Below are 57,671 nucleotides of genomic sequence, written 5' to 3' on the forward strand. Positions count from 1 at the left end.
AGTGAATGTGGCGCTGCTATTGGCACAGATGGTTGTTGGACTAACCGATACACTCGCTGTTGGGAGTGGTAATATGGTAATGGTTACCGTTGAAGTATCAGGAACGCACAAAGCCGAAGAAACAGTATATGTAAAAGTATATGGACTTCCGGCAAGTGTCATTGATGAAACATCCAAAGTACCAAGATGTCCATTAGTAGTTGTTATCGGACCCGACCAAACACCGCTATTATCAGGTGTTCCTCCTAATAAACCAAATAAATTAAAAGGAGTTGTGGTAGAGACTTGGTCTACACAAATACTTCTATTTCCATCATTTCCCGCATCGTTTAAATCGTAGATATTCACCAAAACCTCAAGCCTATCGCTACTTTCACAAGGCGGATCTACTGTGGTTGCATAGTAAAACTGACCGTTAATCAAAGGCGTTGCCGAATCTAAAGGCACTCCAAAAGCAGAAGTCAAATACCAATTATTATTTCCTGAGGCTACCAAATCCGCAACTGTTGGCGGACTTCCAGGGATATTACAAAACTCTTGCACAACACTTCCGGTTGGCGGCGGAACCAGGCCAACATTGACAAATACTGACAACCTTGAGGTTTGACAACCAGTATCGGGATTGACTTGACTAATATAGTAAATGGTATTGTCATTTAATATGGCTGTTGGTGAGAGAGCCGTACCTCCGAGAGGCACCGTATACCACTGTAAATTGTTTCCAACAATAAAAAACTGCGGATTAGATGGTGTCGCCTGATTTAAATTAGTCACACAAACCCCTTGAAAATTAGCTCCGGTTGGAGCAGAATAGACAGTAACCGTAACGCTTTGTCTGACTCCGCACGAACCGGTATTATCATCTGCAAAATAATCTTCTCCGTTGACTAAAACCGCAGAAGATGATAACGCCGTTGTTGATGTTGCTGTTGCATACCATCTGATACCTCCTCCATTATCCACTGCTTGTAAACTGGCAATGGTTGGTGATTGTGTATCACAAAAAGATTGATTTACATTAGTGACTGTCGGACACTGAGAATAAACTAAACTATTCTGCCCAAGTAGTGTTAGCAATAAAACACAATAAAAAGAATATTTTTTGGCGAGAGTAGTGATTCTCATAAGCAATTTGATTAAATACCATTTTTGATCCAAATTCCCCAACCTTTTTATAGCAAAAATCACTGCAATCAAAAAAATTAACCGCTTGAAATTCGCTGTAGGCGTTGAAAAATATCAGATGTAATTCCCAGCACTATATTACTTATAATTTCCAAGGCAAAAATTGACTTATTAAAATATTATAAACAAAATAATAAACATTATTAACAATTTACTGAAATCAAAAAACAATCACAAACCATTAAAAAATAGACACTTATAGAAAAAATAAAATAAAAAAAACAGAGTTATCAATAAAAACAAAACTGCTTAAAAATAAAAATTGTTGATAAGTTTAGGTTCAAACCAAACTCACCAACAATCTATTATGATTTCTTATTTCTTTTTAGAAGAACGACTGACGGAAAGAATTCTTTACCTCATCAAACTCAGATATTACTTCCTGCACTATAGCTTCAACCGATTTCACTTCATGAATCAAACCGGCTATTTGTCCGATTTCTAATTCTCCTTCTATCAAATCACCCTCAAACATTCCTCGCTTGGCCCGAGCACGGCCTAAAAGACTTTTTAATTCTTCAACGGTTGGACATTTTGCATACAATTCCTGTAAATCTTGGTAAAATTTATTTTTAATCAATCTCACAGGAGCCAATTCTTTCAAGGTAACCTGCGTATCCCCTTCTTTTACTGAGAGTACAGTATTTTTAAAATTATCATGCGCAGAACTTTCAAAAGAAGCTACAAATCTGGAACCCATTTGAACCCCGTCTGCACCTAAAACCATAGCTGCCAACATTCCTTTACCGGTTGCAATTCCTCCGGCAGCTATCAAAGGAATTGAGATTTGCTCTTTCACCATTGGAATCAGCGTTAGGGTTGTGGTTTCTTCTCTTCCGTTATGACCTCCCGCTTCAAAACCTTCAGCAACAACCGCATCAACTCCGGCTTCCTGTGCTTTTAGTGCAAACTTCGAGCTACTAACTACATGAACAACCGTTATACCATTAGCCTTTAAATGACCGGTCCATGTTTTCGGATTTCCGGCAGAAGTAAAAACAATCTTTACTCCTTCTTCGATTATGATTTGAATGATTTCTTCGATGTTCGGATACAGCATTGGCACATTTACACCAAAAGGTTTGTCTGTTGCTGCTTTACATTTTCGAATATGCTCTCTCAGTACGTCCGGATACATTGAGCCTGCCCCTATCAACCCTAATCCGCCGGCATTACTAACTGCACTGGCTAACTTGTAGCCGCTGTTCCAAATCATTCCGCCTTGAATAATTGGATATTTGATATTGAAAAGTTGGGTGATTTTATTCATGTTATAATAATAACTTAGATTTAATTCTTCATCAATTTACCGGTTTGCAGAAAATCTTGATTTTTAATACTGTAGTGGTAAACTCCTTTAGCTAATCCTTCTAAATTAACAACACCATCAATATCAATACTTTGTTGTTTTATCAGCTGACCTAAATTGTTATAGATTGCAAGCGTAGCAGAAGTAAAACCTGCCGGGAAAGCAATCTTCAAATGCGTTGAAGCCGGGTTAGGATAAACTAAAAACTTTACTGCATCACGATCACTAACCGAAAGCTGGGCAATAGTCAGAGCCGTTTGAAAGTCGGGTATTCCATACCCAAACTGAGCTGTAGGATTACTGTACCTGTCAGCCGATTGTTTAACAAAATCCAATACTTGCTGGTTGGTCGCCCAAGGAATAGCCTGCCAAAAACTGGCAATAGCACCCGCCATAATAGGTCCTGAAAACGAAGTCCCATTAGCCGCTCCAATTGTTCCGTTTATGCCGGATACAATCGCATTTTGCCCTTGTGCCATAACATCAGGTTTGACTCTTTGATCAAATGAAGGACCGATTGAACTGAATGTTGCATAAGTTTCATCCGGCTTAACAGCTCCTATAGCAAATCCGTGCAAAGCATCGGCAGGAACGGCTATGTAAGGATTAGGACTCGAACCCGAATTACCGGCACTGGAGACACAAATCATCCCTCGGCTAAATGCCACATTGGTTCCTCTCGAAATAAAAGAAGTTACGCCATCCATATTGGCGTACGTATAACTGTAGTTTGGATTATCGTATCCGAAATACCCCAAAGAAGTATTGATTACATCAACTCCGAGGCTGTCGGCCATTTCTGCTGCTTCAACCCAATAACTTTCTTCAACCGGATTTTCAGCAGCTGCATCTTCAGTAACAAACAAATAGTATTTAGCATCCGGAGCTGTGCCTATCAATTGATTCTCCACATAACCGCCCATGGTAGAAAGCACCATGGTACCGTGTGAATTAGCAGTGTAAAAATCGGTTGACTGCCCGACAAAATTATAACCTCCTAAAATTTGGTTGTTATCTCTTAATCTTTGGAAAGGCTGAACGGCATCAACATTCGGAAAACCGGCGTCCATAACCGCAATAATTTTACCGGCACCTGTAAATTCTTGTTGGTGTAAAACATGTGCATTGAGCATTTGCGCCTGATTGGCAGAAGTTCCGTAAGCAAAAGTAATTTGGGTATCAAGTGTTTTATTAACACTCGAAAAAAGGCTCGTTCTATTGGACGCTTGGTTTCTGCCTGAAACGTTTAAACTTCTGTCGGCAAACTCGATATGGTCCACAAACTCAATGGCACTAAGACTATTGATATCCGATAAACTTCCTCTAACGTGTACAGCATTCATCCATTTAGATTTGGCCTTTACCTCTATACCCGAAGCAGCATCAATTTGATCCACATAAGGTTGGTGAATAGGCACATCTTTAATATCAATGGCAATATTTTGATTAATTCTTCTGTCCAACGCTCTTTGCGAAAGCATTTCCAATGGATTATCAAAATAATATTGCGCGTTAGGTTTGTTGTTGAAGTACACCCAAGCATCATCTTGTGCAAAACTGACTGTTGTCAGCCACAAAAAAGTAAAAAAGTAAATTTTTTTCATAGCGCTTTACTTTTAGTAAAATGCTAATTTATGAAATTACTCCCGATCCAACTAATTCATCGCCTAAATTCCAAGCCACAAACTGGCCTTCTGTTATGGCCGATTGCGGTTCTTCGAAAGCCACATACAAACCACTTTCGAATTGATAAAGGGTAGCTTTTTGTAAAGCTTGACGGTAGCGAATGCGAGCCATTACTTCCATTGTCTCACCTGTTTTCAAAGCTAAATCCTGTCTGATCCAGTGCACTTCTGAAGGCTGTACTCTAAGTACCTTTTTAAATAGACCGGGATGATTTTGTCCTTGACCTGTGTAGATTGCATTGGTTTTAACATCGGTTGCAATAATGAATAACGCTTCTTTGGTGCCGCCAACATTCAAGCCTTTCCTTTGACCGATTGTAAAATAATGAGCGCCTTGGTGCTTCCCAACTATCTTTCCATATTCCGGCACATAAGTAATGCCTTTTGCCTGATGCACTAATTGTTCTTCTAAAGAATCGAAAACAGGAATTTCTTGGCTGTAAATAGGATTGTCTGCCGCCGCTTCATAGATTAATCCTTCTTTGGGTTGTAATTGTTGTTGCAGAAATTCAGGCAAACGTACTTTACCAATAAAACACAGGCCTTGAGAATCTTTTTTTTCAGCGGTTACCAAATCCAATTGCATGGCAATGTCACGAACTTCGGGTTTGGTTAATTCACCTATAGGAAAAAGGGCTTTGGCCAATTGTTCTTGCGATAATTGACAAAGAAAATAGGATTGGTCTTTGTTACCGTCTTTTCCGGCTAACAGTTGATAAACAGGTTGACCGTCAACTTCAATTTCTCCTTTGCGGCAATAATGACCAGTTGCTACATAATCGGCTCCAAGGCTTAAGGCGATGTTCATAAAAACATCAAATTTTATTTCACGGTTACACAATACATCAGGATTTGGAGTCCGACCTTGTTCGTATTCTTTGAACATGTAGTCGACAATCTTTTCTTTGTATTGTTCACTTAAATCAACCGTTTGAAAAGGAATGCCCAGTTTTTCGGCTACCAAAAGCGCATCGTTACTGTCTTCCAACCACGGGCATTCGTTGGAAATGGTCACCGAATCGTCGTGCCAATTCTTCATAAAAAGACCGATTACTTCGTAACCTTGCTCTTTAAGCAAATAAGCAGCGACACTGGAATCTACTCCGCCCGATAATCCGACAACAACTCTTTTCATGGGTAAAAAAATTTGTTGCAAAATTAGGTGAATATTTAGTTTTCTTCTAGCGGTTTAACTCTTTTTTGGAATTTGCGACGTTGTTTGTCCATATTAACGTCTTTGAGCTTGCCTTTTTCAAGAATTTTCCAAATCCCTACTTTCTTACCGCTCTTAAAAACGCCTTGAGAAGACAACTCATTGGTGGCCGTTCGGTAGGTAGCCATGCCATCGTACAATCCGTTTTTAAAATTGCTTTCTTCCAGTACGATTCCGTTTTCGGCATAACTTTTATACAAACCTTCTTTCACTCCGTCTTTATAGGTAGTCTCTTCAGCTATAACGCCGCTTTTGTAGAAAACTTTGCGAACGCCGTTTAATTTTCCGTTGGAGTAATATTCCAAAGTCATGACTTGAGGAGAGTTTTCATGGTAGTATTTCCATTCGCCTTCAAACTGTTTGTTCACCACTTTTCCTTCACTGACTTTATTGTTCTTTTGGTTGAAAAAGATAGTATAGCAAGAGTTGTCATTGTCATTGAATTCACGGGTAGCTATAACTGTTGCAGCTTTAGTATCATCAAAAAACTTAAATAAACCCACTTCTTTACCGTGCTCAAAAGTGCCTTCATAGCGCAATCGTTTTGACTCTTCATAAAAACCTTTCCACAATCCGTGTTTTTTACCGTTTTCGTCTAGTTTATTGTAATCCTGCGCCAGGGCAAAAACACCGGAAATCAAAAAAAGGAAGATGTATTTCATAAGAGTAAGGTTTAATTGAAGTGTTATAAATCGGTACAAATTTATGCTAATTCCTTTAACGGAAAAACAGCAGTCTTTATTACGATTGAATTGTTAATTTTTTTTTAAAAAAACAAGCTGGTTTTGTTTAACTTTTCTGATAGAAACAACATCAGTAAAATCGCTTAAAATATATATATCCACGGGTAATACCCTAAAAAAGAGGCTGTTTAAAAAATCAAACAAAACTGTTAAAGTATTTATAAATTTAAGTTTTGTTTATCTTTTATTGATTTTTGTTAAACAATGTTTCATAATTTAGCCGAAACATTAAACAAAAAATTATTATGAAAAATCTAATCAAAAAAATGTCTTTAGCATGTATTGCTTTAGCAATGTTGTCTTGCAGCGATGATGACAACAACACACCTCAACAACAAACTATTGCAGCCATTGCAGCAGGAAACTCAGACTTTTCCACTTTGGTTACTGCGTTAAACCGCACCGGATTGACTGCAACATTAGATGGAAATGGTCAGTTTACAGTATTTGCTCCAACCAATGCAGCGTTTCAAACATTCTTCAGTTCATTAGGCTCTAATGTAACTGTCAACAATGTTGATGTAAACGTATTAAAAAACATTTTGTTGAATCACGTTGTGGCCACAGAAATCAAAAGCACTGATATTCCTGCAGCAACTTATGTTTCAACTTTATCACCAATCAGCACAGCGGCTAATGCGCCAACCATTAGTATGTTTGTACAAAAATCTGGCGCAACAGTAACTATCAACGGTGGTGTTGACAGCAAAGGCGCTGTAGTTTCAACTGCAGATGTTGATGCCAGCAATGGGGTAATTCACATTGTAAACAGAGTGATTCAGATTCCAACTTTAGTGGACCACGTGGTTGATAATCCTGAATTTGACACCTTACAAACTGTAGTAACCAGTACAGGTGGCGCATTTGGAGATCAAAGTGCAGTATTAAGTGCTTTAAGCGGTTTAACTGCAGCTTCACCGGCAACTTTATTTGCTCCAAACAATGCTGCATTTACCAGCTTAATTTCTGAACTTACTACAGCGGGAATTTCACCAACCGGACCTCAATTCTCTAGTGTATTACAATACCATGTAGTAGGTGGCAATGTTCGTTCAACAGCTTTACCAAGCGTAGTATCAGGTTCAAGTGCCGGTGTAGTACCAACTTTAAATGGTCAAAACATTACTATCTCTTTAACGGGAGGTGCTAAAATCACAGGAACATTCTCTCCGGCCAGACCGGCAAGTAACATTATTGCTACAGACATTCAAGGAAGTAATGGTGTGATCCACGTATTAGATAAAGTATTATTGCCTACTTTATAATTTCCCTTTGCTATGGAAAAGAAAAAGCGCAGTTTTCACTGCGCTTTTTTTATGGATATAATCTAATTACTTTTTCTTGTTTTGAAGCTTTTTCTGTTCTTCGGCTTGTTCCATCATTTCTCTCATTTTCCTTTGGAACTTTCCTTCAGATTTTGGCTTAGATTTATTTTCCTGAATTTGAGCGTGTATTTTATCGCTGTCGATAAAGTATTTCTTAATCACCAACATAATACCAATAGTAATCAAGTTTGAAATAAAGTTATACAAACTCAATCCTGAGCCGTAGTTATTAAAGAATAATAACATCATTACAGGCGACAAATAAATCATAATCTTCATGATTTTACCCATATCCGGCATACCTTCTTGCGGTGGTTGCGACATCGCCTGATCTCCGGAAGTCATTTTCATGTAGAAGAAAATAGCAATAGACGCTAATATCGGGAACAAACTAATGTGATCCCCATAAACCGGAATATGGAAAGGTAATTTTGCGATTTCATCGAAAGAGGACAAATCTTCTGCCCATAAAAATCCTTTTTGACGCAACTCTATAGCCGATGGGAAAAACTGGAACGAGGCGTACATAAACGGAATTTGTATCAAAGCCGGTATACAGCCTGCCATAGGATTCACCCCTGCTTTGTTATACAAGCTCATGGTTTCCTGTTGCTTTTTCATCGGATCTTTGCTGAACTTCTCGCCTATTTCCATAATCTCAGGACGCAATACTTTCATCTTGGCTTGAGACAAGAACGACTTGAAAGTAATCGGTGACATGGCAATTTTAATCAAAATAGTAAACACTATGATAGCAATTCCCAATCCCATAAAGGTACTCAAGAAGCCAAACAACGGCACAAAAATGAATTTGTTAATCCAACCGAAAATACCCCAACCGAGTGGTATGATTTCGTCTAAATTTCTATCATAATTATTCAATAAAGTGTAATCTGCCGGTCCGTAGTACCAATTCATTTTATAATCCAACTCGCCATTGTTGAAAGCCAAAGCTGAAGTAGTTTTAAATTCTTTGGTAAAAATGGTGTCTTTTTCTTCGTCTTGTACTAAATCATGCGACTTCAAACTCGCTTTTTCGAATGGGGTTTTAGTCAGCAATATAGATGTAAAGAAGTGTTGTTTGTAAGCGATGTAAGTCACCTTATCCGGTGTTTCTTCTTTATCACTGCCTTGACCTACGAAATCGTCTTTTCCGTCTTCGTATTCGAATACAATTTCAGCATAACGATTTTCGTAAGAGATACTTTTCTCATTGCGATACGTTTTCATATCCCATTGGAAATCGACTGGTTTTGAAGTATTCAATACCGTATTTAAGCCTTGGGTACGAATATCAAAATCCAACATATAGTCTTTTGGTTTCAACACATATTTGTATTCCAAGAAAGCATTATCGCTTGATTTTAACTTCATCGACAAGACTTGATTGCCGTCGACAGTAGTTAATGTTGGCTCGAAGAATAAATCTTTGGTATTGAGTACTCTGTTGTCTTTGGTTTGCAACTGCAAGTTGAAATAAGCATTATTATTTTTAATCAACGCCACCAACTCTTTGGAGTTTTTATCAAACTTTTTGAAATCTTTTAAAGTAGCTTCAGCAATATAACCGCCTTTATTGGCAATTTTTAAAACCACTTTATCATTTTCTAAAGTAGTAAAGGCTTCTTTGGCTGAAGGTAAGGTTGCTGAGTAAGCAAAACTTCCTAATTTCCCTTGTAGCTTTTGAATCTTAACCGAATCGCCCACAGTGGTATCGGTGATGGTTTGCGCCACATCTTTAGTTGTTTCTTTCTTGGCTTTGGCTTCTATGGCTTTTTCCGTTTTGGCTTTGGCTTGCGCTTTAACTTCGTCTTGACGGTTGTTGTACATTACCCAAAGGATAATGACAAAGATTAAGGCAAAACCGATAATCGAATTAAAATCAAATTTCTTTTGTTCCATTTTTTAATTATTAGTCGTAAGAAGCAACAAAGACCACTCTGCTACTTGCTATTTTTTATGATTTACCATTGCGGCCACAAAGCTAACAAAAATTGGGTGTGGATTAGCAACAGTACTCTTATATTCAGGATGGTATTGGACACCAATGAAAAATGGGTGGTTTTTCAATTCTACTATTTCCACCAAACCGGTTTCAGGATTGACTCCCGAAGTGCTTAAACCGGCGGCCTCCAACTGTTTTCTGAAGTCGTTATTGTATTCGTAACGGTGGCGATGACGTTCTTGAATTTGGCTTTTCCCATAGATTTTATAGGCCAAACTGTCTTCTTGCAAGTCGCATTTCCAAGCACCCAAACGCATCGTACCTCCTTTATCGGTGATGTTTTTTTGTTCCTCCATCAAAGCGATAACCGGATGTTGGGTTTCCTCATTCATTTCAGTAGAATTGGCATCTTTCAAACCTAAAACAGTTCGAGCATACTCGATAACGGCCATTTGCATTCCCAAACAAATTCCGAAAAACGGAATGTTATTTTCTCTGGCGTAGCGAACGGTTTCAATCTTTCCTTCGATACCTCTTCCTCCAAATCCGGGTGCGACTAAAATACCGTCTAATCCTTGCAACTGCTCGGCCGCATTGGTTTCATCCAAATACTCCGAATGAATACTGATGACATTCACCTTAGTTTGATTGGCGGCTCCGGCGTGTATAAAAGCTTCTAAAATCGATTTATAAGAATCTTGTAACTCAACGTATTTTCCAACTAAACCTACATTTACGGTCTGCTTCGGATGTTTCAATCGGTGTAAAAAAGTATTCCAGTTTTTTAAATCCGGAGCGGCTTTTTTCGGTAGATTTAATTTTTTTAAGGCGACGATATCCAATCCTTCCTCCAGCATTAGATTCGGCACTTCATAAATTGTAGAAGCATCGATGGATTGGATTACGGCTTCGCGTTTTACATTGCAAAACAAGGCTAACTTTTGACGCAACTCATCGGATAACTCGTGCTCGGTTCTACACACCAAAATATCCGCTTGGATTCCGCTTTCCATTAAGGTTTTAACCGAATGTTGGGTTGGCTTTGTTTTCAATTCGCCCGCAGCAGCCAAATATGGAATTAAGGTCAGATGGACTACAATACTGTTGCTTTCTCCCAATTCCCAAACGAGCTGACGCACGGATTCGATATATGGTAACGATTCAATATCTCCGACAGTTCCGCCGATTTCGGTAATGACGATATCATAGTCGCCCGATTTTCCAAGCAACTGCATGCGGTCTTTGATTTCGTTGGTAATGTGTGGTACTACTTGAACGGTTTTGCCCAGGAATTCTCCTCTTCGCTCCTTTTCAATCACCGAAAGGTAAACCCTACCGGTAGTAACATTGTTGGCTTGAGAAGTAGGCACATTTAAAAATCGCTCGTAGTGTCCTAAATCCAAATCCGTTTCCGCACCGTCATCGGTCACAAAACATTCGCCGTGTTCGTACGGATTTAAAGTGCCGGGATCGACATTAATATAAGGGTCAAATTTTTGAATGGTGGTTCGGTATCCTCTGGCCTGTAGTAGTTTGGCCAAAGAAGCTGCGATGATTCCTTTCCCCAAAGAGGAAGTCACACCGCCGGTAACAAAAATGTACTTAGTTGGATTCATTGTAAGTTGTATGTTGTGTTGTTGTTGTTTTAAAAAACGAGGCAAAAATACGATTATAATTCGATTGTTAGAACGTTAGAACGTTAGATTTTCAGAAAAAAGAGAATCCAATAATCTGAGCTGTCTAAGCAGTCTGACATTCTAAAAATCTTTCTTAGGGTACTGCTTTTTAATGTTGCGCACCAAGGCTTCTAAACCGTTTAATTTGAGTTCGTAAACCAATTGCAATTGATCACCCAAAGTGCCTTTGGGAAATCCTTTTTGGGAATACCAAACCACATAATGTTCGGGCAAATCAATAAGATAATAGCCTTCGTATTTGCCGAAGGGCATTTTGGTGTGTGCGAGTTTGATGAGGAGTTTTTGTTGGTCGTTCAAAATTACTTCCAATTAAACACGATTTCTCGTTTAATATCGGGATGTAAACTGTAGTGAACCGGACAAGTCAAAGCCGTTCTTTCTAAAATAGTTTTAGTCTTCTCGTCGGCTTCGATACTCATATTGAAAGTCACGTGAATTTCTGAAATCCTTCTCGGTTCAGCCGCCATAACTTTAGTTACATCAGCAGTAGAACCTGAAAAATCAACGCCCATTTCTCGGGCTTTAATACCCATTACGGTAAACATACAACTGGCTAAACCATTGGCCACAGTATCGGTTGGTGAAAAGGCTTCCCCTTTTCCGTTGTTGTCGATGGGCGCATCAGAGATGATTTCGCTACCGGATTGTAAATGGAGGGAAGAGGTTCTTAATTCTCCCAGATAAGTAACTTTTGAAGTAGGCATTATGAGGCTTCTTTGATGGATAAATCGATATCGTAGTACAAGATGTAAATTCCGTTGTTGGAATACCCATAAGTACTGTTTGGATTGTAATTGAATTTGTTTTCTATCTGCTCCGAATCATCGTTTTGAATAGTTTCTTCGAAAGTTTTCTCTTGAGACAAACGCAACAAGGTATCGAAAGTCACATCGAAACCGCGAATAGCATAAGCGTTCGGAATAATCTTGTTTAGCTTTTTGTATTTGGCATCAAACTGATTGGCTTCAATACTTTCGTTTGGTCGGGTTAAGGACGGATATAACAGTTTTAATTTGGTCAATCGCGTCAGGGAAATTTCTTCAAAATCCAAGGTTTCATTCGGCTCCATGATCACCAATTGCACTTGATAGTCTTTCTGAAACGCCAGCATGGCATTGGTAGTAGCCAAAATCATCCCGGTACTTTCAGAAGCCAAAACAACATAATTCATCTTGTCTTTTTTCAGACAAACTTTTAAACTATCCGCAGAAAAAGTATTCTTGGCTGTTAATCCGATGATTCTGGTTCCGGCTTGATTTTCTTGCAGGTATTGTTTTACGCTCCCTTTTTTCGGATCAACTACGGCTACAACATTACCGCCTTTGCCCCTCATAAACTCAAATATAGAAGCACGCATTTGATCTAAAGAAGGCATCGATTGGTAAAGGTTACTGAACTTCTTACCCGATTCTTTGGATAAGGGAGAAATCACCGGTGTTTTGGTAGGTTCCAAAATTTCGGCCAGTTTTTCTACATTGGCTTGGTAAAATGGTCCGATTACGGCATCCATTGCATTCAATTTGTGGTCTGTTGCCAAAGTCGTAACGTTAGAAGTGTTTTTGGTTTCTTGAGAATCTAAAATTTTGATATCAACATTCATCCCTAATACTCTAGCCGAATCGATGGCCATTAAAGCTCCTGAATAAAAATCCAAGGTCATGTTGAGAAACTTGTCTTTCTTCAAACGCGCTTGGGTTGAATTTACCGTGTCGCTTTCTATTTTACTGATATTAAATGGTAAAAGTAATGCGAGTTGTTTTCTCGCATTAGTATTCATATTCTTCAATAAATTGCCTTGTTCTTTTTTGATAGGCTCTTTGCGTTGGCCTTTGGGAACTCGGAGAATCATACCCAGCTTAACGCCTTTTTTCAATTCGGGATTCAAGGCTATTAATTCTTGTTCGGTCATTCCGTAATCGCTGGCAATGCTGGAGATGGTTTCTTTAGGACGCACCACGTATTCTTCCAAGTATTTTTTAGTACTAACCGCCGGAGATTTTGGAGCTTCCTCTTTCACTTTATTGGACTCAACAACCGGTTTAGCTTCCGGATTTCCGGAAACAACCAATTTCAACCCAACCGGAAAATCATTAACAATAGCCGGATTCAATCGCTCCAATTCTTGTATGGTCATTCCGTATTTTTTAGAAATACCGTATTTGGTTTCTTTAGGTTCGATGATGTGGTACGTTGTATTGCCTTTAGCCATCTCAGTTTTAGGTTCTGATTTCACTACTGCTTTTGGTGTTTCTTTAACTACTGCTTTTGCAGGCGCAGCAACAATAGTTGTTGGTACAATACCACTAGAAGTCGGAACTTTAATGGTTTGACCTGTTTTTAAACCATCTTTTAACAACTCGGCATTTGCCGATTTTATGGCCTCTACAGTAACTCCGTATTGTCTGGACAAGCTGAATAAAGTTTCTTTAGGCTGTACCAAATGAGTAGTCGGATTTCCCGGTGCTTTTGGCGAAGTTTGTTTGGGTTCTGCTGAAAAAGATGATTCGGCTACTGTAGGCGGGATTAACAATACGCTGTTAAGTTCAATCCCTTTTTGCGAATCTGGATTGAGTTTGTAAATATCATAAGGTGTAACCTTGTATTTTTGAGCAATCATCGTAATTGTTTCCCCTTGAGCTACAGTATGCTTCACGTATTTATCCTGCTTGGCCGACGTATTGAACGTGACCATTAGTATAAACAGCAATGAGAAAATAATTCGGTTTTTCATAAACAGTTCCTTTATTTTACGTTAAAGTTAACAAATCTTTTCAAATGCCATCGGAATTGAGGCTTTTTTCATCAACTTTTTTAGGCCAACAAAAACTATTCCCATTCGATTGTGGCCGGTGGTTTTGAGCTGATATCATAGACCACTCGGTTCACGCCTTTTACTTTATTAATGATTTCATTGGAGATTTTCATCAGGAATTCGTAAGGCAAATGTACCCAATCAGCGGTCATACCATCGGTAGATTCTACAGCTCTGAGCGCTACTACTTTTTCGTAAGTACGCTCATCGCCCATAACCCCTACACTATTCACCGGTAACAAAATAGCGCCGGCTTGCCAAACTTTATCGTACAAACCGTGCTCTTTTAAACCGTTGATAAAAACAGCATCCACTTCCTGCAATATTCTGACTTTCTCTAGTGTAATCGAACCTAAAATTCGGATAGACAAGCCCGGTCCCGGGAACGGATGTCTGCCTAAAAGTTCAGCATCAATTCCTAATGTTTTCCCTACGCGACGAACTTCGTCTTTGAATAACATACGCAATGGCTCAACGATTTGTAGTTTCATATAATCGGGCAAACCGCCTACATTGTGATGCGATTTAATAGTTGCACTTGGTCCTTTTACCGAAACCGATTCGATGACATCCGGGTAAATCGTTCCTTGGGCCAACCATTTTACGTCTTCAATGCGATGGGCTTCATCGTCAAACACTTCAATAAATACACGACCAATAGCTTTGCGTTTGGCTTCTGGGTCTTCCACTCCGGCTAAAGCTTCCATAAATCTATCAGTAGCGTCTACACCTTTTACGTTCAAGCCCATATCTTTGTATTGGTGCAAGACGTTTTCGAATTCGTTTTTGCGCAATAAACCGTTATTCACAAAAATACAGTACAAGTTTTTACCGATAGCTTTGTTCAATAAAACGGCTGCTACGGTAGAATCTACACCACCTGAAAGCCCAAGTACTACTTTGTCGTTTTGCAATTTGTCTTGCAATTCTTTAACGCAATCTTCCACGAAAGCGTTTGGTGTAAAGTTTTGCGGTACTTCCGCTATTTTGACCAAAAAGTTTTCTAAAAGTTGTTTCCCGTCGGTGGAATGGTATACTTCGGGATGGAATTGAATCGCATAGGTTTTTTCCCCTTCAATGCGATAGGCTGCATTCGCTACGTCTTTGGTACTGGCCAACAAAACACCGTTAGTTGGTAATTGTTTGATGGTATCGCTGTGGCTCATCCAAACCTGACTGTTTAAGGCGATTTCGTCAAAAAACGCTTCGTCATCTTTGATGAAAGACAAATTGGCTCGGCCATACTCGCGTATGTTACTCGGCGCTACTTCGCCACCGTTGAAATGCGCTAAGTACTGTGCACCATAACACACAGCAAGTAAAGGCATTTTGCCTCGAATTTGAGATAAATCAGGATGAGGAGCGTCTTCGGCTCTCACAGAATAAGGGCTACCCGAAAGGATAACTGCTTTGTAGGTCGATAAATCATCCGGAAAATGATTGAAAGGAAAAATTTCGCAGAATATGTTTAATTCGCGAACGCGGCGTGCAATAAGTTGTGTGTATTGCGAACCGAAATCTAAGATAAGTACGTTGTGTTGCATGTGCAAAAGTAGCACTCTCAGTTGAAAATAAAAAATCGAAAACCGACATTTAGCCAAATAAAAAAGCATCTCGAAATGAGATGCTCTTTTAAATTATAGTGAAGCTATTACTTCTGTTTAAACGCTTTTACACCCGGAAAATAAGCCGTGTTGGCTAATTCTTCTTCAATGCGCAACAATTGGTTGTATTTTGCCATACGGTCGGAACGCGAAGCAGAACCGGTTTTGATTTGACCACAGTTTAGCGCCACGGCTAAATCAGCTATAGTGTTATCTTCTGTTTCTCCCGAACGGTGAGACATTACCGAAGTGTAACCCGCATTGTGTGCCATATTTACCGCAGCGATAGTTTCGGTTAAAGTACCGATTTGGTTTACTTTTACCAAGATAGAATTGGCAATCCCTTTTTCAATTCCGGTAGCCAAACGTTGTACATTGGTTACAAATAAATCGTCGCCTACCAATTGCACTTTGTCGCCTACCAATTCAGTTAAGTATTTCCATCCATCCCAATCGTCTTCGTACATTCCGTCCTCAATAGAAATAATCGGATAGTTCGCAGCCAATGAAGCCAAATATTCGGCTTGTTCTTTCGAAGTTCTTACTTTTCCGGTAGCGCCTTCGAATTTAGTATAATCGTATTTTCCGTCTACATAAAATTCAGAAGCAGCGCAGTCTAAAGCAATCATTACTTCGTCACCGAATTTATAGCCTGCATTTTCTACTGCTTTTTTAATAGTATCCAAAGCGTCTTCAGTTCCACCGGCTAAATTTGGTGCAAAACCACCTTCATCACCAACGGCTGTTGACAAATCTCTATCGTGTAATACTTTTTTCAAGTTGTGGAAAATCTCCGTTCCCATTTGCATGGCATGGGTAAAGTTTTGGGCTTTAACCGGCATAATCATAAACTCTTGGAACGCGATTGGCGCATCAGAGTGTGAGCCACCGTTGATGATGTTCATCATCGGTACCGGTAAAGTATTGGCTGAAACACCGCCAACGTAACGGTATAATGGCAAACCTAACTCGTTGGCAGCCGCTTTAGCCACTGCTAAAGAAACCCCTAAAATAGCATTAGCCCCTAAGTTGGATTTATTGGCTGTTCCGTCTAAATCAATCATCAATTGGTCGATGTGGTTTTGTTCGAAAACCGAAACGCCCATTAATTCCGGAGCAATTTTAGTATTTACATTCTCCACCGCTTTCAAAACCCCTTTTCCCATGTAGGCTTTGCCACCATCTCTTAACTCCACTGCTTCGTGTTCTCCGGTAGAAGCACCACTGGGAACAGCAGCACGACCCAAAACGCCGTTTTCAGTTACTACATCAACTTCAATGGTTGGATTTCCTCTGGAATCAAGGATTTGTCTTGCATGTACTTTGATAATAATACTCATTTTTATAATATTAAATATTTGATATTAGATTTTAGATATATCACAAATATATTCCATCTTTTTTTAGGAATTTGACAATTCAGCCGAATGTTATTAACGCAAACGATTTAGTATAGTCGAATTTTCAGAAGCGAATGGTTCGGGCATTTTTGTTGTCCTTATTCCCGCTGTCCGAGTTACGCGGTAACTCTTCCCATCGGGGCTAGTGAGGCAACCTTAAACCGTTTGTAAGCTTTTGGCTTTCTCGATATTGGCTACAAACTCGTCAAACAAATATTCGGCGTCATGCGGTCCGGGACTGGCTTCCGGATGGTATTGCACTGAGAAACACGATTTCGATTTCATGCGCATCCCGGCAACGGTATTGTCGTTGATGTGATAGTGCGTAATTTCTAAATCAGGATGCTTTTCTAATTCCTCACGGTTTACGGCGAAGCCATGGTTTTGCGAAGTGATTTCCCCTTTACCCGTTAGGATATTCATTACCGGGTGGTTGATACCGCGGTGACCGTTGAACATTTTGTAGGTTGACACCCCGTTAGCTAAACCGATAATTTGGTGACCCAGACAAATTCCGAATACCGGTTTGTCGGACGCAATCATTTGTTTAGCCGTTTCAATTACTTCAGTTAACGGTTCCGGATCACCGGGTCCGTTGGACAAGAAATAACCATCTGGATTAAAAGCTTTTAAATCTTCAAACGGCGTGTTGTACGGAAACACTTTAATATAACAATCGCGTTTGGCTAAGTTGCGCAAGATGTTTCTTTTAATACCTAAGTCGAGAGCGGCAATTTTATAGGTGGCATTTTCTGCTCCGAAAAAATAAGGTTCGGTTACAGAAACGGTCGAGGCCAATTCTAAACCTTTCATATCAGGTACTTTGGCCAAAAGGGTTTTTAATTCTTCTACCGGAGTACCATCAGTACAGATCACGGCGTTTTGAGCACCGTTGTCACGGATGTAGCTTACCAACGCTCGAGTATCAACATCAGAAATACAAATAAGATTTTCCTTTTCGAAATAGTCGTATAAGTTGCTTTCCGAATCGGGACGCGAATGGGTAAAACTGAAATTTTTACAAACCAATCCTGAAATCATGATTTTATCGGCTTCGACTTCGTTGGCGTTGACACCGTAGTTTCCGATGTGAGGATTGGTGGCGACCATGATTTGCCCGAAATACGACGGATCAGTAAAGATCTCCTGATAACCCGTCATTCCGGTGTTGAAACAAACTTCTCCGAAGGTTTTCCCGGAGATACCGATGGATTTACCGTAAAAAATAGTACCGTCGGCTAGTAGTAGTAAGGCTTGTGGTCTTGTAGTGTACTTCATTTGTTGTGTTGTTGTATGTTGTAGGTTGTATGTTGTTGGTTTATGTTTTGCTCATTGAATGACAAAATTAATTTATTGAACACTCATATTAAAATGGAATTATTAAAGTTTATAAACATTCCTTTAGATTCCTTTTAGCCCCGATTGAAGCAGCTACCGCGTAGCGCGAAAAGCGGGAAAATGGTATGCCGGTAAATCCCGAGCCATTCGCTTCTAAACCTCCGCAATAGTAAGAGCAGCGCAAAAAAAAAGGATAAACAAAACTGTTTATCCTTTATATTTAAGAGTGGGCAACCATTAGGCTTGCTCTTCTTTAGATTCTTCGTCAGCCGGAGCTTCAGGAGTTTCGTCTGCCGGAGTTTCTTCTACTTCTGCTACTGCAGGAGTTTCCTCAACAACCGGAGTTTCTACTACTTCTGCAGCAGGAGTTTCCTCCACTACATCTTCTACAACCGGTGCAGGAGCTTCTGCTTTAGGTGCAGCAGCTACAGGAGCTTTCTCAGTTGAAGTCGATTTTTTAGCACGACGTGTTCTACCTTTTTTCTCCTCTTTTTTACCTCCGTTGTATAGTTCGTTGAAGTCTACCAACTCGATCATAGCCATATCCGCGTTATCTCCTAAACGGTTACCTAACTTGATGATACGAGTGTATCCTCCCGGACGGTCACCAACTTTAGCAGCTACTTCTCTGAACAATTCAGTTACTGCATATTTGTTTCTGATGTAAGCGAAAACGATACGTCTGTTGTGCGTAGTATCTTCTTTTGATTTGGTTACTAGTGGCTCAACAAATTGTTTTAGCGCTTTGGCTTTAGCAACAGTGGTAATGATGCGTTTGTGCTCGATAAGAGAACAAGCCATATTAGCCAACATAGACTTTCTGTGTCCGGTTTGTCTGCTTAAGTGATTTACTTTTTTTCCGTGTCTCATGACGTACTTTTTTTAACCTTCATCTTGCTACGATCCGCTTTGGAGAGCAAAATATGAAGTAATTTATTCTTTATCTAGTTTATATTTGCTTAAGTCCATTCCGAAAGTCAAATTTTTGTTGGCTACCAACTCATCTAACTCAGTTAATGATTTTTTACCAAAATTACGGAACTTCATTAAGTCGTTTTTATTGAAAGATACAAGATCTCCTAAGGTGTCAACTTCGGCTGCTTTCAAACAGTTCAATGCTCTTACCGACAAGTCCATATCAACCAATTTGGTTTTCAATAGCTGTCTCATGTGTAATGATTCTTCGTCGTAAGATTCTGTTTGAGCAATTTCATCAGCTTCCAATGTGATTCTCTCATCGGAGAACAACATAAAGTGGTGAATTAAAACTTTAGCAGCTTCTGTAAGGGCATCTTTCGGATTGATTGATCCATCAGTTTTGATTTCAAAAACCAATTTTTCGTAATCTGTTTTTTGCTCCACACGGAAGTTTTCGATCGCGTATTTCACATTTTTTACCGGAGTAAAGATAGAATCAATGAAAATAGTACCAATAGCTGCGTTTTGTTTTTTGTTCTCCTCAGCAGGAACATAACCACGACCTTTCTCGATAGTAAGTTCCATGTTAAGATTTACTTTGCTGTCAAGATTACAAATTACCAATTCCGGGTTTAACACTTGGAATCCAGAGATGAACTTTTGGAAGTCACCTGCTGTAATTTGGTCTTTTCCGGAGATGGAGATAGAAACCGTTTCGTTATCAACCTCTTCAATTTGACGTTTGAAACGTACTTGTTTAAGGTTAAGGATAATTTCGGTTACATCTTCTACCACTCCTGAAATAGTAGAGAACTCATGCTCAACGCCTTCGATACGAACCGAAGTGATGGCATATCCCTCTAAAGCAGAAAGTAAAACTCTTCTAAGGGCATTACCTACGGTCAATCCGTATCCCGGTTCTAAAGGTCTGAATTCAAATTTACCTTCAAAATCGGTAGAATCGATCATGATAACTTTATCGGGCTTCTGAAAATTAAATATTGCCATAATTTAGACGAATGTCAATTATTATTTGTTGTACAACTCTACGATTAATTGTTCTTTGATGTTTTCTGGAATTTGAAGTCTTTGAGGAACAGAAACAAAAGTTCCTTCTTTAGTATCGTTATTCCATGTAATCCACTCGTACACGTGAGAAGAGTTGGCTAATGAACGCTCGATAGCTTCAACAGATTTAGATTTTTCACGAACAGCTACTTTATCACCGGCTTTTAAGTGGTAAGACGGGATGTTTACCAATTCACCGTTAACTGTGATGTGACGGTGAGAAACGATTTGTCTTGCAGCTCTCCTTGAAGGTGCGATTCCCATTCTGTATACTACGTTGTCTAAACGAGCTTCACATAATTGCAAAAGAATTTCACCGGTTACTCCTTTAGAGGCAGCTGCTTTTTCAAATAAGTTTCTGAATTGTTTTTCCAAAATACCGTAAGTGTATTTTGCTTTTTGTTTCTCCATCAACTGAACAGCATATTCCGATTTTTTACCTCGTTTTTTTGCTAAACCATGTTGTCCCGGAGGGTAATTTCTTTTTTCGAAAGCTTTGTCTTCTCCGAAAATTGCTTCGCCAAACTTACGGGCGATTCTTGTACTTGGACCAGTATATCTTGCCATTTTAAATTGTTTTAAGACAGAGGTTATGAATTCAGGTCGAATCCTTCGATAACCTTCGTTCTGCCTTGATTATACTATAATTATACTCTACGTCTTTTAGGAGGACGACATCCGTTGTGCGGCATTGGAGTAACGTCGATGATTTCGGTTACCTCAATTCCTGAGTTATGAATAGATCTGATAGCAGACTCACGTCCGTTACCCGGTCCTTTTACATATACTTTTACTTTTTTAAGACCAGCTTCTAAAGCAACTTTTCCACAATCTTCGGCAGCCATTTGAGCGGCATACGGAGTGTTCTTTTTAGAACCTCTGAAGCCCATTTTACCGGCTGAAGACCAAGAAATAACTTCACCTTTTTTGTTAGTTAACGAAATGATGATGTTATTAAAGGTTGCATTAATATGAGCCTCACCCGTTGATTCAACGATAACTTTACGTTTTTTTGCAGTCGTTTTAGCCATACTATTTATTATTTAGTTGCTTTTTTCTTGTTAGCAACAGTTTTTCTTTTACCTTTTCTTGTTCTAGAGTTGTTCTTAGTTCTTTGTCCTCTTAAAGGAAGACCAGATCTGTGACGGATTCCTCTATAACATCCGATATCCATCAAACGTTTTATGTGCAATGACACTTCTGAACGAAGCTCACCTTCAATTTTGTAGTATGAAACGGCATCACGGATTGCTCCGATTTCGTCGTCATTCCACTCTTGAACTTTTTTATCTTGGCTAACTTGAGCTTTTTCTAAAATCTCAATAGCTCTACTTTTACCGATTCCGAAGATATAGGTTAAAGCGATAACTCCTCTTTTGTTTTTTGGGATGTCTACCCCTGCTATTCTTGCCATAACTTATCCTTGTCTTTGTTTAAATCTAGGATTCTTTTTATTAATCACGTACAATCTGCCTTTGCGACGCACGATAATGCACTCGGCACTTCTTTTTTTAACTGATGCTCTTACTTTCATATTAGTTAGCTTTAGTATCTATAAGTAATTCTTGCTTTGGATAAATCGTAAGGGCTCATTTCGAGTTTCACTTTGTCACCTGGTAACAATTTGATGTAATGCATACGCATTTTCCCGGAGATATGAGCAATTACAACGTGTCCGTTTTCTAATTCTACACGAAACATTGCATTGGATAATGCCTCAATGATGGTTCCGTCTTGTTCTATTGCTGATTGTTTTGCCATAAAAATTAAGCTACTGCTTTTCTATTTTTACCACTTTTCATCAATCCGTCATAGTGTTTATTCAATAAATAAGAATTTATTTGTTGAATAGTATCGATAGCAACACCAACCATAATGATTAATGAAGTACCACCATAGAACATTGCCCAAGATTGTTGTACATCAAGACTAACAACAATAGCTGGGAACACAGCGATTAATGCTAAAAATAATGAACCAGGGAATGTTATAAGAGACATGATTCTATCTAAGAAATCAGCTGTTTCCACACCAGGTTTAACCCCAGGAATAAAACCACCGCTTCTTTTTAAATCATCTGCCATTTTATTGGTTGGAACTGTAATTGCCGTGTAGAAGAAGGTGAAAATCAAAATCAACAAAGCAAAAACAAAGTTGTACCAAAAACCAAACATATTACTGAATGTCCCGGCGATAGACTGAGAGGTTTCAGAATTTGAAAGCCCTGCTAAAGCAGCCGGAATAAACATAATAGCTTGCGCAAAAATGATTGGCATAACTCCTGCAGAATTCAATTTTAACGGAATCCATTGTCTGTTTCCACCCATCATATCTTGTTCGAAATCTCCTGTAGTTGTACGACGAGCATACTGTACCGGAATTTTTCTAACAGCCATTACTAATAAAACACAAGCAATGATTACTAACAACCATACTACTATTTCGAAAACCAACACCATTGGCCCACCATTATTATTGGTAACCTTAGAAGTGAATTCTTGAATTAGCGCTTGTGGTAATCTGGCCAAGATACCTACCATGATCAACAAGGAGATACCGTTACCAATACCTTTATCAGTAATTTTTTCACCTAACCACATGGCAAAAATAGTACCTGTAGTTAAAATTAATACTGAAGAGAAAAGAAATTGGAATGAATCAATTGGTAAAAGGAACGCTTGCCCAGGAAGGGTTGAATGCAGGTTGTATAAATAACCCGGTCCTTGTACTAATGTAATGGCTATAGTTAACCATCTGGTGATTTGATTCAATTTCTTTCTACCGCTTTCGCCGTCTTTTTGCAATTTTTGCAGGTACGGGATAGCGATACCCATTAATTGAACAACAATTGAAGCTGAAATGTAAGGCATGATTCCCAAAGCAAAAACTGATGCTTTAGAGAACGCTCCACCGGTAAACATATCCAATATTGATCCAATACCGTTTTCTGTTTGACCTGCTAACTTGTCCAATTGAGTTGCATCAATTCCGGGCAAAGTTACATGCGCACCAAATCGATAAACCAATAACAGACCGAGTGTAAACACGATTCTGTTTCTTAGTTCTTCTATTTTCCAAACATTATTTAATGATTCAAAAAATTTCTTCATTGTGATATCAATTATAAGGTTACAGCTTCACCACCGGCAGCTTCGATAGCCGCTTTTGCAGTAGCAGTAAACTTGTGAGCAGTTACTTTTAATTTTGATTTTAATTCTCCTCTGCCTAAAATCTTAACTACTTCTGATTTAGTAGCCAAACGGTTTTCAACCAATACTGCAAAATCTACAGTATCTGTAACAATTCCGTTATCTACTAAAGCTTGAAGTGTATCAAGATTTACTCCTTGATATTCTACTCTGTTAATGTTCTTGAAACCAAACTTAGGCACACGTCTTTGAAGTGGCATTTGACCTCCTTCAAAACCAATCTTTTTAGAGTAACCAGAACGAGATTTAGCTCCTTTGTGACCACGTGCAGCAGTACCACCTTTTCCGGAACCTTCTCCTCTACCTACTCTTTTATTTTGGTTGTGCGTTGAACCTTCAGCCGGTTGTAAGTTACTTAAATTCATAACTATGATGATTTATTATTTAACTTCCTCAACGGAAACTAAGTGTTTAACTTTATTTATCATTCCAAGGATAGCCGGATTTGAATCATGCTCCACAACTTGTCCCATTCTACGAAGACCTAAAGCTTCCAATCCTCTCTTTTGGGTAAGAGGACAGTTGATTTTGCTTCTAACTTGTTTTACTAATAATTTAGCCATAATTTCCTTGAATTAACCTTTAAAAACTTTCTCTAAAGAAATACCTCTTTGTTTTGCAACAGTTACGGCACTTCTCATTTGCAATAAAGCATCAAAAGTTGCTTTAACTACGTTATGAGGGTTTGATGAACCTTGAGATTTTGACAATACGTCGTGAACCCCAACTGACTCCAATACCGCACGAACAGCACCACCAGCAATAACTCCGGTACCGTGAGACGCAGGCATTAAGTATACAGCAGCTCCACCAAATTTTCCTTTTTGTTCGTGAGGTACAGATTGACCACTCAACGGAATTCTAACTAAGTTTTTCTTTGCATCTTCTACTGCTTTTGCAATAGCCTCAGAAACGTCTTTAGATTTTCCTAATCCGTGACCAACTACACCATTCTCATCACCAACAACCACAATAGCAGAAAACCCGAAAGCTCTACCTCCTTTGGTTACTTTGGTAACACGATTTACACTTACCAAACGATCTTTTAATTCAAGACCGCTAGGTTTTACTAATTCTACATTTTTGTATTTAGACATAATATATTAGAATTTAAGTCCAGCGGCTCTTGCGCCTTCAGCTAATGATTTAATACGACCGTGGTACAAATAACCTCCTCTGTCGAAAGTTACTTCCGTGATTCCGGCTTTTAACGCTTTTTCGGCAGCTAGTTTTCCAACAGCAGCAGCGATTTCAACGTTAGTACCTTTTAGATCAACTCCTTTATCTTTTGATGAAGCAGCCAATAAAGTAACTCCATTCACATCATCAATGAGTTGTGCATAGATTTCTTTATTACTTCTGAAAACAGATAATCTTGGTTTAGCAGCAGTACCGCTAACAATCTTTCTGATTCTGAATTTAATTCTTTGTCTTCTTTCAGTTTTTGTTAATGACATAATGCTAATTTTTACGCTGATTTACCTGCTTTTCTTCTTAATACTTCACCAACAAACTTAACACCTTTTCCTTTGTAAGGCTCAGGCTTACGGAAGCCTCTGATTTTCGCAGAAACCAAACCTAAAAGCTGTTTGTCATGTGACGTTAACTTAACGATAGGGTTTTTACCTTTCTCAGAAATCGTTTCTAATTTCACTTCAGAAGCTACTTCTAAAACGATATTGTGTGAAAAACCTAAGGCTAAGTCTAATTTTTGACCTTGGTTAGAAGCTCTGTAACCTACTCCTACCAATTCTAATTCTTTTGTAAAACCTTCAGATACACCTACAATCATATTGTTGATTAAAGATCTGTATAATCCGTGTTTTGCTCTATATTCTTTGTTGTCAGAAGATCTTTCAACGATTACTTGACCTTCTTCAACTTTTACTGTTACACCTGAGTACTCTTGTGAAAGTTGACCTAATTTTCCTTTTACAGTAACTGTAGTAGCGTTTACATCAACAGTTACACCTGCAGGAATCGAAATTGGATTTTTACCTATTCTTGACATTGTTTAACTGTTTTTTAGTATACGTAACAAATTACTTCTCCACCAACATTTAATTGCTTAGCTTGTTTCCCGGTCATCAAACCTTTAGAAGTGGAAACAATAGCAATTCCTAATCCGTTAAGGATTCTAGGTAGTTTTGCAGCACCTGCATATTTACGTAAACCTGGTTTACTAATTCTTTGGATATCTTTAATTACCGGCTCTTTAGTATCTTTATCATACTTCAAAGCGATTTTGATGGTACCTTGTACAGTACTGTCATCAAACTTGTAGCTCAAGATATATCCTTGATCGAATAAAATCTTCGTGATTTCTTTTTTCAAGTTAGAAGCCGGGATTTCTACCACTTTGTGGTTAGCCATCACTGCATTTCTAACTCTCGTAAGATAATCTGCAATTGGATCTGTATACATATTTATTAAAATTCGGCAACGGTTTTCAAAAGGAACTATTCCCCTGAACCTGAAGCCATTAAACTCAATTTTTAAAGCAGATAATTGCACGTTACCGGCAAAAATCCGGCAAATGTACAATTATCTGCTGAAATTCCAACTATTACCAGCTGGCTTTTTTTACTCCCGGGATTAATCCTTGGTTTGCCATTTCACGGAAAGTAACACGTGAAATACCAAATTGTCTCATATATCCTCTTGGTCTACCTGTTAATTTGCAACGATTGTGCATACGAACCGGTGAAGCATTTTTTGGTAATTTTTGTAAGCCTTCGTAATCTCCGGCTTCTAATAAAGCCTTTCTTTTTTCAGCGTACTTTGCTACCGTATTAGCTCTTTTAACCTCACGGGCTTTCATTGATTCTTTAGCCATGTCTTAATTCTTTTTAAAAGGTAAACCTAATTCAGCCAATAATGACTTTGCTTCTTTATCTGTTTTTGCAGAAGTTACGAAAGTAATATCCAATCCGGAGATTTTGTTTACTTTGTCGATATCAATTTCAGGGAAAATGATTTGCTCAGTTACCCCTAAGTTGTAGTTACCTCTTCCGTCAAAACCTGTAGCTTTGATACCGTTAAAATCTCTTACACGTGGTAAAGAAGATGTAATCAATCTGTCTAAGAACTCATACATTCTTTCTCCTCTAAGGGTTACTTTAGCTCCGATTGGCATGCCTTTTCTCAATTTGAAAGACGCAACGTCTTTTTTGGAAATAGTAGCTACTGCTTTTTGACCGGTAACTTTAGTTAACTCATCCACTGCATAATCAACTAATTTCTTATCTGATACTGCAGCTCCAACGCCACGGCTTAAAACGATTTTTTCCAATTTAGGAACTTGCATAACGTTTTTATAACCGAATTCTTCTTTAAGGGCAGCAATTACTCTGTCCTTATATTCTTGTTTAAGTCTAGGTGTATAAGCCATAACTATAATACTTGATTAGATTTTTTTGAAAATCTCACTTTCTTATCTCCTTCTACCTTGATTCCCACTTTAGTTGCGCTTTTTGATTTTGGATCAATTAAGGCAATGTTGGAAATATGGATAGGAGCTTCTTTCTTAACAATTCCTCCTTGAGGGTTTTTAGCACTTGGCTTAGTGTGTTTAGACACCATATTTACACCTTCAACGATGGCTTTGTTTTTTTCACGGTCAACGCGTAAAACTTTACCTTCCGAACCTTTGTGGTCACCGGCGATAACTTTTACTACATCTCCTGATTTTATTTTTAGCTTTATCATCTTACTAACGAATTAAAGCACTTCTGGTGCTAATGATACAATTTTCATGAATTGTTTTTCACGAAGTTCTCTTGCAACCGGACCAAAAACACGAGTTCCTCTCATTTCTCCTGCAGCATTCAAAAGAACACATGCATTATCGTCGAAACGGATATAAGAACCATCGGCTCTTCTCACTTCTTTTTTGGTACGTACAACAACTGCAGTAGAAACAGCACCTTTTTTTACGTTTCCGTTTGGTGTTGCATCTTTAATTGACACTACAATTTTATCTCCAACAGAGGCATAACGACGTTTCGTTCCTCCTAAAACACGGATAGTCAAAACTTCTTTTGCTCCTGTGTTATCTGCTACTTTTAATCTTGATTCCTGTTGTACCATAATTACTTCGCTCTTTCAATGATTTCAACTAATCTCCAACATTTGGTTTTAGATAAAGGTCTTGTTTCCATGATCTTTACAGTATCACCGATGTTACAGTCGTTTTTTTCGTCGTGTGCATGAAACTTTTTAGTTTTCAATACGAACTTACCATATAATGGGTGTTTTACTTTAGTTACTTGAGCTACAACAATGGATTTATCCATTTTGTTAGAGGTAACCACACCTATTCTTTCTTTTCTTAAATTTCTTTTTTCCATCTTTTCAGCTAGCATACAATTATTGTAACTCTCTTTTAGTTAGCTCAGTTGCTACTCTAGCAACAGCTCTTCGGGCACTTCTGACTTGAAGTGGATTGGCGATTGGAGAAATAGCATGTGTAGATTTTAAATCCATATAAGCTTTTCTCAACTCAGTAAGTTTCACTTGCAACTCAGCTGCAGACAGATTGATAATTTCTGATTGTTTCATAATATTTTTTTGATTATGCTTCGAAATCTCTAGCAACTACAAACTTAGTTTTAACTGGAAGTTTTTGAGCGGCTAAACGCAAAGCTTCTTTAGCAACTGATAGTGGCACGCCACCTACTTCAAACATGATTTTTCCTGGCTTAACTACAGCTGCCCAATATTCAACAGCTCCTTTTCCTTTACCCATACGAACCTCTAGAGGTTTTTTGGTAATTGGTTTATCCGGGAAAATTTTGATCCATAACTGTCCTTCTCTCTTCATGAAACGAGTTGCAGCGATACGCGCAGCTTCGATTTGACGTGAAGTTAAGAACATTCCGGTTTCATGTACTGATTTAATTCCAAACATTCCATTAGAAAGCTCGTGTCCTCTTTGAGAAACACCTTTCATTCTACCCTTCTGTACCTTACGGTATTTTGTTCTTTTAGGTTGTAACATCTTTCTTTAGTTTAAAATTACTTTCTTTTACGAGCTCCTGGTTTACCGTTTGATTTTCCACCACGTGGAGCATCATTTTTTCCACCACCTTGACCGGCTTGTTTTTTATCCATGCCCACCAATGGAGAAAGGTCTCTTTTTCCGTAAACCTCACCTTTCATGATCCATACTTTGATACCCATTCTACCATAAGTAGTGTGAGCTTCACCTAAAGCATAATCAATATCGGCTCTGAAAGTTGATAGAGGAATTCTTCCTTCTTTGAATTGCTCAGAACGTGCCATTTCAGCTCCGTTCAAACGACCTGAAATCAAAACTTTGATTCCTTCAGCATTCATACGCATTGCTGCAGCGATAGCCATTTTAATAGCTCTTCTGTATGAAATACGGCTCTCGATTTGACGAGCGATACTTGTTGCAACTAAATAAGCATCTAACTCAGGTCTTTTGATTTCAAAGATGTTGATTTGAACCTCTTTGTCAGTAACTTTCTTAAGTTCTTCTTTTAACTTGTCTACCTCTTGACCGCCTTTACCGATAATGATACCTGGACGAGCCGTAGTGATAGTAACGGTTACAAGTTTCAAAGTTCTCTCGATGATTACTTTTGACACACTAGCTTTTGATAAACGAGCGTGGATGTACTTTCTGATTTTATAATCTTCGGCGATTTTATCACCGTAATCATTTCCACCATACCAGTTTGAATCCCATCCTCTGATGATACCAAGGCGATTTCCAATTGGATTTGTCTTTTGTCCCATACTGTTTATTAATTACTTTGTGTGTTATCTAATTGTCCTAACACGATAGTTACGTGGTTAGAACGTTTTCTAATTCTGTGTGCTCTTCCTTGTGGAGCCGGACGAAGTCTTTTCAACATCATGCCGCCGTCTACACGGATTTCTTTAACAAATAAGCCTGCTTCCGCTACATTACCTTCAGCATTTTTCTGTTCCCAGTTGTTGATTGCTGATAATAATAGTTTTTCTAATTTGCGTGAAGCTTCTTTCGAGCTAAATCTTAAAATATTTAAAGCTCTTTCCACTTTCTGACCTCTTACCAAGTCTGCTACTAAGCGCATTTTTCTAGGTGAAGTAGGGCAGTTATTTAATTTAGCAAAGGCAATAGACTTGTTAGCCTCTTTTCTTGCGTCTGCAGTTTCTCTTTTACGAACTCCCATTGCTTCTTATTTTTTACCTTTATTTTTTGCTCCAGCATGACCTCTAAAAGATCTTGTTGGTGAAAACTCTCCTAATTTATGTCCTACCATGTTCTCAGTTACATAAACCGGAACAAATTGACGACCATTGTGAACTGCGATAGTTTGTCCTACGAAGTCCGGTGTAATCATTGAAGCTCTAGACCAAGTCTTAACCACTCCTTTATTACCTCCGGCAATATTTTCCTGAACTTTTTTATCTAATTTATAGTGAACAAATGGTCCTTTTTTTAATGAACGTGCCATGTCTATCTAATTATTTCTTTCTGCGTTCTACAATATACTTGTTGCTCGGGTTAACTTTAGAACGAGTTCTGTAACCTTTAGCCGGTAAACCTTTTCTAGAACGTGGGTGACCTCCAGATGAACGTCCTTCACCACCTCCCATTGGGTGATCTACTGGGTTCATTGCTACCGGTCTTGTTCTTGGTCTTCTACCTAACCATCTGCTTCTACCTGCTTTACCAGATACGATTAATTGGTGATCAGAGTTAGAAACAGCTCCAATAGTTGCTGAACAAGTTAACAAGATCAATCTTGTTTCACCTGAAGGCATTTTGATAGTAGCATATTTTCCGTCTCTTGCCATTAACTGAGCAAATGTACCTGCAGAACGAGCGATAACCGCTCCTTGTCCAGGGCGCAATTCAATACAAGAAATAACAGTTCCTAGAGGAATTTTGCTTAATGGCAAAGTATTTCCAATTTCAGGAGCTGCACCTTCACCAGACACAACTGTTTGTCCTACTTGTAATCCGTTTTGAGCAACAATATAGGTTTTCTCCCCATCTGCATACCACAATAACGCGATAAAAGCTGTTCTGTTTGGATCGTACTCGATTGATTTCACTGTAGCAGGGATTCCCACTTTAGTTCTTTTAAAATCAATGATACGATACCTTTGTTTGTGACCACCGCCTGTATAACGCATGGTCATTTTTCCTTGACTATTTCTACCTCCTGAGTTTTTTATCGGTGCTAACAAAGAGCGCTCCGGCTTATCAGTTGTAATGGCGTCAAAACCATTCACAACTCTAAAACGCTGACCCGGGGTAATAGGTTTTAATTTTCTAACTGACATTTTCTATTAGATATTATTATAAAAATCTATTGTTTCTCCTTCTTTTACTTGAACAATTGCTTTTTTGTAAGCATTTGTTTTACCGCTGATTAATCCGCTTTTTGTATATTTTACGGTTCTGTCAGCTCTGTAGTTCATCGTGTTCACATCAACAACAGTAATTCCATAAGCAGCCTCTACAGCTTTCTTAATTTGAACTTTGTTGGCTTTTTTGTCAACAACAAAACCAAAACGATTAAAAACCTCACCTTCTTTGGTGATTTTTTCTGTTATGATAGGTTTAATTATGATACTCATGGCCTGTTATTTACTTAAATTTTCAACAATTCCTTCTAAAGAACCTTCAGATAACACTAAATTATTAGCGTTTAAAATAGCATAAGTGCTTAATTCTGAGTTAGTTACTACGCTAGAAGCCTTTAAATTGCGTGACGACAAATATACATTTTTATTTAAATCACCCAACACGAACAATGATTTTTTGTTCTCTAACCCTAAAGCTTTCAAAACGTTAATGAAATTTTTAGTGTTTGGTGTTTCAAAATTGAAGTCTTCCACAACTACTAAATTTGACTCTTTTACTTTTAAAGATAAAGCCGATTTACGAGCTAATCTTTTTAAAGTTTTGTTCAATTTGAAAGAGTAGCTTCTTGGTCTTGGACCGAAAACCGTTCCTCCACCTTTGAACAAAGGACTCTTTTTAGATCCTGCACGAGCAGTACCTGTACCTTTTTGTTTTTTAATCTTACGTGTACTTCCGGCAACTTCAGCTCTTTCTTTAGCTTTGTGGTTACCTTGTCTTTGATTGGCTAAGTATTGCTTAACATCAAGATATACTGCGTGATTATTTGGCTCAATGCCGAATACTGAATCAGAAAGTTCAACTTTTCTTCCAGTATCTTTTCCGTTGATATCTAAAACTTTTACTTCCATTACTTCTGAATGATTACATAAGAGTTTTTGTGTCCAGGAATAGCACCTTTCACCACAAGTAGATTCTTTTCAGCCACTACTTTTAAAACTCTAAGATTTTGTACTTTTACATTATCTCCTCCCATTCTTCCGGCCATACGCATTCCTTTGAATACACGTGATGGATAAGAAGATGCTCCGACAGATCCCGGCGCTCTTAAACGGTTGTGTTGACCATGTGTAGATTGTCCAACCCCACCAAAACCGTGACGTTTTACAACCCCTTGGAAACCTTTCCCTTTTGATACACCTTGTACATCAACAAATTCTCCTTCGCTGAATACTTCCACAGTGATGTTATCACCTAATTTGTAGTTTTCTTCAAATCCTTGGAATTCAACGACTTTTTTCTTAGCAGAAGTACCCGCTTTTTTAAAGTGACCTAAATCAGCTTTAGTAGCGTGTTTTTCTGATTTGTCATCGAAACCAAGTTGAAGAGCCTCATACCCGTCAACCTCTTTGGTTCTGACTTGGGTAACGACACAAGGACCAGCTTCGATTACTGTACAAGGAATGTTTTTCCCGTTTTCATCAAAGATGCTTGTCATGCCGATTTTTTTTCCAATTAACCCAGACATATTAAACTTATTTTAAATTACTAATTTTTGAATAGGGCATACTACCCCAATCGAGCGTGCAAAAGTATAATAATTATTTTAGAATGCAAACTATTGATTATCCTTTTTTTAAGATTTTTTTAAACTAGTCACAAAACCGCAAAAAACACCTTAAAACCGGATAAAACAAACTAAAAAAACACTACACCGAAGCTCTCTAAATAAAAAATCCGTCTCGTTCACTAAACGAGACGGATTTAATTTTACATCATACTAGAATCAGACTTTGATTTCCACTTCTACACCGCTAGGCAATTCAAGCTTCATTAAAGCATCAATTGTTTTTGATGAAGAACTGTAGATATCTAATAATCTTTTGTATGAACTTACTTCGAACTGCTCTCTCGCTTTTTTGTTAACGTGCGGAGAACGCAATACAGTAAATATTTTTTTGTGCGTAGGTAACGGAATTGGACCTGTTACAACAGCACCTGTGCTTTTCACAGTTTTTACGATTTTCTCAGCTGATTTATCAACCAACATGTGATCGTAAGACTTTAATTTTATTCTAATTTTTTGACTCATCTTGATAAAAATTAAGCGTTACCTTTTGCTTTTTTAATTACTTCTTCAGAAATGTTAGAAGGAGTTTGTTCGTAGTGAGAGAACTCCATAGTAGATGTTGCTCTACCTGAAGATAATGTTCTTAAGGTTGTTACATAACCGAACATCTCTGACAACGGAACGTGTGCCTTGATTGTTTTAGCACCTGCTCTGTCACCCATGTCATTCACTTGACCTCTTCTTCTGTTCAAATCTCCTACGATATCTCCCATGTTTTCTTCAGGAGTAATCACTTCAATTTTCATGATTGGCTCAAGAATTACAGCTCCGGCAGCCTTAGCCACTTCTTTGTAACCCATTTTAGCAGCCAACTCGAAAGAAAGTGCATCAGAATCTACCGGGTGGTAAGAACCGTCTAATAAAGTAACTTTCAAACTATCTACAGTGTATCCGGCTAACGGACCTGTTTTCATAGCTTCTCTGAAACCTTTCTCAACAGCAGGAATATATTCTTTAGGAACGTTTCCACCTTTTACTTCGTTAACAAATTGTAATCCAACAAATGGTTTACCATCTATAACGTCAGCAGGCTCTAAACGGAATACAATATCTCCGAATTTACCACGTCCACCAGATTGTTTTTTGTAAACTTCTCTGTGTTGTGCCGATTTAGTGAATGCTTCTTTGTACTCTACCTGAGGCTCACCTTGGTTAACTTCTACTTTAAACTCACGTTTCATACGATCAACAAGGATGTCTAAGTGCAACTCACCCATACCTGAAATAATCGTTTGACCTGAAGCTTCGTCAGTTCTAACGGTAAATGTAGGATCTTCTTCAGCTAATTTAGCCAAAGCCATACCCATTTTATCAACGTCAGCTTTAGTTTTTGGCTCGATAGCGATACCAATTACCGGATCAGGGAATTTCATAGATTCAAGAATGATTGGGTGTTTTTCATCACACATAGTATCACCAGTCTTGATATCTTTAAATCCAACAGCAGCTCCAATATCACCTGCCTCGATATATTCGATTGGGTTTTGTTTGTTAGCGTGCATTTGGTAGATACGAGAAATTCTTTCTTTGTTTCCAGAACGCGTGTTCAAAATGTAAGAACCTGCATCTAAACGACCTGAATAAGCACGGAAGAAAGCCAAACGACCAACGTAAGGGTCAGTTGCAATCTTAAATGCCAAAGCAGCAAACGGCTCTTTTACATCAGGACGACGTAAGATTTTGGTTTGATCTTCTTCCAATAAATCAGCATCATCAGGGTGAATTCCTTCGATACCTTCTTTATCTAACGGAGAAGGCAAATATTTACATACAGCATCCAACATAAATTGAACACCTTTGTTTTTGAAAGATGAACCAGCAATCATCGGGATGATAGCCATATCAATTGTAGCAGCTCTTAATGCATTGTTGATTTCTTCCTCAGTGATTGAGTTTTCATCTTCCATGTATTTGTCAAGTAGATTTTCATCATACTCAGCAACTGCTTCAATCAAGGTTGAACGGTAAGCTTTTACTTCATCCACCATATCAGCAGGAATATCTACAATATCAAAAGTTGCCCCTTGCGTTGCGTCATGCCATATGATAGCTTGGTTTTTTACTAAGTCAACTACTCCTTTAAAGTCATTTTCTTCACCGATTGGCAAAGTAATCGCAACAGCATTAGACTTCAACATATCTCTAACTTGTTGACAAACATTTAAGAAGTTAGAACCTTGACGGTCCATTTTATTAACGAATCCCATACGTGGAACTCTATATTGATCCGCTAATCTCCAGTTGGTTTCTGATTGAGGCTCAACACCATCAACAGCAGAAAACAAGAAAACTAATCCATCCAATACACGCAATGAACGGTTTACTTCTACAGTAAAGTCAACGTGTCCCGGGGTATCAATAATATTAAAGTGGTACGGTTTTGTATCCGGAGTTGCTTTACCTTGGATAGTTGGGAAGTTCCACTCACAAGTGGTTGCAGCAGAAGTAATAGTAATCCCTCTTTCCTGCTCTTGCGCCATCCAGTCCATTGTTGCAGCACCATCGTGCACCTCACCAATTTTGTGTGATTTTCCGGTATAGAATAATATACGCTCAGTAGTTGTTGTTTTACCAGCATCAATGTGAGCCGCAATTCCGATATTTCTTGTAAATTTTAAATCTCTAGCCATTTCTTAAATATTAAAATCTAAAGTGAGAGAATGCTTTGTTTGCTTCTGCCATTTTGTGAGTATCCATTCTCTTTTTAACAGCAGCACCTTCTTCTTTAGCCGCAGCTAAGATTTCAGAGGCTAATTTTCCGGCCATTGATTTTTCATTTCTTTTTCTAGCATAAAGTATCATCCACTTCATAGCCATAGAAATTTTTCTGTCCGGTCTGATTTGCATCGGAATTTGGAAGGTAGCTCCACCTACTCTACGACTACGCACTTCTACGTGAGGCATAACGTTTGTTAAAGCATCTTTCCAAACTTCTAATGATGTTTTTTCATCATTGTTCTTTTTAGCTTCTACGATATCAATTGCATCATAGAATACTTTGAAAGCTGTTGATTTCTTACCGTCCCACATTAAGTTGTTTACAAAACGTGTTACCAATTGGTCATTAAACCTTGGATCTGGTAAAAGTGGTCTTTTCTTTGCCGCTCTTTTTCTCATGTCTTTTCTTTAAAAGTTTTTAAAATTACTTTTTAGCTTCTTTTGGGCGTTTAGCACCGTACTTAGATCTTCTTTGTGTTCTTCCTGCTACACCTGAGGTATCAAGCGCACCACGCACAATGTGGTATCTAACTCCTGGTAAATCTTTTACCCTTCCGCCTCTCACTAATACTATCGAGTGCTCTTGTAAATTGTGTCCTTCTCCAGGGATGTAAGCATTCACTTCATTTCCGTTAGTCAAACGTACACGCGCTACTTTACGCATCGCAGAGTTTGGCTTTTTAGGAGTAGTAGTGTAAACACGCGTACAAACACCTCTTCTTTGAGGACAAGAATCTAAAGCAACCGATTTACTCTTCTTAGTGATTTGAGTTCTTCCTGTTCTTACTAATTGTTGAATTGTTGGCATAATTAAATACTAAAATTTCTTTATTTATTAAAATCCCCCTTTTTTAGGGGTTGCAAATGTAGTAATTATTTTTATCGAAACAAATCTTAATTAATTAATTTTCAAATAGATTCTTTTTAGATTTGATTAACCGTAATAAAAAGAGATTTTTTTCGTTATTTTGAAGCAAAGCTCTATGCGATTGAAAAAGATATTCTTTCTTATTTTCTTATCCCTCTTTGGCGGAAAAACCGCTGCTCAAAACTTGTACTTGAAAATTTCCGGCAGCAATGACAGCGAAACCAAAATCATCGACAGTATTGGCTATGAAAAAAAACACAAATCTCTAAAATCCATTACCGAAGAAAATATTTTACTTACAGAAAAGCTAAATAAGAAAGGCTATCTGGATTGTAAAATCGTCGAAACCCATAAAGTTAACGACTCTGTTTTTACACACAAATACCAACTCGAAAACAGAATTAAATATGCGCGCATATATATAGGTATAAATTTTCAGGAATTTATCCCCGAAAACTTCTCCTTCAAGAACGATTCTGTAACCTTGCCTTTTGAGGAAATAGAATTTTTATTAAACACTGTAACAAGACAATTAGAGAATAAGGGTTTCGCAATGGCCAAAGCCAAACTTTCCTCCATTGAAAAACAACCTCATTTCATTACCGCTTCTCTATCGGTAAATAAAGAAATCAAAAGAAGCATCAACAACATAGTCATAAACGGTTATCCTAAATTTCCCGAAGGCCACAAAAAAAATATCTTGCGTCTGCACAAGAACAAAACCTTCAACCAAAAAAGCCTAGAAAAAATTTATACTGATTTTGAAAAATACCGCTTTGTCAAACAGCAAAAATATCCCGAAATTTTGTTTACCAAGGATTCCACTAAAATCTATGTTTACTTAGAAAAAGCAAAACCAAACTCATTTGACGGATATCTTGGATTCACCAATGACGAAAAAGACAAATTGGTTGTCAGCGGCTACTTGGATTTAATCCTTAATAACATTCTAAATTCGGGTGAAAAAATTGCGCTTTATTGGAAAAGCGATGGGCAAGACCAAAAAACGTTCAACCTCAGTTTGGAACTTCCATATCTATTCAAAAGCCCTTTCGGAATGAAAGCCGACTTGAATATTTTCAAACAAGACAGCACCTTTCAAAATACCAGAACCAATTTAGAAATCGGCTACTACTTTAACTACAACACCCGAATATACTTAGGTTATCAGTCAACAGAGTCAAGCGACATTCAAAACATAAATTCAACTACTATTAACGACTTTGAAAGCACTTTTCTAACCTCGTCTTTGGAATTCACCAATTTTAATAATACTGATTTTTTATTCCCGGAAAAAACCAACATCAATCTTAAAGTAGGAAACGGAAAGAGAAACGCCAATTCCGGTAACGACAACCAATTTTTTATAAGCTTACTAGCCAAACACAATTTTTATCTGAACCCAAAAAATATCATACAAGTTAAAACCCAGAATTTCTATTTAAAAAGCAACCGCTACATCACCAATGAGCTTTACAGATTCGGAGGCATAAATTCCGTACGCGGGTTCAACGAAAACAGCCTTCAAGCCAACACAATTACCACTTTACTTACCGAATACCGTTATATCGCAACTTCAAATTTGTATGTCCACACCATACTCGACTATGGTTACTTTAACGACACCACTACAAATACCAAAGAAAATCTTCTGGGACTTGGTTTTGGATTCGGATTATTAACTAAAAACGGTCTTTTCAATATCATCTACGCAAACGGCAGTACTAAAAATCAAGATGCCAAACTATCAAATTCAATAGTTCACATCAGCTTTAAAGCTAATTTTTAAATAATTAAAGAATTAAGAATAAAAGTTAACATTTCATTAGGATTTTTAAGAATTATTTAAGACTTTTGGTTTACTAATTATAACCAAATTAAATAATGAAAACAAAGTTAAATGGATTCTTGACGCTTTTTATAGCGTTATTGGTGCAAATTTCTTTTGCACAAGAGAGGATTGTTACTGGTGTTGTTACTGATAACAGCGGTATGCCTATTCCGGGAGTTAATGTTCTTGTTAAAGGGACTAAGTTGGGAACTCAAACCGATTTTGACGGTAAGTTCAGCATTAGTGCTTCTCCAACACAGACATTAGTTTTTAATTATGTCGGCATGAAATCACAAGAAATTGTGGCTTATTCGGCAACAATCAACGTTAAAATGATGGATGCGGCCGTTGAGCTTGAAGGCGTTGTAGTAACGGCTTTAGGCGTTAAAAAGTCTGAGAAGGCCGTAACCTATGCCGCTCAATCTGTAAAAGGAGGCGCTTTAACTGAGGCGAGAGAATCAAATTTAGTAAATGCCTTATCCGGTAGAGTTGCGGGGGTTCAAGTAACCAATTCATCAGGAGCAGTAGGATCTTCCTCAAGAATTGTTTTGAGAGGTGCTTCTACTATTACAGGTAACAATGAGGCTTTATTTGTTATAGATGGTGTTCCTTTTGATAATACCAGCTACGGTAACTCAGGTTCAGGCGGAGGTAGAGACTTACCTAATGGTGCTGCCAGTATCAATCCTGATGACATTGAATCAGTTACTGTGTTAAAAGGACCAACTGCTGCTGCACTTTACGGTATTCGTGCCAGTAAAGGGGTTGTTTTAATCAATACAAAATCTGGAAAGAAAAAAGACAAGTTCGAAGTTTCTTTCAACACAAATACCACTTTCTCTAACCCATTGGTTTTACCAAACTTCCAAAACTCTTACGGTCAAGGAGCAACTTCAGATTATTTTGAATTTGTTGATGGTGCCGGAGGCGGATACAACGATGGTGTTGACGAAAGCTGGGGACCTGCTTTGGACAGAGGTCTTTCTTTTGTTCAATGGGACTCATACAAAAACGGCGGATTACCTACTCCATGGGTTTCTCATCCTGACAACGTTAAAGATTTCTATGAAACAGGTGTTGCACAAACCAATAACGTATCTATCGTTAGTGGTGGTGAAAATTCAAACTTCAGATTATCCATTGGAAACAGTGATGAAAAAGGGATGATTCCTTTTACTGAATTCAAAAAATTCAATGTAGGTTTTAATGGAAACATGAACCTAGGCAAAAAATTATCTGCCGGTATCAGCATGACTTACTTCAACAACAAAAGTGATAATTTACCAGTTGTTGGTTATTCAAGTCAAAACGTAGTTCAACAGTTTATTTGGTCTGCTCGTAACGTTAATTTCTCTGACTTAAAAGACTGGAGAAACTTACCTTTGGCTGGTGCTAACACACCTGCTGCAGGAACTCCATTAAACTGGAACACCAATTTCCAAAACAACCCTTATTGGCATTTGGAAACCAACATCAATACTTTTGATCAAGACAGAATTACCGGTAATACATTCTTAAACTTCAAGTTTACAGACAACTTATCAATCAACGGTAAATTGATGTTAGACCAATATTCACAAAGAGAAACTTTGAGAAACGAAAAAGGTTCTAACGAGAATATTGACGGTTACTATGCTGAAATCGCCAGAAGATATTCTGAGATCAACGCTGAAGCCATCTTAACTTACCAAAGAAATTTAACCACTGATTTGGCTTTGACCATCAATGCCGGTATGAACTCTATGAAAAGAGTAAGTACAAGACAATTAGGAGAATTAAGCGGCGGTTTAGAGTTACCGGGCCTATTTACATTATCTAACGTAAAATCCGGAACTACTCCAACTATCGACAGTGATTATACAGAGCAAAGAATCAACAGTGTTCTTGGATTCGGACAATTATCATACAAAGGCTATGCTTTCCTTGATTTCTCAGGACGTAATGACTGGGCGAGTGTATTGCCTTCTCAAAACAACTCCTTCTTCTACCCTGCAGTAACAGGATCATTAGTTCTTTCTGAGTTAGCTGACTTTTCTAAAGCTAAAATCAGTTATGCTAAAATTAGAGGAGGTTGGTCAAAAGTTGGAGGTATCGGACCTTTAGACCCATACAGCTTAAACAGAACTTTTGCTTTAAGCAATAACAACTTTGGTACTATTTCTTCTGTGCCTAACACGCAATGGAACCCTAACTTAAAACCAGAAAGTACTACTGGAGTTGAGTTCGGATTAGACTTAAACGCGTTCAACAACAGAGTTCGTTTTAGTGCTACCTATTATGATCAGACCAGTAAAGACTTAATCTTACCATTACAAATTGATGGAGCTTCAGGATTTACCTCTTCTTGGGAAAATGCCGGAGAAATGAATAACAAAGGTATTGAGTTACAATTAGGTGCTACGGTATTGAAAAAAGGAGATTTCTCTTTTGATGTAGACTTGAACTTTGCTAAAAACAAAAACGAAGTGGTTAGCTTAGGTTTGACTGATGCCTATGTATTAGGCGGTCAATGGGATATGGAATTACAAGCCCGTGTAGGCGAAGCTTATGGATCAATCGTTGGATATCCTTTCTTAAGAAATGATGCCGGTCAAATAATTTATGAGAACGGTTTACCTCAAGTTAACAACACCGAAAAAGTTGTATTAGGAAATATTACTCCTGATTGGACAGGAGGTGCTAACTTTACTTTCAAATACAAAAACTTCGATTTAAGCACCTTAATTGATGCTAAAATGGGTGGTGACATCTTCTCTATGACTTATATGTGGGGTAGATATGCCGGAACATTGGAAGAGTCTTTAATCGGAAGAGAGACTGGGGTAATCGGAAACGGTGTAGTTTCTGATGGAAACGGCGGATACACTCCAAATAACGTAGTGGTAGATGCTAAAACATTCAATCAAACAGCCTACGATTACTCAAACTTTACAGAAAGTGGAGTATTTGATGCCAGTTATGTAAAACTTAGACAAATTGTTTTAGGATATTCATTGCCTAAAAAATGGTTGACCGGTACTTTCATTCAAGATTTCAGAGTGTCAGTAGTAGGTAGAAACTTAGCTATCCTTTACAAAAAAGTTCCTCATATTGATCCTGAAACAGGATTCAGTAGCGCTAATGGTGAGCAAGGTCAAGAATTTGGTCAATTACCTTCAGCAAGAACTTATGGGTTTAACATTAACATTAAATTCTAAAAAAAGTTATGAAAAAAATATTTGCCTTATTTGTCGCAGCACTCACTCTTTGGAGCTGTGATAAAAATTTTGAAGAGATCAACACCTCTCCAAATAATTCCCAAACAACAGACCCTAATTTATTGCTATCATCTGCAATGATTACTACTCAAAACACTTTGTACAATGCACAAATTGGTGGAGATATGGGGCTTTGTTGGGCACAACAATGGTCAAAAGTTCAATACAATTCTGAAGAAAGATACACGCCAAGAAGAGCCGTTATGAATTCAGTTTGGACGAACCTTTACGCCAGTTCTATTGCAGAATGTAAAGCTGCCTATGAATTAGCCGGAACTACCGGAAACACTAACTTACAAGCTATCAGTTTAGTATTGGAAGCCAACAATTTCCAAATATTAACCGATATCTTCGGCCCTGTTCCATTCAATGAAGCTGTAGTACCGGGTATCACTAAACCGGTTCACGACACAGAAGAAGTAGTTTATGACGGAATTCTTGATTTATTAGATCAAGCAGAAGCTTTATTTGCTAACGGAAGTGGTGAATTTACTGCAACAGCTGACTTCATTTACCAAGGTGATGTAGCCAAATGGCGAAAATTCGGAGCTTCTCTAAAATTAAAAGCTCTAATGAGAATTTCCGGAAAAAGAAATGTTTCTGCAGAAGTAACTGCGTTAGTAAACTCAGGTTTATTAATGTCTTCTAACGATGATTCAGCACAATTGGCTTACACTGCTTCACAACCTGATGCTAATCCAATCTACGAAACTATCGTTTACGGTAACAGAGCAGAATACAAAGTAAGTTCAGTACTTGTTGATGAATTAAACCAATTATCCGATCCTAGACTAGGTGTTTTTGCACAAGTTAACGATGTGGGAGCTTATGTAGGTAATGTACCTGGTGTTGAAAACCCGGGCAACTACAATGGTTTCTCTTCACCAGGTGAAGACTATTTATCGCCTACCTTACCAGGTGTACTATTGTCTTATGCTCAAGTAGAATTATACTTAGCAGAAGCAGCTTTAACAGGCATCATCCCTGGTGGTGTTCCAACAGCTGATACGCACTACAGAAATGGTATTACTGCCAACATGAACTTTAACGGAGTTTCTTCCGGAGCAATAGCAACTTACTTGAGTCAGCCTTCCCTTGACTTTACTACTGTAACAGCCGGTAAAGAAAAAATTGGTTTACAAATGTGGCTTGCTCTTTACGGACAAGGAATTGAGTCGTGGACAGAATGGAGAAGAACCGGACAACCAGCCTTATCTCCAGTTGTTGACGCACAAATCAGTGCTATTCCAAAAAGATTCTATTATTCAACCGATTCACAAAACTTTAACCAAGCAAACTACCAAGCTGCTGTTGCCTTATTAGATAATGGCGACACTATGCTTTCTAAAGTTTGGTGGATGAACTAATACAAAAAACTATGAAAAAATTTATTTATTTATTTATGGCTGTCGCATCTTTGGGTGTGGTGTCATGCGAAAAGGACAATGATGTTCTTACCGGAAATAAAAATGAAGGAGGTTTATTGGATGTTAAAAACAATTTGGTCGCTTATGTTGTTGGTAACGGAAATGAATTCCAATACACTGCAGCATTAGGAGCTTTCCAAGGTGATGTATCTGTTGAATCTGTAGACGTTTACAAACAATTCACATCTGTTGACGGAACAACTTCAAATAGAGTATTTTTAAAAAATGTTACTTTTCCAAATGCAACACAATTGGAAACTATAAATTTCAATTTTACTTATAACGAACTCAGTGAAGGAATTATTGTTAACGGTCAACCGTTGCCTACAAATGATACTGAATTAGAAATCGGTGATTATTGGACACTTACCTATGTTTCTAAAACTTCAAGCGGAAACGAAGCTCTAAACAATAAATCAACAAAAGTTTCAGTAGGAACCCGTTTCGCCGGGAATTATCGTTGTGTTGAAGCAGAATACTACAGATTAGGCGTATTAACTTACACTGCTGCAGACTGGCCGGCTTCAACCACTATCGAATCGGTAAATTCAACAACTTATAGAGTAGTTGAATATTTCGGAGTATTCAGTGGAAATGAATATTATTTTACAATCGACGAGAATGATGTGATAGGCTATCCTGACAATACTCCTGATGGCACACCTCAATCAGGTAATGGCCAACCTTTTATCACATGTTTATCTAATCCTGCTGATATGACCCCAGTATATTGTGGCTCTTCAAATTACGTGATTAGAGATGATGTAGAAGGAAAAGATCGTTTGGTAATGTCTTTCGGATACAATACTACTTCCGGTGCAGTAGGACCAAGAGTTTTCTATCAAGTTTTAGAAAAAATAGTTGACTAATTAAAAAAACTATCATGAAAAAAATATTTTATAATAAATTTGGACTAGGTTTACTTTTGTCTTCTATGATGTTCATCTCTTGTGATGACTCTGGTGATGCTACAGGGTACAGTAACCTAATCGTAGCAGAAGATGTTGTGGGAACTATTTCATTAGATAGTCCTTTGACTAATTCGCAAACCGTTAGAGAGGGTGACGAAGGTGTATACACGTATACCATTACGCTAAACAAACCTCAATCAATTGATATTCACGTTTCTGTTCTTCAAACAGCTGGTGATGCTGATGATAGTGATTTCGAATACGATCATGAACTTATCATTCCTGCCTATACTACTTCAGTTTCAGGAGAGATTAAAATCTTAAATGACGACGAAGATGAAGATGATGAAACTTTCACTCTTCGTGTTAGTAATGCAAACACTTCAAATGCCAGCATTACATCTCAAGAATTGTCATTTACTATCATTGATTGTTATTCTGATTTAGCAGGTACTTACAGCTACTCTACTACCAATGTATCTGCCCCAACAGGTGAATTCGCAGCCGGTCCGGTTACCGGAAACGTAACTTTTACTGCTGTTGGCGGAGGGGTATACAATCTTTCTGATGCTTCTTTCGGAGGCTGGAGAGGTTTATATGGACCGGGCAATATCGCAACTGGGGTTCAATTTGTAGACCTTTGTGGTGAAATTGCTTATGCAGGTGTAGATCAGTACAATGAGGTATTCACATTCTCAAACTTAGTAATCAACGGTGCTGACATGTCTTTCCACTGGGAAAATGATTACGGCGAATATGGAGATACAACCTTAACAAGAACAGATGGCTCTAACTGGCCAAACTTTGTTTTGCAACAACCATAACATTAAATTGTTCTAATCTAAAACCACCAGTTTTCACTGGTGGTTTTTTTATATCTTTGCGCCATGGAAAAAGAAAATCAAATCTTCGGAATCAGAGCCATAATTGAAGCCGTTAACGCAGGTAAGGAAATCGACAAAGTCTTTATTCAAACCGATGCGCAAGGCGAATTGATGCAAGAACTGCTCAAAACCCTGAAAAAAAACAGCATCAATTTCTCATACGTTCCCGTAGAAAAACTCAACCGTTTAACCATCAACAACCACCAAGGTGCTGTGGCGACCATTGCCCCTATTTCCTTCGTTAATTTGGAAACCTTAGTAGACAGTGTTGTGGAAAGCGGCAAAACGCCTTTATTCTTAATCCTCGACCAACTCAGTGATGCCCGAAACTTTGGTGCCATCATCAGAACGGCAGAATGTACCGGAGTTGACGGTATTATAGTGCAAAAAACCGGTTCCGCTCCGGTAAACGGTGACACCGTAAAAACCTCTGCAGGGGCCGTTTTCAATGTACCGATTTGCAAAGTCGATCACATCAAAGACGCCATTTTTTACCTGCAAGGCAGCGGCATCAAAACCGTAGCCGCCACCGAAAAAACCGAAGACAGCCTATACAGTCTAAACCTCAACGAACCCATTGCCATCATCATGGGTAGCGAAGACCGCGGCATCAACCCGTCGGTGTTGAAAATTGTAGATGAAAAAGCCAAACTTCCTATGTTCGGTACTATCGGTTCCTTAAATGTTTCTGTAGCCTGCGGTGCGTTTCTTTACGAAACAGTTCGTCAAAGACAATAATACCCTTATATTTTATATTTAATATCTAATATTTAATATTAATAGCGAATGGCTTGGGCTATTTAGGAATCCGTATTCCCGCTTTACGTTACAATAAAAAAGTCCCGATTACTCGGGACTTTTTATTTTCTCTTCACACGAGTGTAGCGAATTGCCGAAGGAATCGGGGCTAAAGAGCTATCTATTCGGCCGACTTGTTATCGTCTGTCACTGCTTTGTAGATGTAAACGTAATTTACTGTAGTTGGAGGAATTTCTTCTTCAATTTCCTCCGGTTCCGGCGTATTGACAAAGTTGCCGTTCTCGTCAAAATGCTTCATAAACATATCGTCCTCCGGATTAAAATCGGGTTTCTCCCATTCATATTGGATGGCTTTTTTATAATCGGGAGTTTTAAAAATAGCGGCAAAAACAAAACCGGTTAAGAATCCGGCCAAATGGCCTTCCCAGGAAATTTGTCGGTCAACCTCAGGAAATACATACCAAATCATACCGCCGTATAACATCACCACCGTGAGCGATAAAGCCATGAGTCGGTAATACTGTGTCATCATCCCTTTAAAGAAAATAAAAGACACCAACACATAAATCAAACCACTGGCACCAATGTGATAGGCTTCGCGCCCAATAACCCAAGTAATCAATCCGGAAAAGACAATTCCGTAAACCAACACCTTGAGTGAGATGTCGCGGTAAAAATAAATCAGCGCCGCTGTTAAAATAAATAACGGAAAAGTATTGTTGGCAATGTGATTCAAATCACCGTGCAAAAACGGACTCAACAAAACACCTTGCAAACCTTGCCAGGTTCGGGGATAAATGCCGTGTTTGGTCCAATCGAGATTGAAGCGATCTTCCGCTAAGAAAACGCTCCATATCACCAACACCAAAAAAACCGGCACTATCCATACCGAAGGCGTAAACTTAAAATGATGCTGATCGTTCATAGGCTTAAAATAACGCATTTGACTTGTCAAAAACACCGCCAAGATAAAAATAGTGCTAATTTGTCAGTTTAAGGTATTTTAAAACAAGTTTAAAAGAAGCCTTTAGTTTGTATTTAGCCCCGATGGTAGAAGTTACCGTGTAACTCGGACAGCGGGAACACGGTGTAAAAAATGCCCTAACGTTTGGCTCCTAAACTTCATAAAAATTGTATTTTTACCGCATGGAAGCACCTTTGGCAGAACGCATCAGACCGCAGCGTTTGGAAGACTACATCAGTCAGTTACACTTGGTAGGCGAAAACGGTTCGTTGACCCAGCAAATTGCTCGTGGCGTTATTCCGTCGATGATTTTTTGGGGTTCTCCGGGCACAGGCAAAACCACTTTGGCGCAGATTATTGCCAAGCAAAGCAACCGTCCGTTTTACGAGTTGAGCGCCATTAACAGCGGGGTGAAAGACATCCGCGACGTGATTGAAAAAGCGAAACAAAGCGGCGGCTTGTTCACCGCCAAAAACCCGATTTTGTTTATAGACGAGATTCATCGTTTCAGCAAATCACAACAAGATTCTTTGCTGGCAGCCGTGGAAAAAGGTTGGGTAACGCTCATAGGTGCTACGACTGAAAATCCGAGTTTTGAAGTGATTCCTGCTTTGTTGTCACGTTGTCAGGTGTATATTTTAAATCCGTTTTCTAAGGAAGATTTGTTGGCTTTGTTGCACCGCGCGATGAAGGAAGACAAAATCATTTCCGCTAAAAAAATCAAATTAAAAGAAACTGAGGCTTTACTGCGACTTTCGGGTGGTGACGGCCGTAAACTATTGAATATTTTTGAACTCGTTGTCAACGCCAGCCCTGAAGGTCAAATTACGATTACCAACGACAAAGTATTGGAATTGGTGCAGCAAAACACAGTGCTGTACGACAAAACCGGAGAACAACATTACGATATTGTTTCGGCTTTTATCAAATCCATCCGCGGTAGTGATCCCAACGGCGCTGTGTATTGGTTGGCGCGCATGATTGAAGGCGGCGAAGATGTAAAATTCATCGCCCGTAGAATGTTAATTTTATCCAGTGAAGATATTGGCAACGCGAATCCGACGGCTTTTATCATGGCCAACAATACCTTTCAAGCCGTTTCTACCATTGGCTATCCGGAGAGCCGAATTATCTTGAGTCAGTGTGCGATATATTTAGCCACATCGCCTAAAAGCAATGCCAGCTATATGGCCATTGGCGAAGCACAAGCTTTGGTGAAACAAACCGGCGATTTATCGGTACCGATTCATTTGCGCAACGCACCAACCAAACTGATGAAGGAATTGGGTTATGGCGAAGAATACCAATACTCACACAACTATGCCAACAATTTCTCGGAACAAGAATATTTACCCGATGAAATCAGGAATACAGATTTCTACAAACCGGGAAACAATGCTCGCGAGAACGAAATGCGTACCTTTTTGAAAAACCGTTGGAAAGATAAGTACGGGTATTAGTTTGAATGGTTAAAACTTCAAATTAATCGGTTCTGACACCAAATTTCCGTTATTGTAGTATTCAAAAAACCATTGTCCGTCTTTGAGTAACACGGTTCCGTTTACCCCATTTTTATCGGCCATAAACACATTCTTTTGCGAAGTGTTGTACAAACGCATGATGACTTTAGGCTCGTTGTCAACCACTTGATAGCCGTTAGCTGTTGGTTGTGCAAAAAAGAACGGAGCATTAGGTTTAGTCTCAATTTTGTTGTCTTTTACTCTCACCACGGGTTTCTCATCGGTATTAGTTGTAGAAACCGATTCAATTCTGGTTTCGGAAACCCTAACCACAGGTTTTTCTGTTGTTGGTTGAAATGGCAATGATTTGCCTTCATACTTATAGTTCAAAGTTTCAAACGACTTGGCAGCTTCTCTCAGTGCTTGGCTGTAAGCTATAGAATATTGTTTTTCACGACTGGTTCCAAGTTCGGTTTGGTAAACAATATTGCCTTTACAATCCTTTAAAGCCACTCTGATTTTAGTGACCATAATTCCGCTTTCATTGATTAAATCTGCTGTTAAAAAATCACAACGATTCATAGTGTCATTGGCAAAAGATTCGTCACTGAAATAGGCTTTGAAACCGTATTTTTGGAGCAATAGTTTAACAGAAGTATTCATCCCGTATTTGTCATCCGTTTTAAAGGCATCAAATTTTTTGGGAACAATTACATATTGATAATTATTAATTCCCTGAGAGTAAGACATAAAAGATACGAACAGTAACAAGAGTGCTATTTTTTTCATTAGAGTATGTTTTTTAATTCTTTTAGATGATTAATTCTTGTAAAGGTTGCTGTAGTATGCGTGTTTTTTTCATCAAACAAAATGGCTTCCATTCCAAATTCGATTGCACCGCGTACATCGGCATCAATACAGTCACCTATCATTAAAGCATTTTGTTTATCGACTTTAGCCAAAGATAAGGCAAATTCGAATATGTTGCGATGCGGTTTTTTTACGCCCGCCATTTCCGAATTGGTGACGGTTTTAAAATAGCCTTCTAAACCGGAATTGGCTATTTTTTTATACTGTACTTCGGCAAAACCGTTGGTGATAATGTGCAAATTATACTTGGACGATAAATAATCCAAAACTTCCAAAGCGCCTTCAAAAAGTTGGTTATTATCCGGTAAAAATACAATGTAATCGTGAGCAATTTTATCAATAGCCTCGTCGGAGATTTTATAACGCAACGCATCAAAAGATTGTTTCAATCGCTGGTAACGCAATTCTTCATGTGTCATTTTATCGACCTGGTACAATTTCCAACAGGCTTGATTGATAGGCGCGTAAACTTCCACGAACTGATAGGTGTCTATGGTTGGATGCTGTTCTTTAAAGATTTTATCAAAAGCCAAAACCGAATTGGCGTCAAAATCCCAAAGTGTATGATCGAGGTCAAAAAAAATATCTGTGATGTGTTTCATGCTAAAAAATGCCTTCGTCCTGAAAGCTCAAATACCCTTTTTCGGTGATGATAATATGATCGAGCACTTTAATATCCAATTGCTCTCCGGCAAATTTAAGCTTTTTAGTGATTTCTTTGTCGGCATCACTGGCCACAAGTTTACCGGAAGGATGATTATGGCTTAAAATGATAGAAGTAGCGTTGTGTTCCAAAGCCAATTTAAAAATCAAGCGAACATCAACAACAGTTCCGGTAATACCGCCTTTGGATAACTGGGCTTTATAAATTACTTTATTGGCATTATTCAGATAAAGCACCCAAAATTCTTCGTGTAACAAATCGCCTATAAGAGGTTGCATGATTTCGAAAACTGCTTTGGAAGAAGTAATTTTGAAAAAATCGGGAAGTGCTTGCTCTCTGCGCCTTTTCCCCAACTCTAAAGCCGCAGCTATAGTAACCGCTTTGGCCTCGCCTATGCCTTTGAATTCCATAAATTGCTTGAGCGATAATTTGCCCAACGCATTTAGGTTGTTGTTAACGCTTTGTAGTATCCGTTTGCTCAGGGAAACTGCACTTTCATTTCGACTGCCGGAGCCGATAAGTATAGCAATTAATTCGGCATCACTCAAAACCGATTTTCCTTTCAGCATTAGCTTTTCACGAGGCTTATCGTCTTCTGACCAATGTTTTATAGAAAAGTTTTGTTCCATGGCTTATACTAAAAAGAAAGAATTATCGTTAGTTCTTGAAACCTTAAAAGTATGAAAACTTTTTATTTATCGCTAACTTTACTTACATTTTTAACTTGTAGTCAAAAAGAGGTTGAGCATAATAATGCTAAACCCTTGCTTGAAAACACATTTGAAAACCGACTTTCCGAAGCGGCGCTTTCCATAATTGATGACGAAATTGTATATACTCCAAATTATGTTGCGATAAAATATCCCAACGGAGATGTTCCGGCCAAAACCGGCGTTTGTACAGATGTGGTCATCAGAGCGTATCGTAAATTGGGCATCGATTTGCAAAAAGAAGTCCATGAAGATTTGAAAGCCAACTTTACCAAATACCCTAATTTGAAAAAATGGGGTTTGAAAAAACCTGATACTAACATTGATCACAGAAGAGTTCCGAATTTAGAAGTTTTTTTCAGTAGAAAAGGGCAAAAATTAGTCGTTACCCAAAATCCGGCAGATTATAAAACCGGTGAAATCGTTACTTGGATGATTAACGGAAAATTACCGCACATCGGCATAATAACCCACAAAAAATCCTCCAATGGTCATCCGATGATTGTACATAATGTGGGCAACGGACAAGTATTGGAGGATTGCTTGTTTCGCTATGAGCTAGTTGGGCATTTTAAATACCAAAAATAATCTTCAAATTATAGCATCAACTTTTTCACTTCATCAAAATTCAATCCGCCGTAATTACCGGAACTCATTAATAATAAGGCGGTATTGTTTAAATCGAAATTGAATAAAAAGTCTTTGAACTCTATTGGATTGGTATAAATAATCAAATCTTTACGCTTGAAAGATTCTGCAATTTGCTCATAAGTCACTTCTTCGAGTTGCTTGATTTTTACCGCATCGGGCGAATAAAAAACCACGGCTACATCGGCGGCATCTAAAGCGCCTTCGTATTCTTTTAAGAATTCGGCATTCAAACTGCTGTACGTATGTAATTCAAGGCAAGCTACTAATTTTCTGTCCGGATATTGTGCTTTAACAGCTTGGGTAGTAGCCGAAACTTTACTCGGTGAATGGGCAAAATCTTTATAGGCCACTTTTCCTTTTCCTTCAGCTATTTTTTCCAATCGTTTGCTGGCGCCTTTAAAACTGGCAATGGCTTCGTAGAAATCGGCTTCGTCTACGCCCATATTTTGGCAAATCCATTTGGCTCCGGCTAAGTTGTTTAGGTTGTGTGCTCCAAAGACTTCTATCGGCATCGGACCTTCGGGAGTGTCTAATAAAGTTACACCGTCTTTAACAGAATAACTTGGTGTTTGGTAGGGAATTCGACGAATGGTGTTGGTTGATTCTTCAGCTACTTTTTTAACCGTAGCGTCTTCTTCATTATAAACCAAAATTCCGCCTTTGGTGATTTGGTTGACAAAAATTTCAAATTGCTCTACATAATTATCAAAGGTTGGAAACACATTAATATGATCCCAAGCAATGCCTGACAATAAAGCGATGTTAGGTTGGTACAAATGAAACTTCGGTCTTCTGTCTATGGGCGACGATAAATATTCATCGCCTTCTAACACGATAAAATCATTCTCATGTGTAAGATGCACCATAGTGTCAAAACCCTCTAATTGGGCACCAACCATGTAATCTACCTCAATATTATGGTAATGCATCACGTGCAAAATCATGGAAGTAATAGTGGTTTTTCCGTGCGAACCGCCTATAACTACTCTGGTTTTATTTTTGGATTGTTCGTATAAAAATTCGGGATACGAATAAATTTTCAACCCTAATGCTTGGGCTCTGAGCAATTCCGGATTATCCGCTTTAGCGTGCATTCCGAGAATAACGGCTTCAATATCGGCTGTAATCTTTTCGGGAAACCAACCCATTTCTTGGGGAAGCAAGCATTTTTTGTCCAAACGAGATTTGGACGGTTCAAAAATAGCATCATCACTTCCGGTTACTTGGTATCCTTTTTCGTGTAAGGCCAAGGCAAGATTGTGCATGGCAGCGCCGCCTATGGCTATAAAATGTGTTCGCATGAGATATATGACTTATTTTTTTTCTTTGTATGTTTCTAAGAGTGCTTTAGCCTTTTCAGGTTGGTTCATTTTGTTTTTGTACAAATTGGCTAATTTTTGATAGGTTGTTTTAGAACCGCCAATAGCTATGGCTTTTAAATAATATTTTTCTGCTTCCTTATTTCTATCAAAATATTCCGCTATTCTCCCCTGGGCCAAATAACCGTCAACCGGTGAAATTTTGAGTAACTCGGCAGCATATCTTTGCGCCTTTTTTTCGCTGCCACCCACTATCCCGGGAAGTTGCAAATACAATTCGATTAATGCCCAGCGGGCTTCAATGTGATTTGGATCGAGGGCGATGGCTTTCTCAAAGGAAGCTTTTATATCATCAATCATTCCTAAAGCTTTGAACTTGTTGGATTCTTTGGCTTTCATCCCCAAACATCCGCCAAACTTATAATGGTAATCGGCTTCGCCGGGTTTTAGTTTGATTAGCTTGCCATAATAAAACATGGCTTTGTCCCAAGATTTATAAATGCCCTCAATATCACCCAAATACTCCAACGTTTTGAGATGATTGGCATTATCCTTCAAGTAACTTTCAAAAGCCAGTTTGGCTTGATCATACTTGGCTTGTTTGAATAACGATTCGGCCTTTTCAAAATCACCTGTATTGTTTGAAAAGAGAAAGCTTAAGATTAATATAACCAAATGAGATTTCATCGGCAAAAAATTGATTTTCAAATGTAATCATTTTATGAAAAATTCTTTTTTTTTATTTTTTTAATGAAGTCCAAAAAAAATCCATGAAGGGTAAAACAAATCGGCGAACTACACTTTTATATATAACTAATTATTTATCAGACATTTATGATTAAAAAGAAATTTTATTCAAAGTTATCAAAAAAGGCATTTAATCGAATTTATACGTAATATACCCGAATTTTTTTGACTCTCATAGCATTGGAAATAGCTTTGTAGCAGAATTAAAATAACCGTCCCCATGAAAAATTTTAATACGACTAAACGAGCTACACTAAATTTTCTCTTACTGGCAATCTTTTTATTGATTGGTGGGATTGAGGCTTATTCGCAAAGCCAAACTCGAATTGCCGGAATTGGTGAAAGTAACGGTTCCGGTAATAGAGCATGGACCAATGCTGGAAATGTTACAGCAGACGACACCAATTATGCCACAGCTCCTATGAGCGGTGGCGAAATTTCTAGGTATATAAGAGCCAGAAACTTTGGTTTTACTATCCCAACCGGCGCAACAATTACAGGTATTACAGCAACTGTTATGAGACAAAGTAGTTCTAATGGTGGTGGAAATAGTGTGAAAGACGAAACGATAAGATTAATGAAAAATCTAACCATAGTAGGTAATAACTATGCCGGCAATGTTGATTGGCCAACCACTATGACAGCCGCTAATTACGGCACAGGAACTACTGATTTATGGGGAACAACTTGGACGGAAGCAGATATCAACAATGCTAATTTCGGAATGTTTTTTAGAGTTTTAAATGAATCTAATAACAATAGTCGCACAGCAAGTGTCGACTATATTGAAATAACTGTATACTATTCCAATCCTATACCAACCGTAACCAATTTTACACCTAACAATGCTTGTGTTAATTCGGGAACAATTATAACCATAAACGGAACTAATTTTACTGGCGCCACTAATGTAACTTTTAACGGTACAGCTGCAACATTTACAATCATCAGCAATACACAAATTACCGCCGTTTTACCTAACGGTGCAAACACCGGAAACATTAGCGTTACAACCCCTAATGGAACGGCCAATAGCACTACTAATTTCATTGTTAATGCTTTACCAACTGTTAACCCAATAACCGGAAACACTACACTTTGTCCAAACACCTCAACAATATTATCCAGCACAACAACCGGTGGTACCTGGATTAGTGCAAATTCAAGTGTAGCGACTGTAAATTCAGCTGGACTAGTGAATGGATTGAACACAGGATCTTCCATTATAACTTATACACTTACCGATGGAAACAACTGTTCTAACACTACCAATACAACAGTAACTGTTCAAGCATTACCTGTTTTGAGTGGTCCTAATGCCGTTTGCGTTGGCAATTCAATTCAATTAAACCCAACCTTGGGAGGTACTTGGATAAGTAACCATCCGCTAATTGCAACTATAGATAATAGCGGAACTGTAACCGGATTAATTTTCGGCAATGCCACTTTTACCTATACTGACTCAACCACAGGATGTTTTGAAACTACTACTCTAGTGAATGTTCAAGTTGCACCTCAAATAACTGTTCAGCCTACAGTTGCGCAAACTGTCTGTTCAGGAAACTCGGCAAATCTCAGTGTTATTGCGACCGGAGCAGGATTAAGTTATCAATGGTATAAAGGCAGTACACCATTAACTAATGGCGGTAATTTCTTTGGGGTAGACTCGGCTGCACTTACCATCAATCCGATTAGTTTAACAGATGCTTCCTCAGACTATTATTGTGTAATTAGTGGCAATTGTACTCCTTCAGTAACTTCTGATTCAGCATCGCTGATTGTTAATGAAGCCGTATCAATAACAACTCAACCGGCTGCTTCACAAACCTATTGTACCGGGAACAATGTTTCAATCTCTATAAGTGCATCAGGTACGGGGTTGACCTATCAATGGTTTAAAGGTTTAAATCCTTTAACTGACGGAGGTTCAATTTCAGGAGCCAACACCAATAACTTAATAATAAACGCTGCATCGACCAGTGATGCAGGAAATGATTATTACTGTGTTGTTAGCGGTTTAGCACCTTGTACATCAGTAAACAGTAGTTTTTCTGAAGTTATTATTGATGAAAATCCAAGCGTTACTAGTCAACCGGCTACCAACCAAACCGTTTGTGCTGGAAGTAATGTTACTTTTTCAGTAGCTGCCACGGGGGGAAGTTTAACTTACCAATGGTATAACGATACTACACCTTTGACAGACAATGCCTCTGTTAGCGGCAGTAACAGTGCTACACTAACATTAAACAATGTTAGCTTGGCAAATGTATCTGCTAAATACAACTGTCATATCACCAACAGTTGTGGGACAATAGTATCCAACTATTCAGCGTTATCCATAAACGAAACGCCAAGCATTTTAAACAATGGCTTGACCGTTTGTAGTGGAGAAAGTTTTTCTTTTTCTCCTGTTAACGGTGTACCTTCTGTTGCCAATATAGTCCCTGCAGGAACTACTTACTCTTGGTCTGCTCCGATTGTTACCGGAGGTATGACGGGTGGTACAGCACAATCGGGTCAGGCAGTAATTAGTGATGTTTTGGTTAACAACACCAATAGTGTTCAAACCGCTACCTATACTATTACACCTCTAGTAGGAACCTGTCCGGGGAATACCTTTGAATTGGTAATCAGTGTAAATCCTGAACCTTATGTGAATAATGCCATCCAGTATGTTTGTAGTGGAGATAACTTCAACTTTTTACCTAGCAATGGCAGTGGTAATATTGTTCCGATGGGAGCTACATTCTCTTGGGGATTACCTACAACTTCCGGCGGAATAACCGGTGCCTCAGCCCAAAATAATGCAAGCAGTTTCAGTCAAACATTGACAAACACTACCAATGGTGTGCAAACGGCTACCTATAACATTACTGTTAATTATGGAACTTGTATAGGTAACACCTTTACTGTTACATTGTTTATTAATCCAAAACCGATTGTATCGGCCTTGCCGGTGACTCAAAGTATTTGTTCCGGAAACAATATTACCAATGTAGCACTTTCAACCGTTTTTGTGGTATCAGAAGAGGTTGAATACCATTGGACTCGTGACAATACAACAAATATTATCGGAATGGCATCCAATGGAGAAGGAACTATTATTTCGGGTGCTTTGACAAACACAACCAATACACCACAAACCACCACCTTCACAGTTATTGCCACTACAGAAGAAGGTTGTAACTCCGATTCTTATCTCGTTACTGTTTTGGTAAATCCATCTATTACAGTATCAGCCACACCAAGCAATCAAACCATTTGTTCCGGTAGCACTATCAATACGATACTGATGAGTAATCCAAATAACGTTAGTGGTGTAACTTATTCATGGACAAGAAACAATACCACAAATTTAACCGGAATCCCTAATAACGGAACCGGAGATACCATTGCCGGAATAATCACCAACAACACCAATACGGTTCAATCAACTACTTTTACCATCACAGCAACTGCTAATGGTTGTCAAACAATCATTAATAACGTAACAATTACGGTAAATCCGAAACCAACTATTTCCGGTGCTCCTTCTACTCAAACCTTATGTGGTGGAAATCCCATTACCCCCATAGTTTTAAGTAGTGGCAGCGGAATATCGGGTACAACTTTCAGTTGGACAAGAGATAACACTGTAAACGTTTCGGGTATTAACGGAAGTGGTTCAGGTAATACCATTACCGGAGTATTGAACAACACCACCTCAACCAATCAAACGGTGACTTTTACCTTATCGTCTTCGGCTAACGGATGTGCTTCAGACAACGCTACTACCGAAGTTATAGTACTTCCAAAACCACTTTTAACCGCCACCCCAAGTACTCAAACCATTTGTAACAATACTGCTATAAGCACAATCACCTTGAGCAGTGCCAATAGTTTACCAGGTACTACTTTTACATGGACCAGAAACAATACTGCTAACTTAACCGGCATAGCAAGTTCGGGTACCGGAAATGCTATTTCAGGAACACTGGTTAATAACACCTCGGTTACGCAAACCACAACCTTTACCATAACGGTAACTGCAGGGAATGGTTGCTCTAATACCACAACAGCTAGCGTAACCGTTTATGCCCCTCTTACTGCTCCAGTTATCGGATCTTCACAAACAGCATGTATATTCTCTACTCCAGCCGCTTTATCTATCACTACCCAACCAAGCGGTGGATCTGGAGTTTATACTTATCAGTGGCAAAGCAGTACGGACAATGTTACCTTTACTAACATTGCCGGAGCGACAAACAATACTTATCAACCCGCTTTTCTCAATAACGGTTCAGATGATGTTTTTTACAGGCTAATTATTAACAATACTTGTGGAAGTGTTACTAGTAATGTTGTTTTTGTAGAGGTTGTTAGTAATGTAGGTTTTACATTTGACATTAATAATGCACCAACTGGAGCAGTTTGTCCATCAACGACTTTTACGCCACAAATATCATCTTTACACTTATCAACCTCCGCGGTTCGATTTACTTGGACAGCCGATGCAAACTTTATTTCACCAAGTACCGGAGGTCCAGTTGGCACTACAGGTAATGCTTTTTTCTTTTTCAGAACTTCAACCGGTAATATCGGACCTTTAACGACTCAGAATAACACTAATGCTACAGTAACCACACAAATTACTATTACGCCAAGTGTTTACAATTTTCCTGGTCCGCCATCAGGAGCTTTTCTGTGCAGCACCTCTCCGCAAATTTTAAATGTAACTATCAGACCGAGACCGGTAGCCACAGCTACTGCCTTAGAAAATACTATTTGTAACGGAAGCGGCGCTAACATACAAGTAACTGGAAACATCACTGATGCTAACATGACGTTCTCATGGACACGTAACAACACCACCAATGTTTCAGGTACTAATTCCGGAACTTCGGGAAATATTGCCCCCGGCGGTATATTTACCATTGCCAATACACTGACTAACAACTCGGCTAACGTTCAAAATGTGACTTTTACCATTACACCATCTTCTAATGGGTGTAACGGAAGTCCTGTAACGGTAACCATCAGCATTGCACCAACGGTTACATCGGGTACTATAGCCGCTAATCAAACCATTTGTTCCGGTGGCGATCCGGCAGCGTTCACTCAAACCGTTGCAGCAACCGGTTCTAACCTGACTTACCAATGGCAAAGCAGTACAGATAATATTACTTTTACCAACATCACAGGAGCTACTTCAGTCACTTATGATGCTGGTACTTTAACCCAAACAAC

60 protein-coding genes and 1 pseudogene (1 of these 61 running past the window's edge) are annotated in these 57,671 nt (G+C 38.5%); 10 read left to right on the forward strand and 51 right to left on the reverse strand.

Features of this window, described 5'->3' with window-relative positions:
- The 5 genes from SK086_RS12320 to SK086_RS12340 form a co-directional block, all read right to left on the reverse strand.
- Positions 1-1,125 (reverse strand): hypothetical protein (locus SK086_RS12320; protein ID WP_324691974.1); only part of this gene is annotated, 1,125 nt, incomplete at its 3' end.
- 385 nt (positions 1,126-1,510) lie between these two features.
- Positions 1,511-2,455 carry an NAD(P)H-dependent flavin oxidoreductase gene (locus SK086_RS12325; RefSeq protein WP_290874994.1) on the reverse strand — a complete coding sequence of 315 codons (945 nt, stop codon included), beginning with the start codon at positions 2,453-2,455 and terminating at the stop codon, positions 1,511-1,513.
- Between the two features lie 20 nt (positions 2,456-2,475).
- Positions 2,476-4,098, reverse strand: coding sequence for a S8 family serine peptidase (locus SK086_RS12330; RefSeq protein WP_324691977.1), 1,623 nt, complete (start codon positions 4,096-4,098; stop codon positions 2,476-2,478).
- Positions 4,099-4,126: 28 nt separating this feature from the next.
- Positions 4,127-5,314 carry a tRNA 2-thiouridine(34) synthase MnmA gene (gene mnmA, locus SK086_RS12335; protein ID WP_324691979.1) on the reverse strand — a complete coding sequence of 396 codons (1,188 nt, stop codon included), beginning with the start codon at positions 5,312-5,314 and terminating at the stop codon, positions 4,127-4,129.
- A gap of 35 nt (positions 5,315-5,349) precedes the next feature.
- Positions 5,350-6,054 (reverse strand): toxin-antitoxin system YwqK family antitoxin, encoded by a 705-nt coding sequence (locus SK086_RS12340; protein ID WP_324691980.1) that lies wholly within the window; start codon positions 6,052-6,054, stop codon positions 5,350-5,352.
- A gap of 326 nt (positions 6,055-6,380) precedes the next feature.
- Between SK086_RS12340 and SK086_RS12345 the strand changes: the two genes are divergently transcribed.
- On the forward strand, positions 6,381-7,400 hold the full coding sequence (locus SK086_RS12345) for a fasciclin domain-containing protein (RefSeq protein ID WP_324691981.1): 1,020 nt from the start codon (positions 6,381-6,383) through the stop codon (positions 7,398-7,400).
- Between the two features lie 66 nt (positions 7,401-7,466).
- On the opposite strand, the gene yidC is transcribed toward SK086_RS12345, so the two are convergent.
- From yidC to rpsL, 40 genes and pseudogenes are all read right to left on the reverse strand, one after another.
- Positions 7,467-9,362 carry a membrane protein insertase YidC gene (yidC, locus tag SK086_RS12350; protein ID WP_324691983.1) on the reverse strand — a complete coding sequence of 632 codons (1,896 nt, stop codon included), beginning with the start codon at positions 9,360-9,362 and terminating at the stop codon, positions 7,467-7,469.
- Positions 9,363-9,410: 48 nt separating this feature from the next.
- The gene (locus SK086_RS12355; protein ID WP_290875006.1) at positions 9,411-11,021 is read right to left on the reverse strand and encodes a CTP synthase; all 1,611 of its coding nucleotides are present in this window, start codon (positions 11,019-11,021) and stop codon (positions 9,411-9,413) included.
- 141 nt (positions 11,022-11,162) lie between these two features.
- Positions 11,163-11,399, reverse strand: a complete 237-nt coding sequence (locus tag SK086_RS12360; protein WP_324692116.1) for a DUF3820 family protein — start codon at positions 11,397-11,399, stop codon at positions 11,163-11,165.
- A 2-nt stretch (positions 11,400-11,401) separates the two neighbouring features.
- Positions 11,402-11,806: an OsmC family protein gene (locus tag SK086_RS12365; RefSeq protein WP_290875010.1), complete on the reverse strand. Its 405-nt coding sequence runs from the start codon at positions 11,804-11,806 to the stop codon at positions 11,402-11,404.
- Entirely contained in the window at positions 11,806-13,833 is a 2,028-nt protein-coding gene (locus SK086_RS12370) for a LysM peptidoglycan-binding domain-containing protein (RefSeq protein ID WP_324691985.1), read from the reverse strand. Before SK086_RS12370 ends, SK086_RS12365 begins: the two co-directional genes overlap by 1 nt.
- A 95-nt stretch (positions 13,834-13,928) precedes the next feature.
- Positions 13,929-15,458 (reverse strand): glutamine-hydrolyzing GMP synthase, encoded by a 1,530-nt coding sequence (gene guaA / locus SK086_RS12375; protein WP_324691986.1) that lies wholly within the window; start codon positions 15,456-15,458, stop codon positions 13,929-13,931.
- A 107-nt stretch (positions 15,459-15,565) separates the two neighbouring features.
- Positions 15,566-16,858 (reverse strand): phosphopyruvate hydratase, encoded by a 1,293-nt coding sequence (eno, locus tag SK086_RS12380; RefSeq protein ID WP_324691988.1) that lies wholly within the window; start codon positions 16,856-16,858, stop codon positions 15,566-15,568.
- Between the two features lie 216 nt (positions 16,859-17,074).
- Entirely contained in the window at positions 17,075-18,196 is a 1,122-nt protein-coding gene (carA, locus tag SK086_RS12385; protein WP_324691990.1) for a glutamine-hydrolyzing carbamoyl-phosphate synthase small subunit, read from the reverse strand.
- Positions 18,197-18,640: 444 nt separating this feature from the next.
- A pseudogene (rplQ, locus tag SK086_RS12390) lies at positions 18,641-19,126 on the reverse strand (50S ribosomal protein L17); the annotation flags it as partial.
- A gap of 63 nt (positions 19,127-19,189) precedes the next feature.
- On the reverse strand, positions 19,190-20,182 hold the full coding sequence (locus SK086_RS12395) for a DNA-directed RNA polymerase subunit alpha (protein ID WP_295338700.1): 993 nt from the start codon (positions 20,180-20,182) through the stop codon (positions 19,190-19,192).
- Between the two features lie 21 nt (positions 20,183-20,203).
- Positions 20,204-20,809 (reverse strand): 30S ribosomal protein S4, encoded by a 606-nt coding sequence (gene rpsD, locus SK086_RS12400; protein WP_290877551.1) that lies wholly within the window; start codon positions 20,807-20,809, stop codon positions 20,204-20,206.
- 80 nt (positions 20,810-20,889) lie between these two features.
- Positions 20,890-21,273, reverse strand: coding sequence for a 30S ribosomal protein S11 (rpsK, locus tag SK086_RS12405; RefSeq protein WP_133533891.1), 384 nt, complete (start codon positions 21,271-21,273; stop codon positions 20,890-20,892).
- 8 nt (positions 21,274-21,281) lie between these two features.
- A complete protein-coding gene (gene rpsM, locus SK086_RS12410; RefSeq protein ID WP_290877559.1) occupies positions 21,282-21,656 on the reverse strand; it encodes a 30S ribosomal protein S13 in 375 nt (124 codons plus the stop codon).
- Between the two features lie 3 nt (positions 21,657-21,659).
- Complete coding sequence (gene ykgO / locus SK086_RS12415) at positions 21,660-21,776, reverse strand: type B 50S ribosomal protein L36 (protein WP_002987490.1); 117 nt, start codon at positions 21,774-21,776, stop codon at positions 21,660-21,662.
- Positions 21,777-21,787: 11 nt separating this feature from the next.
- Positions 21,788-22,003 carry a translation initiation factor IF-1 gene (gene infA / locus SK086_RS12420; protein WP_026725626.1) on the reverse strand — a complete coding sequence of 72 codons (216 nt, stop codon included), beginning with the start codon at positions 22,001-22,003 and terminating at the stop codon, positions 21,788-21,790.
- A 5-nt stretch (positions 22,004-22,008) separates the two neighbouring features.
- Complete coding sequence (gene secY, locus SK086_RS12425) at positions 22,009-23,352, reverse strand: preprotein translocase subunit SecY (protein WP_290877578.1); 1,344 nt, start codon at positions 23,350-23,352, stop codon at positions 22,009-22,011.
- An 11-nt stretch (positions 23,353-23,363) separates the two neighbouring features.
- Positions 23,364-23,816, reverse strand: coding sequence for a 50S ribosomal protein L15 (gene rplO, locus SK086_RS12430; RefSeq protein WP_324692005.1), 453 nt, complete (start codon positions 23,814-23,816; stop codon positions 23,364-23,366).
- Between the two features lie 15 nt (positions 23,817-23,831).
- On the reverse strand, positions 23,832-24,014 hold the full coding sequence (gene rpmD, locus SK086_RS12435; protein ID WP_131476282.1) for a 50S ribosomal protein L30: 183 nt from the start codon (positions 24,012-24,014) through the stop codon (positions 23,832-23,834).
- A gap of 12 nt (positions 24,015-24,026) precedes the next feature.
- Positions 24,027-24,551: a 30S ribosomal protein S5 gene (gene rpsE / locus SK086_RS12440; RefSeq protein ID WP_171222711.1), complete on the reverse strand. Its 525-nt coding sequence runs from the start codon at positions 24,549-24,551 to the stop codon at positions 24,027-24,029.
- A 3-nt stretch (positions 24,552-24,554) separates the two neighbouring features.
- A complete protein-coding gene (gene rplR, locus SK086_RS12445; protein WP_290877988.1) occupies positions 24,555-24,908 on the reverse strand; it encodes a 50S ribosomal protein L18 in 354 nt (117 codons plus the stop codon).
- Between the two features lie 11 nt (positions 24,909-24,919).
- Complete coding sequence (gene rplF / locus SK086_RS12450) at positions 24,920-25,462, reverse strand: 50S ribosomal protein L6 (protein ID WP_290877986.1); 543 nt, start codon at positions 25,460-25,462, stop codon at positions 24,920-24,922.
- A gap of 14 nt (positions 25,463-25,476) precedes the next feature.
- Positions 25,477-25,875 carry a 30S ribosomal protein S8 gene (gene rpsH / locus SK086_RS12455; protein WP_131476286.1) on the reverse strand — a complete coding sequence of 133 codons (399 nt, stop codon included), beginning with the start codon at positions 25,873-25,875 and terminating at the stop codon, positions 25,477-25,479.
- Between the two features lie 142 nt (positions 25,876-26,017).
- Positions 26,018-26,287, reverse strand: coding sequence for a 30S ribosomal protein S14 (gene rpsN / locus SK086_RS12460; protein ID WP_131476287.1), 270 nt, complete (start codon positions 26,285-26,287; stop codon positions 26,018-26,020).
- A gap of 3 nt (positions 26,288-26,290) precedes the next feature.
- Entirely contained in the window at positions 26,291-26,842 is a 552-nt protein-coding gene (rplE, locus tag SK086_RS12465; protein ID WP_324692007.1) for a 50S ribosomal protein L5, read from the reverse strand.
- Between the two features lie 2 nt (positions 26,843-26,844).
- Positions 26,845-27,159 carry a 50S ribosomal protein L24 gene (gene rplX, locus SK086_RS12470; RefSeq protein WP_171222654.1) on the reverse strand — a complete coding sequence of 105 codons (315 nt, stop codon included), beginning with the start codon at positions 27,157-27,159 and terminating at the stop codon, positions 26,845-26,847.
- 12 nt (positions 27,160-27,171) lie between these two features.
- On the reverse strand, positions 27,172-27,540 hold the full coding sequence (gene rplN, locus SK086_RS12475; protein ID WP_007803649.1) for a 50S ribosomal protein L14: 369 nt from the start codon (positions 27,538-27,540) through the stop codon (positions 27,172-27,174).
- A gap of 2 nt (positions 27,541-27,542) precedes the next feature.
- Entirely contained in the window at positions 27,543-27,800 is a 258-nt protein-coding gene (gene rpsQ, locus SK086_RS12480) for a 30S ribosomal protein S17 (protein WP_324692119.1), read from the reverse strand.
- Between the two features lie 19 nt (positions 27,801-27,819).
- Entirely contained in the window at positions 27,820-28,011 is a 192-nt protein-coding gene (gene rpmC / locus SK086_RS12485; protein ID WP_324692016.1) for a 50S ribosomal protein L29, read from the reverse strand.
- A gap of 13 nt (positions 28,012-28,024) precedes the next feature.
- Positions 28,025-28,450, reverse strand: coding sequence for a 50S ribosomal protein L16 (gene rplP / locus SK086_RS12490; protein ID WP_131476292.1), 426 nt, complete (start codon positions 28,448-28,450; stop codon positions 28,025-28,027).
- 17 nt (positions 28,451-28,467) lie between these two features.
- Entirely contained in the window at positions 28,468-29,214 is a 747-nt protein-coding gene (rpsC, locus tag SK086_RS12495) for a 30S ribosomal protein S3 (RefSeq protein ID WP_295338657.1), read from the reverse strand.
- 8 nt (positions 29,215-29,222) lie between these two features.
- Entirely contained in the window at positions 29,223-29,633 is a 411-nt protein-coding gene (gene rplV, locus SK086_RS12500) for a 50S ribosomal protein L22 (RefSeq protein ID WP_188601661.1), read from the reverse strand.
- Between the two features lie 6 nt (positions 29,634-29,639).
- Positions 29,640-29,918 carry a 30S ribosomal protein S19 gene (gene rpsS, locus SK086_RS12505; protein WP_007136562.1) on the reverse strand — a complete coding sequence of 93 codons (279 nt, stop codon included), beginning with the start codon at positions 29,916-29,918 and terminating at the stop codon, positions 29,640-29,642.
- A gap of 10 nt (positions 29,919-29,928) precedes the next feature.
- Entirely contained in the window at positions 29,929-30,753 is an 825-nt protein-coding gene (gene rplB / locus SK086_RS12510) for a 50S ribosomal protein L2 (RefSeq protein ID WP_295338649.1), read from the reverse strand.
- A 6-nt stretch (positions 30,754-30,759) separates the two neighbouring features.
- Positions 30,760-31,050: a 50S ribosomal protein L23 gene (rplW, locus tag SK086_RS12515; protein WP_324692037.1), complete on the reverse strand. Its 291-nt coding sequence runs from the start codon at positions 31,048-31,050 to the stop codon at positions 30,760-30,762.
- A 6-nt stretch (positions 31,051-31,056) separates the two neighbouring features.
- Complete coding sequence (gene rplD, locus SK086_RS12520; RefSeq protein WP_295338643.1) at positions 31,057-31,686, reverse strand: 50S ribosomal protein L4; 630 nt, start codon at positions 31,684-31,686, stop codon at positions 31,057-31,059.
- On the reverse strand, positions 31,686-32,303 hold the full coding sequence (rplC, locus tag SK086_RS12525) for a 50S ribosomal protein L3 (protein WP_295338639.1): 618 nt from the start codon (positions 32,301-32,303) through the stop codon (positions 31,686-31,688). Before rplC ends, rplD begins: the two co-directional genes overlap by 1 nt.
- A 258-nt stretch (positions 32,304-32,561) precedes the next feature.
- A complete protein-coding gene (rpsJ, locus tag SK086_RS12530) occupies positions 32,562-32,867 on the reverse strand; it encodes a 30S ribosomal protein S10 (protein WP_026710316.1) in 306 nt (101 codons plus the stop codon).
- A gap of 11 nt (positions 32,868-32,878) precedes the next feature.
- Positions 32,879-35,035, reverse strand: coding sequence for an elongation factor G (gene fusA, locus SK086_RS12535; RefSeq protein ID WP_290877640.1), 2,157 nt, complete (start codon positions 35,033-35,035; stop codon positions 32,879-32,881).
- 10 nt (positions 35,036-35,045) lie between these two features.
- Positions 35,046-35,522, reverse strand: a complete 477-nt coding sequence (gene rpsG / locus SK086_RS12540) for a 30S ribosomal protein S7 (RefSeq protein WP_290877637.1) — start codon at positions 35,520-35,522, stop codon at positions 35,046-35,048.
- Positions 35,523-35,547: 25 nt separating this feature from the next.
- Positions 35,548-35,931 (reverse strand): 30S ribosomal protein S12, encoded by a 384-nt coding sequence (rpsL, locus tag SK086_RS12545; RefSeq protein ID WP_007136570.1) that lies wholly within the window; start codon positions 35,929-35,931, stop codon positions 35,548-35,550.
- A gap of 175 nt (positions 35,932-36,106) precedes the next feature.
- Between rpsL and SK086_RS12550 the strand changes: the two genes are divergently transcribed.
- The 6 genes from SK086_RS12550 to rlmB all read left to right on the forward strand — a co-directional run bounded on the left by SK086_RS12550 (position 36,107) and on the right by rlmB (position 45,039).
- On the forward strand, positions 36,107-37,780 hold the full coding sequence (locus tag SK086_RS12550) for a BamA/TamA family outer membrane protein (RefSeq protein ID WP_407652329.1): 1,674 nt from the start codon (positions 36,107-36,109) through the stop codon (positions 37,778-37,780).
- Positions 37,781-37,875: 95 nt separating this feature from the next.
- On the forward strand, positions 37,876-41,019 hold the full coding sequence (locus tag SK086_RS12555) for a SusC/RagA family TonB-linked outer membrane protein (RefSeq protein ID WP_324692046.1): 3,144 nt from the start codon (positions 37,876-37,878) through the stop codon (positions 41,017-41,019).
- Positions 41,020-41,027: 8 nt separating this feature from the next.
- Positions 41,028-42,446, forward strand: a complete 1,419-nt coding sequence (locus SK086_RS12560) for a SusD/RagB family nutrient-binding outer membrane lipoprotein (protein ID WP_324692048.1) — start codon at positions 41,028-41,030, stop codon at positions 42,444-42,446.
- Positions 42,447-42,457: 11 nt separating this feature from the next.
- On the forward strand, positions 42,458-43,375 hold the full coding sequence (locus tag SK086_RS12565) for a hypothetical protein (RefSeq protein ID WP_324692050.1): 918 nt from the start codon (positions 42,458-42,460) through the stop codon (positions 43,373-43,375).
- A gap of 65 nt (positions 43,376-43,440) precedes the next feature.
- A complete protein-coding gene (locus tag SK086_RS12570) occupies positions 43,441-44,241 on the forward strand; it encodes a hypothetical protein (protein WP_324692052.1) in 801 nt (266 codons plus the stop codon).
- A 63-nt stretch (positions 44,242-44,304) separates the two neighbouring features.
- The gene (gene rlmB, locus SK086_RS12575) at positions 44,305-45,039 is read left to right on the forward strand and encodes a 23S rRNA (guanosine(2251)-2'-O)-methyltransferase RlmB (protein WP_324692054.1); all 735 of its coding nucleotides are present in this window, start codon (positions 44,305-44,307) and stop codon (positions 45,037-45,039) included.
- A 181-nt stretch (positions 45,040-45,220) separates the two neighbouring features.
- Here rlmB and SK086_RS12580 read toward each other — a convergent pair whose 3' ends face one another.
- A complete protein-coding gene (locus tag SK086_RS12580) occupies positions 45,221-45,985 on the reverse strand; it encodes a rhomboid family intramembrane serine protease (RefSeq protein ID WP_324692055.1) in 765 nt (254 codons plus the stop codon).
- A 221-nt stretch (positions 45,986-46,206) separates the two neighbouring features.
- Here SK086_RS12580 and SK086_RS12585 point away from each other — a divergent pair, with 221 nt between their 5' ends.
- Positions 46,207-47,484, forward strand: a complete 1,278-nt coding sequence (locus SK086_RS12585; RefSeq protein ID WP_324692057.1) for a replication-associated recombination protein A — start codon at positions 46,207-46,209, stop codon at positions 47,482-47,484.
- A 9-nt stretch (positions 47,485-47,493) separates the two neighbouring features.
- Here the strand turns inward: SK086_RS12585 and SK086_RS12590 are convergent, their stop codons facing one another.
- From SK086_RS12590 to radC, 3 genes are read right to left on the reverse strand one after another with little or no spacing between them, the layout of a single operon-like run.
- A complete protein-coding gene (locus tag SK086_RS12590; RefSeq protein WP_324692059.1) occupies positions 47,494-48,273 on the reverse strand; it encodes a hypothetical protein in 780 nt (259 codons plus the stop codon).
- A complete protein-coding gene (locus SK086_RS12595) occupies positions 48,273-48,956 on the reverse strand; it encodes a YjjG family noncanonical pyrimidine nucleotidase (RefSeq protein WP_324692060.1) in 684 nt (227 codons plus the stop codon). The genes SK086_RS12590 and SK086_RS12595 overlap by 1 nt, the downstream gene beginning before the upstream one ends.
- Before the next feature lies 1 nt (position 48,957).
- Entirely contained in the window at positions 48,958-49,647 is a 690-nt protein-coding gene (gene radC / locus SK086_RS12600) for a RadC family protein (protein ID WP_324692062.1), read from the reverse strand.
- Positions 49,648-49,698: 51 nt separating this feature from the next.
- Here radC and SK086_RS12605 point away from each other — a divergent pair, with 51 nt between their 5' ends.
- A complete protein-coding gene (locus SK086_RS12605) occupies positions 49,699-50,316 on the forward strand; it encodes a DUF1287 domain-containing protein (RefSeq protein WP_324692063.1) in 618 nt (205 codons plus the stop codon).
- Positions 50,317-50,324: 8 nt separating this feature from the next.
- Here the strand turns inward: SK086_RS12605 and SK086_RS12610 are convergent, their stop codons facing one another.
- Both SK086_RS12610 and SK086_RS12615 read right to left on the reverse strand, forming a co-directional pair.
- On the reverse strand, positions 50,325-51,680 hold the full coding sequence (locus SK086_RS12610; protein WP_324692065.1) for a UDP-N-acetylmuramate--L-alanine ligase: 1,356 nt from the start codon (positions 51,678-51,680) through the stop codon (positions 50,325-50,327).
- Positions 51,681-51,692: 12 nt separating this feature from the next.
- Complete coding sequence (locus tag SK086_RS12615) at positions 51,693-52,406, reverse strand: tetratricopeptide repeat protein (RefSeq protein WP_324692066.1); 714 nt, start codon at positions 52,404-52,406, stop codon at positions 51,693-51,695.
- A gap of 259 nt (positions 52,407-52,665) precedes the next feature.
- Here SK086_RS12615 and SK086_RS12620 point away from each other — a divergent pair, with 259 nt between their 5' ends.
- On the forward strand, positions 52,666-57,671 hold the 5' portion of the coding sequence (locus SK086_RS12620; protein WP_324692068.1) for a beta strand repeat-containing protein. The gene runs 2,887 nt beyond the window's last position; only the first 5,006 of its 7,893 coding nucleotides appear in the window; it begins with the start codon at positions 52,666-52,668; its stop codon lies beyond the right edge, outside the window.

It is taken from the genome of Flavobacterium cheonhonense (assembly GCF_035671315.1).
Lineage (GTDB): Bacteria > Bacteroidota > Bacteroidia > Flavobacteriales > Flavobacteriaceae > Flavobacterium > Flavobacterium cheonhonense.

What these genes read in the sequence shown, in the direction of transcription:
- eno (WP_324691988.1), bottom strand. Translation starts at nt 16,858, where the DNA reads ATGAGTATTATTATCAAAGTACATGCAAGACAAATCCTTGATTCCAGA.
- SK086_RS12595 (WP_324692060.1), bottom strand. Translation starts at nt 48,956, where the DNA reads ATGAAACACATCACAGATATTTTTTTTGACCTCGATCATACACTTTGG.
- rplW (WP_324692037.1), bottom strand. Translation starts at nt 31,050, where the DNA reads ATGAGTATCATAATTAAACCTATCATAACAGAAAAAATCACCAAAGAA.
- fusA (WP_290877640.1), bottom strand. Translation starts at nt 35,035, where the DNA reads ATGGCTAGAGATTTAAAATTTACAAGAAATATCGGAATTGCGGCTCAC.
- ykgO (WP_002987490.1), bottom strand. Translation starts at nt 21,776, where the DNA reads ATGAAAGTAAGAGCATCAGTTAAAAAAAGAAGTGCCGAGTGCATTATC.
- rplR (WP_290877988.1), bottom strand. Translation starts at nt 24,908, where the DNA reads ATGTCATTAACAAAAACTGAAAGAAGACAAAGAATTAAATTCAGAATC.
- rpsH (WP_131476286.1), bottom strand. Translation starts at nt 25,875, where the DNA reads ATGTATACAGATCCAATTGCAGATTATCTTACGAGAGTTAGAAATGCA.
- SK086_RS12355 (WP_290875006.1), bottom strand. Translation starts at nt 11,021, where the DNA reads ATGAATCCAACTAAGTACATTTTTGTTACCGGCGGTGTGACTTCCTCT.
- SK086_RS12605 (WP_324692063.1), top strand. Translation starts at nt 49,699, where the DNA reads ATGAAAACTTTTTATTTATCGCTAACTTTACTTACATTTTTAACTTGT.
- rpsK (WP_133533891.1), bottom strand. Translation starts at nt 21,273, where the DNA reads ATGGCTAAAACGACTGCAAAAAAACGTAAAGTTATCGTTGAATCAACG.
- rpsJ (WP_026710316.1), bottom strand. Translation starts at nt 32,867, where the DNA reads ATGAGTCAAAAAATTAGAATAAAATTAAAGTCTTACGATCACATGTTG.
- rpsS (WP_007136562.1), bottom strand. Translation starts at nt 29,918, where the DNA reads ATGGCACGTTCATTAAAAAAAGGACCATTTGTTCACTATAAATTAGAT.
- rpsN (WP_131476287.1), bottom strand. Translation starts at nt 26,287, where the DNA reads ATGGCTAAAGAATCAATGAAAGCCCGTGAGGTTAAAAGAGCTAATACG.
- mnmA (WP_324691979.1), bottom strand. Translation starts at nt 5,314, where the DNA reads ATGAAAAGAGTTGTTGTCGGATTATCGGGCGGAGTAGATTCCAGTGTC.
- SK086_RS12370 (WP_324691985.1), bottom strand. Translation starts at nt 13,833, where the DNA reads ATGAAAAACCGAATTATTTTCTCATTGCTGTTTATACTAATGGTCACG.
- rplO (WP_324692005.1), bottom strand. Translation starts at nt 23,816, where the DNA reads ATGAATTTAAGTAACTTACAACCGGCTGAAGGTTCAACGCACAACCAA.
- SK086_RS12570 (WP_324692052.1), top strand. Translation starts at nt 43,441, where the DNA reads ATGATGTTCATCTCTTGTGATGACTCTGGTGATGCTACAGGGTACAGT.
- rpsC (WP_295338657.1), bottom strand. Translation starts at nt 29,214, where the DNA reads ATGGGACAAAAGACAAATCCAATTGGAAATCGCCTTGGTATCATCAGA.
- SK086_RS12395 (WP_295338700.1), bottom strand. Translation starts at nt 20,182, where the DNA reads ATGGCAATATTTAATTTTCAGAAGCCCGATAAAGTTATCATGATCGAT.
- rplC (WP_295338639.1), bottom strand. Translation starts at nt 32,303, where the DNA reads ATGTCTGGGTTAATTGGAAAAAAAATCGGCATGACAAGCATCTTTGAT.
- rpsL (WP_007136570.1), bottom strand. Translation starts at nt 35,931, where the DNA reads ATGCCAACAATTCAACAATTAGTAAGAACAGGAAGAACTCAAATCACT.
- rplF (WP_290877986.1), bottom strand. Translation starts at nt 25,462, where the DNA reads ATGTCAAGAATAGGTAAAAATCCAATTTCGATTCCTGCAGGTGTAACT.
- radC (WP_324692062.1), bottom strand. Translation starts at nt 49,647, where the DNA reads ATGGAACAAAACTTTTCTATAAAACATTGGTCAGAAGACGATAAGCCT.
- carA (WP_324691990.1), bottom strand. Translation starts at nt 18,196, where the DNA reads ATGAAGTACACTACAAGACCACAAGCCTTACTACTACTAGCCGACGGT.
- SK086_RS12325 (WP_290874994.1), bottom strand. Translation starts at nt 2,455, where the DNA reads ATGAATAAAATCACCCAACTTTTCAATATCAAATATCCAATTATTCAA.
- rplN (WP_007803649.1), bottom strand. Translation starts at nt 27,540, where the DNA reads ATGGTACAACAGGAATCAAGATTAAAAGTAGCAGATAACACAGGAGCA.
- rpsD (WP_290877551.1), bottom strand. Translation starts at nt 20,809, where the DNA reads ATGGCAAGATATACTGGTCCAAGTACAAGAATCGCCCGTAAGTTTGGC.
- infA (WP_026725626.1), bottom strand. Translation starts at nt 22,003, where the DNA reads ATGGCAAAACAATCAGCAATAGAACAAGACGGAACCATCATTGAGGCA.
- rlmB (WP_324692054.1), top strand. Translation starts at nt 44,305, where the DNA reads ATGGAAAAAGAAAATCAAATCTTCGGAATCAGAGCCATAATTGAAGCC.
- rplD (WP_295338643.1), bottom strand. Translation starts at nt 31,686, where the DNA reads ATGGAAGTAAAAGTTTTAGATATCAACGGAAAAGATACTGGAAGAAAA.
- guaA (WP_324691986.1), bottom strand. Translation starts at nt 15,458, where the DNA reads ATGCAACACAACGTACTTATCTTAGATTTCGGTTCGCAATACACACAA.
- SK086_RS12340 (WP_324691980.1), bottom strand. Translation starts at nt 6,054, where the DNA reads ATGAAATACATCTTCCTTTTTTTGATTTCCGGTGTTTTTGCCCTGGCG.
- SK086_RS12590 (WP_324692059.1), bottom strand. Translation starts at nt 48,273, where the DNA reads ATGAAAAAAATAGCACTCTTGTTACTGTTCGTATCTTTTATGTCTTAC.
- SK086_RS12550 (WP_407652329.1), top strand. Translation starts at nt 36,107, where the DNA reads ATGCGATTGAAAAAGATATTCTTTCTTATTTTCTTATCCCTCTTTGGC.
- yidC (WP_324691983.1), bottom strand. Translation starts at nt 9,362, where the DNA reads ATGGAACAAAAGAAATTTGATTTTAATTCGATTATCGGTTTTGCCTTA.
- rplE (WP_324692007.1), bottom strand. Translation starts at nt 26,842, where the DNA reads ATGGCTTATACACCTAGACTTAAACAAGAATATAAGGACAGAGTAATT.
- SK086_RS12330 (WP_324691977.1), bottom strand. Translation starts at nt 4,098, where the DNA reads ATGAAAAAAATTTACTTTTTTACTTTTTTGTGGCTGACAACAGTCAGT.
- secY (WP_290877578.1), bottom strand. Translation starts at nt 23,352, where the DNA reads ATGAAGAAATTTTTTGAATCATTAAATAATGTTTGGAAAATAGAAGAA.
- rplX (WP_171222654.1), bottom strand. Translation starts at nt 27,159, where the DNA reads ATGATAAAGCTAAAAATAAAATCAGGAGATGTAGTAAAAGTTATCGCC.
- rpsQ (WP_324692119.1), bottom strand. Translation starts at nt 27,800, where the DNA reads ATGGAAAAAAGAAATTTAAGAAAAGAAAGAATAGGTGTGGTTACCTCT.
- SK086_RS12345 (WP_324691981.1), top strand. Translation starts at nt 6,381, where the DNA reads ATGAAAAATCTAATCAAAAAAATGTCTTTAGCATGTATTGCTTTAGCA.
- rpmD (WP_131476282.1), bottom strand. Translation starts at nt 24,014, where the DNA reads ATGGCTAAATTATTAGTAAAACAAGTTAGAAGCAAAATCAACTGTCCT.
- SK086_RS12610 (WP_324692065.1), bottom strand. Translation starts at nt 51,680, where the DNA reads ATGCGAACACATTTTATAGCCATAGGCGGCGCTGCCATGCACAATCTT.
- SK086_RS12365 (WP_290875010.1), bottom strand. Translation starts at nt 11,806, where the DNA reads ATGCCTACTTCAAAAGTTACTTATCTGGGAGAATTAAGAACCTCTTCC.
- SK086_RS12560 (WP_324692048.1), top strand. Translation starts at nt 41,028, where the DNA reads ATGAAAAAAATATTTGCCTTATTTGTCGCAGCACTCACTCTTTGGAGC.
- rplB (WP_295338649.1), bottom strand. Translation starts at nt 30,753, where the DNA reads ATGTCAGTTAGAAAATTAAAACCTATTACCCCGGGTCAGCGTTTTAGA.
- rpmC (WP_324692016.1), bottom strand. Translation starts at nt 28,011, where the DNA reads ATGAAACAATCAGAAATTATCAATCTGTCTGCAGCTGAGTTGCAAGTG.
- rplP (WP_131476292.1), bottom strand. Translation starts at nt 28,450, where the DNA reads ATGTTACAACCTAAAAGAACAAAATACCGTAAGGTACAGAAGGGTAGA.
- SK086_RS12565 (WP_324692050.1), top strand. Translation starts at nt 42,458, where the DNA reads ATGAAAAAATTTATTTATTTATTTATGGCTGTCGCATCTTTGGGTGTG.
- rpsM (WP_290877559.1), bottom strand. Translation starts at nt 21,656, where the DNA reads ATGGCAAGAATAGCAGGGGTAGACATCCCAAAAAACAAAAGAGGAGTT.
- rplV (WP_188601661.1), bottom strand. Translation starts at nt 29,633, where the DNA reads ATGGGAGTTCGTAAAAGAGAAACTGCAGACGCAAGAAAAGAGGCTAAC.
- rpsG (WP_290877637.1), bottom strand. Translation starts at nt 35,522, where the DNA reads ATGAGAAAAAGAGCGGCAAAGAAAAGACCACTTTTACCAGATCCAAGG.
- SK086_RS12555 (WP_324692046.1), top strand. Translation starts at nt 37,876, where the DNA reads ATGAAAACAAAGTTAAATGGATTCTTGACGCTTTTTATAGCGTTATTG.
- SK086_RS12580 (WP_324692055.1), bottom strand. Translation starts at nt 45,985, where the DNA reads ATGAACGATCAGCATCATTTTAAGTTTACGCCTTCGGTATGGATAGTG.
- SK086_RS12585 (WP_324692057.1), top strand. Translation starts at nt 46,207, where the DNA reads ATGGAAGCACCTTTGGCAGAACGCATCAGACCGCAGCGTTTGGAAGAC.